Here is a 57,671-nt window from a genome sequence, read left to right on the forward strand (position 1 = left end):
TGTCGCCACCGGCTGGAAGCCGGTGCCGCCGGGCAGCGATCCGGAGTTTCGCTGGCCCTCGCATATGTATGAGCTGATCCTGGGCTTGAAGGACACGGTCCGTCCGCATGGCGCCCAGTTCGAGTATCGCTCGATCGAGACGGACGTGCTCGCCTTCATCATGGAGCGGGTGACGGGCAAGCGTCTGCCGCAGCTGGTTTCCGAAGAGCTCTGGCAAAAGCTCGGCGTCGATGAAAGCGCCTGCTTCACCGTCGACAGCGCCGGCTATGCCGTGGCTGATGGCGGCTTCAACGCCACGCTGCGCGACTATGGCCGCTTCGGCCAGATGATCCTCGACAATGGCGGCGGCATCGTTCCCGCCGACTGGATCGAGGCGACGCGTAACGGGAAGCATGGGGCGGACTTCGGCCCCAGCCTGCCTGAAGGCAGCTACCGCAACCAGTTCTGGATCGAGAATCCCAGCTCGCGCGCGTTGATGTGCCGGGGCGTATTCGGACAGATGATCCATATCGATTGGAACACGGGAATGGTCGTGGTGAAGCTTTCGACCTGGCCGGATTTCAGCAATCTCGCCTACGGCATGGCGACGCTGAAGGCGGTGCACGCCATCGCCGCCGCGCTCGCCTGAATCTCAAGACGAAAAGACCCTAAGGAAACGCCATGACCGGCAAGACCGCGTTCGAGACCCGCTACGGCTTTCGCCGCAACGAAGTGCTGCTCGCCAATTGGCGGGAAAACCCGTTCAACCGATGGTCGTTCCAGAACCTCGGCGAACTGGTGCCGACGGCGCGCGTGACGGCAATCCCGGGTGGGACCGAGTCCCCCATGCAAGACATGAGTGGCCTGATAGGCGAAAAGGTTTCGGTGGCCAGCGCGCCGGAGACAGTGGCCGAGTTCCTCGCGCGCTCCAGCACCGATGCGCTGACGGTGATGAAGGGCGGCAAGATCATTGGTGACTGGTTCGCGCCGCATATGGATTTCGGCGCCCGCCACATCATCTTTTCGATCAGCAAGTCGGTGACATCAATTATCGCCGGCATATTGGAAGGCGAGGGGGTGTTCGATCCGGAAGCGCCGGTAACGCAGTACATTCCCGAAGCCGCCGGCTCGGCCTATGGTGATGCCACCGCGCGGCATGTGCTCGACATGAGCGTCAGCCTCGATTTCGAGGAGGCCTATCTCGATCCGGAAAGCGCCTTTGCCCGCTACCGCCGCGCCACGCTGTGGAACCCGGGTGGTGGCACGGAAAGCCTGCGCGAATTCATCCTGAGCCTGCAGCGGCTTGCCGAGCCGCATGGTCAGACTTTCCGCTACCGTTCGCCCAATTCCGATCTGCTCGGCCTGCTGCTCGAGCGCGCGTCTGGGCAGCGCTTCACCGACCTGATGCGCGAGAGACTGTGGCTGCCGCTTGGCGCCGTCAGTGAAGCCTCGATCGGCGTCGACATGGAAGGCACGGCGCGCACCGCCGGCGGCATTTCGGTGACACCGCGCGACCTGGCGCGCATCGGCGAGATGATGCGGCAAGGTGGAACCGCCAATGGCCGCCGCATCGTGCCGGAAGCCTGGGTTCGTGACACGACCAGCACCGGCGGCAGTGTGGAAGCCTGGCAGCGCGGCGCGATGCTGCCACTGTTTCCCAAGGGCCGTTACCGCAACAAATGGTACCAGACCGGACACGAGAACGGCGCCTATTGCGGCATCGGCATCCACGGCCAGTGGCTTTATGTCGACCCGAAGATGGAAGTCGTCATATCCAAGATGTCTTCGCAGCCAGAGCCGGTGGATGACCCGCTGGATCTCGAGATTGTCGCTTTCTTCGAGACGCTGAGCCGGATGGTTTGATCCTCAGGGAGCCACCACTTTAGCGCTCGCTTTCCTGTGGACCCCTTCAGCCGTTGAAAACGCGGCGGTTGGCGGCGCTGTCATCAACGCCTATGGTCGCCGCTCTTTTCGATCAGAGTGGTTTGACGCAATTCCGGACGGAAAACCGTTTCACACTTTTCCTGGAATTGCTTGGAGCAGGAACGACATGGCATCCGACATCAAGCGCATCGCAGCGGTCATCGCGGCCGAGATCAAGGCACGGCCTGAACAGGCGGCCGCGGCGATCGAGCTGCTCGACGAAGGCGCGACGGTGCCGTTCGTGGCGCGTTACCGCAAGGAGGTGACCGGCGGGCTCGACGACACGCAACTGCGCGACCTTGCCGAGCGGCTGTCCTATCTGCGCGAACTCGACGCCCGCCGCGACACCATCCTGGGTTCGATCCGCGAACAGGGAAAGCTGACCGCCGAGCTCGAGGGCAAGATCGTCGCCGCCGCCACCAAGGCGGAGCTGGAAGACATCTACCTGCCCTACAAGCCCAAGCGCCGGACCAAGGCCGAGATCGCCAGGGAGCGCGGGTTGGGGCTGTTGGCGGAGGCCATTCTTGCCAACCGCTCGCTGGTGCCCGCTGAACTGGCTCTCGCCTATATCACCGAAGAGGTGGCCGATGCCAAGGCGGCGCTCGACAGCGCGCGCGACATCCTGTCGGAACAGTTCGCCGAGAATGCCGATCTGGTCGGCAAATTGCGCACCTACATGAAGGACCGCGCCTTCATGCGCGCCCGGGTGGTCGACGGCAAGCAGGAGGCCGGCGCGAAATTCTCCGACTATTTCGACCATGTCGAGCGCTGGGCCAATGTGCCGAGCCACCGTGCGCTGGCCATGTTGCGCGGCCGCAACGAGGAGGTCCTGTCGCTCGACATCGAGGTCGATGCCGACGACACGTCGCCGGTGAAGCCGGTCGAGCGGATGATTGCCAATACCTATGCCATTGGCGGCAGCCTGCCTGGCGATCGCTGGCTGATGGACGTCGCCGGCTGGACCTGGCGCATCAAACTGTCGCTGCACCTGACGCTCGACCTCATGCGCGACCTGCGTGAGCGCGCCGAGGAAGAGGCGATCCACGTCTTTGCCCGCAACCTCAAGGATTTGCTGCTTGCAGCACCCGCCGGCTCGCGGGCCACGATGGGGCTCGACCCCGGCATCCGCACCGGCGTCAAGGTGGCGGTGGTCGACGGCACCGGCAAGGTGCTGACGACGACGACCGTTTATCCGTTTCCCCCAAAGAACGATGTGCGCGGCACGCAGGCTGAGTTGGCGAAGCTCATCCGCCTGCACAAGGTCGAGTTGATCTCGATCGGCAACGGCACCGGCAGCCGCGAGACGGAGAAGCTGGTTGCCGACATGCTGTCCGACATGCCTTCCGATGGCGGGCCGAAGCCACTGAAGGTGATCGTCAGTGAAGCCGGCGCCTCGGTCTATTCGGCATCGGCGACGGCGGCGGCGGAATTCCCCGGCCTCGACGTGTCGCTGCGCGGCGCGGTGTCGATCGCGCGGCGGCTGCAGGATCCGCTCGCCGAACTGGTCAAGATCGAGCCGAAATCGATCGGCGTCGGCCAGTACCAGCACGATGTCGACCAGTACCGGCTCGGCCGCTCGCTGGAAGCGGTGGTCGAGGATGCGGTCAACGCGGTTGGCGTCGACCTCAACACCGCCTCGGCGCCGTTGCTGGCACGGGTTTCAGGCCTTGGCGCATCGCTGGCCGACGCCATTGTCGCGCATCGCGACGCGACCGGTCCCTTCGCCAGCCGCAAGGATTTGCTCAAGGTGCCGCGGCTTGGGCCGCGCGCGTTCGAACAATCCGCCGGCTTCCTGCGCATCGCCAATGGCAGCGAGCCGCTCGATGCCTCGTCGGTACATCCGGAAGCCTATGGCGTGGCCAAGAAGATCGTTGCCGCCTGCGGCCGCGATGTGCGCTCGCTGATGGGTGACAGCGCCGCGCTCAAAGCGCTCGACCCGCGTGTCTTCGTAGACGAACGCTTTGGGCTGCCGACGGTGCGCGACATTCTTGCCGAGTTGGAAAAGCCCGGCCGCGACCCGCGCCCCGGCTTCAAGACGGCGACCTTTGCCGACGGCGTTGACGACATCAACGATCTGAAACCCGGCATGCTGCTGGAAGGCACGGTCACCAATGTCGCCGCCTTCGGCGCTTTCGTCGATATCGGCGTGCACCAGGACGGGCTGGTGCATGTCTCGCAACTGGCCGACCGGTTCATCAAGGACGCGCATGAGGTGGTCAAAGCCGGCGATGTGGTCAAGGTGCGTGTCGTCGACGTCGACATCAAGCGCAAGCGCATCGCGCTTTCCATGCGCAAGGACGGCGGTGAGGGCGGCGCGTCCAAAGGCGGGCCGCGCGACAATGGTGGCGGCAGGCCGGCGCCACGTTCACCGGCGCCACAACGCCAGCCGGAGCGGCCGGCCCAGCAAGGCGCGTTCGGCGCGGCGCTGGCCGATGCACTGAAGCGGAAGTAGCTACCAGGCCAGAACAGCCGGCTCCTTCTCCACCTGGCCCAGCAGCCAGTCGCGAAAACTGGCGACCGGCGGGTGGCCGCGCTTGTCGTGCGGGACGACGAGATAATAGGCGCTGCGGCTTTGCATGGGCTGGCCGGGCGCCGGCACCAGCTGGCCGCGCTGCAATTCGCCGGCGATGAGGATGAGTGGCAACAGCGCCACGCCGAGCCCGGCCATGCAGGCCTGGGCGACGGTGCCGAACTGTTCGAACTGCATGCCCGGTCCGGTCGGCGCGCTCAGGCCCTGGTGCTCGAACCATTCGGTCCAGGCGCCCGGCCGCGTCGCCATATGCAGAAGCGGCAGGCGGCCAATATTGGCCGGCGTGGCGATGGCACGGCCGGCGAGGAATGCGGGTGACACCACCGGCGCCACCGTTTCGCGCACCAAGAGCGTGGAGTCCGCTTCCGGCCAGTCCGGCGGGCCGTAGTGGATCGCAGCATCCAGCCGCTCCCTGACAAAGTCGAAGCGGCCGACGCGGGTGACGAAGTTGATGGTGATGTCGGGGCTGTTCTCGACAAAATCGGGGATCATCGGCATCAGCCAACGCGTGCCGAAGGTCGGCAATATGGCCAGGTTCAGGATGCCACTATGCCGATTGCTCATCAATCCCAGGGCTGCATCGCGCAATTGGCCCAAGGCAGAGCGTACCGCCTCGGCGTAAATTTCGCCTGCTGTCGACAGCCGGACATTGCGACTATCACGTTCGAACAATCGTCGACCGAACTGATCTTCGAGCAGCCTGATCTGCCGGCTGACGGCGCCTTGAGTCAAATCCAGCTCCTGAGCGGCGGCGGTGAAACTGCCAAGACGGGCCACCGCCTCGAAGGCGGCGAGGGCGCTGATGTTGGGCAAAAGGCGGCGCTGGACACTCATGATCCATTCCTAACGCTCATTGATCTGTGAAGCAATTTCGTTTGATTTTTTAATGCCGCGGGCCGATAAGCCGGACTTCACCCGTTTCAAGGACCGAGAAGCCATGGCCGCCGACAAGAATGCATTCGTCTGGGAAGATCCGTTCCTGATCGAGGACCAGCTTTCGGAAGAGGAGCGCATGGTGCGTGACGGCGCGGCGGCCTTTGCCGCCGACAAGCTGGCGCCACGCATCGAGGACGCCTACCTCAACGAGACCTTCGACACGGCGATTTTTCGCGAGATGGGCGATGCCGGCTTGCTTGGCATCAATATCCCGGAAGAATTCGGCGGGCTTGGCGCCAACTATGTCACCTACGGGCTGGTGGCGCGGGAAGTCGAACGCGTCGACTCGGGCTATCGCTCGATGATGTCGGTGCAGTCGTCGCTGGTGATGTATCCAATCTACGCCTATGGCTCGGATGAACAGCGCAAGAAATATCTGCCCAAGCTCGCCAGCGGCGAATGGATCGGCTGCTTTGGCCTGACCGAGCCGGATGCCGGCTCCGACCCCGGCGGGATGAAGACGCGCGCCGAGAAGACCGCCAAGGGCTACAAACTTTCCGGCTCCAAGATGTGGATTTCCAACGCGCCGGTCGCCGACGTGTTCGTCGTCTGGGCGAAGCTGAAGGGCGAGAACGGTAAGGACGAGATCCGTGGCTTCGTGCTGGAAAAGGGCATGAAGGGGCTGTCGGCGCCGAAGATCGGCGGCAAGCTCAGCCTCCGCGCGTCGATCACCGGCGAAGTGGTGATGGAAGGCGTCGAGGTCGGCGAGGACGCGCTGCTGCCCAACGCCAAGGGCCTTGGCGGCCCGTTTGGCTGCCTTAACAGGGCCCGTTATGGCATTTCCTGGGGCTCGATGGGTGCGGCGGAAGATTGCTGGCATCGCGCCCGCCAGTATGGCCTCGACCGCAAGCAGTTCGGCAAGCCGCTGGCCGGCACGCAGCTTTACCAGAAGAAACTCGCCGACATGCAGACCGAGATCGCGCTGGCCTTGCAGGCTTCGCTGCGCGTCGGGCGCCTGCTCGATGAAGGCAAGATGGCGCCGGAAATGATCTCGATCGTCAAGCGCAACAATTGCGGCAAGGCGCTCGACATCGCCCGCCAGGCGCGCGACATGCATGGCGGCAACGGCATCCAGATCGGATACCACGTCATGCGCCACGCGCAGAACCTGGAAACCGTCAACACCTATGAGGGCACGCATGACGTGCACGCGCTGATCCTGGGAAGGGCGCAGACGGGCATTCAGGCGTTTTTCTAAAGCTGTGCCTCACCTGAATATCGGCACAGCTTGAGCCGGCAATGCCTGCTTAAATTAGGTGCACCGCAACATCTCTGCTTGGAGAATGGCCAGCAGATGTGTCAGGGTTCAGCGACTTCGTTTGAAACTCTGAACTCCGGGGCCCCATGGCAATTCTGGCAGCCGTCTACCACCTGACCCACTACAAATATGACCGGCCGGTGGTTCTCGGGCCCCAGATCATCAGGCTGCAGCCGGCACCGCATTCCCGCACCAAGGTGTTGAGCCATTCGCTCAAGGTCGAGCCGGCGAACCACTTCGTCAATTTGCAGCAGGACCCCTACGGTAATTTTCTCGCCCGTTTCGTCTTCCCGGAGCCGGTGACGGAACTGAAGATCGAGGTCGATCTCGTCGCCGACATGACGGTCTACAATCCGTTCGACTTCTTCGTCGAGCCGTCGGCCGAGGCGTTTCCGTTCGAGTATCCGGAAGAGATACGCGATGATCTCGCCATCTACCGGACACCGGAGCCGGCGGGACCGCTGCTCCAGGCCTTCCTCAGGACTGTCGACCGCAGCGCCACCAATACCGTCAATTTCCTCGTCGATCTCAATGCGAGGCTGCAGCGCGAGATCGCCTATATCGTGCGCATGGAGACCGGCGTGTTTTCGCCGGAGGAAACGCTGGCCGCCGGCAAGGGCTCGTGCCGCGATACGAGCTGGCTGCTGGTGCAGATCCTGCGCAATCTCGGCATCGCCGCGCGTTTTGTGTCCGGCTATCTGATCCAGCTCAAGCCCGACCTTGTCGCGCTCGACGGGCCGGCTGGGACATCAGTCGATTTCACCGATCTGCACGCCTGGTGCGAGGTCTATCTTCCCGGCGCCGGCTGGATCGGCTTCGACCCGACCTCCGGCCTGCTGACCGGCGAAAGCCACGTGCCGCTTGCCGCGACGCCGCATTTCCGCAACGCCGCGCCGATTTCCGGCATGGCGAGCTTTGCCAATGTGGAATTCGGCTTCGAGATGCGCGTCGACCGCATCGCCGAGCATCCGCGCATCACCAAGCCATTCTCAGATGAAAGCTGGCAGGCGCTCGATGCATTGGGCAACAAGGTCGATGCCGCGCTCACGGCCGGCGATGTGCGGCTGACGATGGGTGGTGAGCCGACCTTCGTGTCGATCGACGATTTCGAATCCGCCGAGTGGAACACCGCTGCCGTCGGACCGACCAAGCGCGAAAAGGCCGATGCACTGATCCGCAAGCTGCGCGAGCGCTTCGCGCCGGGCGGCTTTCTCCACTATGGCCAGGGCAAATGGTATCCGGGCGAGAGCCTGCCGCGCTGGACCTTCTCGCTCTACTGGCGGGCCGATGGCCAGCCGGTATGGAGCGACCCGTCGCTGATCGCGCGGGAAAAGAGCTCGGCTGATATCGGCCCGAAACAGGCCGAAAGCCTGCTCACCGCGATCGCCGGCGAGCTTGGCATCGAAAAGACCATGGTCAGCGAAGCCTATGAGGATCCGGCCGAATGGCTGCTCAAGGAAGGCAAGCTGCCGGAGAATGTCGACCCATCCAACTCCAAGCTGGAAGACCCGGAAGAACGCAGCCGCATGGCGAAAGTGTTCGAGCGCGGGCTGACCAAGCCGTCCGGCTATGTGCTGCCGGTGCAGCGCTGGAACAGCCAGGCGTCGGGACCGCGCTGGCGCTCGGAAAAATGGAAGACGCGGCGCGGCCGGTTGTTCCTGGTGCCAGGCGATTCACCGGTCGGCTACCGCTTGCCGCTCGGCACGCTGCCTTATGTGCCGCCGGCGCAGTTCCCCTACATCGTGCCGGTCGATCCATCGCTGCCGCGCGGGGCGCTGCCGGCACGTGAGGCCATCTTGCCCTCCGCCGCTCCAGCCGAACTCGAAGGCGCTGACGAGATGGCGCGCCGGCAACAGGCGGCTTCGTTTACGGCAGCAACCGGCCAGCAAGACCGTGTCGAACAGGAGATCACCGAGATCGGCGGCGCGGTGCGCACGGCGCTTTCGGTCGAGCCGCGCGACGGAAGGCTCTGCGTGTTCATGCCGCCGGTCGAGGCGCTTGAGGATTATCTCGAACTGGTCGCCGCCGCCGAGAACGCGGCCAAGGCGATCGGCCTTCCCGTGCATATCGAGGGCTATGGCCCGCCACATGATCCGCGCCTTAACGTCATCCGTGTCGCGCCCGATCCCGGTGTCATCGAGGTCAACATTCATCCGGCTTCCAACTGGCAGGATTGCGTGGCGACCACGACGGCGATCTATGAGGAAGCGCGGCAAACCCGGCTTGGCGCCGACAAGTTCATGATCGACGGCCGCCACACCGGCACTGGCGGCGGCAACCATGTCGTGGTCGGTGGCGCGACACCCAATGACAGCCCGTTCCTGCGCCGGCCTGATCTGCTGAAGAGCCTTGTGCTGCAATGGCAGCGGCGTCCCTCGCTGTCCTATCTGTTCTCCGGCCTGTTCATAGGTCCGACCAGCCAGGCGCCGCGCTTCGACGAGGCGCGTCACGATTCGCTCTACGAGCTCGAAATCGCGATGGCGCAGGTGCCGCATCCGGACCAGGGCGCGGCACCCCTGCCATGGCTGGTCGACCGGCTGTTCCGCAATCTGTTGACCGACGTCACCGGCAATACGCACCGCTCGGAAATCTGCATCGACAAGCTGTTCTCGCCTGACGGTCCGACCGGCCGGCTGGGCCTCGTCGAGTTTCGAGGGTTCGAGATGCCGCCCAATGCGCGCATGAGCCTGGCGCAGCAGCTTCTGGTCCGCGCCATTATCGCCCGTGCGTGGAAGAACCCGCTCGACGGCCGCTTCGTGCGGTGGGGCACCTCGTTGCATGATCGTTTCATGCTGCCGCACTATGTCTGGGCTGACTTCCTCGACGTGCTCGACGACCTCAAACTGAATGGCTTCGAATTCCGCCCAGAATGGTTCGACGCCCAGCTCGAATTCCGCTTTCCGTTCTGCGGCGAGGTCCAGCATGCCGGCATCAAGCTGGAATTGCGGCAGGCACTGGAGCCCTGGCATGTGATGGGCGAGCAAGGTGCGATCGGCGGCACCGTGCGCTTCGTCGATTCCTCGGTCGAACGGCTGCAGGTCAGGACAGAGGGATTAAACCCCGAACGTCACGCGATCGTCTGCAACGGCCGCATCGTGCCGATGAAGGTCACGGACAACCGAGAGGTTGCGGTGGCGGGCGTGCGCTTCAAGGCCTGGCAGCCGGCTTCGGGTCTGCATCCGGCGCTGCCGGTCAACACGCCGCTGGTGTTCGACATCTATGACCGCTGGTCGGGACGGGCGGTCGGCGGCTGCGTCTACCATGTCGCCCATCCCGGCGGCCGCAGTTATGACACCTTCCCGGTCAACGGCAACGAGGCGGAAGCGCGACGGCTCGCGCGCTTCGAGCCGCGCGGCCATACCCCGTCAAGCTATGTGCTGCGCGAAGAACAACCCACGGAAGATTTCCCGATGACCCTTGACCTTCGGCGTCCACCCAGACTGTGATCGAACATGGCAAAGGGGAATCACAAGAGGATACGCGGCAAGCCGCAGATCCACAGCCTGCTGGAGCACTACCAGCCGATCGACGGCGTCGTCGACGAGATGGTGGACGCCGCAGGCAATCCCCGTCCAGTCTGGAAGCATTTTATCGAGGCGCTCGACGAGTTGGGGGCTGAAAAGCTCGGCCAGCGCTTTGCCCGCGCCGACCAGTATCTGCGTGATGCCGGCGTCTACTACCGTGTCTATGACAAGGCCGGCGCCAATGAGCGCGAATGGCCACTGGCGCATGTGCCGCTGCTGATCGAAGACGCCGAATGGGCCGCGATCAGCGCCGGGCTCGTACAGCGGGCCGAGTTGTTCGAGGAAACCGTCGCCGACATCTATGGGCCTAACCGGCTGGTCGAGAAAGGCATCCTGCCGGCGGGGCTGATCGCCGCCAGTCCCGAGTATTTACGGCCTGTCGTGGGCACCATCCCGGCCAATGGCCATTTCCTGCATTTCTGCGCCTTCGAACTCGGCCGCGGGCCTGACGGCCAGTGGTGGGTGCTTGGCGACCGCACGCAGGCGCCATCGGGCGCCGGCTTTGCGCTGGAAAACCGCGTCGCCACCACCCGCGCGCTGTCCGACATCTATGGCGAGATGCATGTGCACCGGCTTGCCGGCTTCTTCCGCCGTTTTCGCGATGCGCTGATCGGCATGGCCACCGACGGCCGCGTCGCCATACTGACGCCGGGGCCGCTCAACGAGACCTACTACGAACACGCCTACATCGCCCGCTATCTCGGCATCATGCTGCTCGAAGGCGAGGATTTAACCGTTTCAGGCGGCAGGCTGATGGTGCGCACCGTCTCCGGCCTGATGCCGATCAGCGTTTTGTGGCGGCGGCTCGATGCCGCTTTCGCCGACCCGCTTGAACTGCGCTCGGATTCGCAGATCGGCACGCCGGGCCTGGTCGAGGCGATCCGCCAGGGTGCGGTCGCGACCGTCAATGCGCTGGGCTCGGGCCTGATGGAAACGCGGGCGCTGCTCGCCTTTCTGCCCAAAATCGTACGCGAATTGCGCGGCGAGGAGTTGCTGCTGCCAAGCGTCGCGACGTGGTGGTGCGGGCAGGAGGCCGAACGTGCCCACGTGCTTGCCAATATCGACCGCATGGTGATCGGGCCGGCGCTGTCGACGCGGCTTGCCTTCGAGGATGATGGCCAGACCACGCTCGGCTCGGCGTTGTCGGCCGGGGAGCGGGCCGAGCTGGTGGCGCGCATCGAACGCGACGGCGGCGCCTTTGTCGGCCAGGAAGCGGTGACGCTGTCGACGACGCCCGTCTTTGTCGGCGGCTGGCTGGAGCCGCGGCCGGCGAGCCTGCGCGTCTATCTGGCGCGAACCCCGGAGGGCTGGACGGTCATGCCGGGCGGGTTTGCCCGGGTTGGCCTGTCGCTCGACCCAACCGCGATCGCCATGCAGCGCGGCGGACAGGCGGCCGATGTCTGGGTGGTCAGCGACCGACCGGTGGAACGCGAAACGCTGCTGCCGCAAGAGGGCGACAGTTTCAGCCGTACCAGGCCAGGCAGCCTGCCCAGCCGCGCGGCGGAGAACCTGACCTGGCTTGGCCGCTATATCGAACGCTCGGAAGACACGGTGCGCATCCTGCGCGCCTATCATGTGCGGCTGGCCGAGACCTCCGACCCGGACATGCCGCTGCTGGCCGACATCAGGGACTATCTCGAACCGTTCGGCATCGACGTTGAGACGGCGATCCCGTCTGGACTGATCGGCACGTTGGACAGCGCGGTCTACAGTGCCGGGCAGATCCGCGACCGTTTCTCACCCGATGGCTGGCTGGCGCTCAAGGACCTGTCGAAGACCATCCATCAGTTCGCCACGACAGTGGCGCCCGGCGACGATGCGACACGGGCCATGACCGTGATCCTGCGCAAGCTCGCCGGGTTCTCCGGCCTGCTGCACGAGAACATGTACCGCTTCGCCGGCTGGCGGTTCCTCGAAATCGGCCGGCGGCTGGAGCGCGGCATCCAGATTGCCCGCACGCTGTCCCGGCTGACCCGCGCCAAGGCGCCGGACGGCGCCCTCGACATGATGCTGGAGATCGGCGACAGCGTGATGACCCATCGCCGGCAATATCCGGTGCAGGCTGGCCGGCGCACGGTGATCGATCTCCTGGCGCTCGACCCGCTGAACCCGCGCTCCATCCTGTTCCAACTCGAAAGGCTGAAGGCCGAGATCGGCCTTTTGCCATCGGTTGGCGGCGAGGGGCACATGTCGCCGGCGGCGAAGGAGATCCTGCAGCTCAACACAGCCATCGCCATCAAGGAGCCTTCGGACATGACGGCAAAGGCGCTGGACGATCTCGCGTATGAAATAGGCGGTCTCTACAACAGCCTCGCCAAGGCCTATTTCGGATAACATGCTCTACGACATCAGGCTTCACCTTCATTACGACTACGCTGCTGCCGCCGGTGGCGGCCGCCATCAGATACGCGTGCTGCCATCGACGATATCAGGGGTGCAGCGTGTTATCGCCGCCTCGCTCTCCTTTTTGCCTGCGCCCAATGAACGTTCTGATTTCTCTGACTTTTTCAGCAACAACGTCACCTCGATCGCCTTTCGCGACGCACATGATGCGCTCGACATAAGGATGAGCGCACGCATATCGGTGTCACGGCCCGAGCCGGGGCTCGACGTGTCGCCCGACATCGGCCGGCTCAGGCAGGAACTGGCTGCGACGCGGTCTTTGGGGCCGGCCTCGCCGCATCATTTTCTGGTCGCCAACGGTCATGTGAGCATCGATGCGGCGATCACCTCCTATGCGCGAGACAGCGTTGGCAACTCGGCTGTCGGCACGGCGATGAACCTGTGCAATCGCATCCATCGCGACTTCACCTATGACGGCGAGGCGACCACGGTGCGGACCCGGGCCAGCGACGCCTTCAAATTGAAGCGTGGTGTCTGCCAGGACTTTTCGCACATCATGATCGCCGGCCTGCGCGGTCTCGGCATTCCCGCCGGCTATGTCAGCGGCTTCCTGCGCACCATTCCACCGAAGGGCAAACCCCGGCTGGAGGGTGCCGATGCCATGCATGCCTGGGTCAAGGTATGGTGTGGGCGTGATGCCGGCTGGCAGGAGTTCGACCCGACCAACGGCATGCGGGCCAGCAACGACCACATCACCGTCGGCTATGGCCGAGACTATTCCGATGTCGCGCCGATCGTCGGCGTGCTGAAAACCACCGGCGGACAGGTCGGCGAGCAGGCTGTCGACGTCATTCCGGTCGCGCTCGAAAAGGCGTGAAAGCGGACGGGTCCGCACCAGGTGACCCTTGGGTACAATTCAGCACCAACAAAGGTGACTTCTCAAATGGTGAAGTGGCAGCTACCTTAGGTTGGTTTCGAGGCGACCAATAGTTGCAGTATTGATGCGCGCGGGCGCGGGGTTTGGTATTGAAAGCGGTCAGCGTCGTCATTCCTGCCCACAATGCGGCGAAGACCATCGCTTCGACGCTGGCGTCGCTCGCCAGCGAGGCCGGGGTTATCGGCGAGATACTTCTCGTCGATGATGCATCTTCAGACGGTACAGCTGCCGTGGCGATGCAGGCCGCTGCGAAATTGTCCCTGCCGCTGCGCGTGCTGCCGGCCAATTGTCGCGATGCTGGTGGCGCGCGCAACGTTGCACTGGCGCAGGTGCTGCATCCCTGGGTGTACCTGATCGATGCTGACGATTTGCATCTTGAGAACGGCTTGCGGGCGCTGCTCCAGCAGGCCGAACGCCGGCCAAAAGCCGACATGATCGTTGGCGCTTACCGGCGTCGGGTGAATGGCCAGGACCGGCAGATCAAGGTGCCGAACGGATATCAGACCGGCTGTCTGGCAAACGCCGCGGCCTATGTGAAAGGTGATATCAGGTCGGTCGCGGTGGGCAGTGTGCTTGCATCGCGGCACCTGATCGGCCAAACGCGGTTTCCTGTCGGGCTGGCCTATGATGAGGACACGTTGTTTTGGGCGCGGCTGATGAGCACGGCGTCGCTGGCAATGATCGAGCAGCCTGTGATGGTTTATGAGGTCTCGCCGATGCGCTCCGACGATCGTTTTACGATCAAGCCGGTGAAGCGCTTCTTGGATTGGCGCCGGGAGCTGCACACGCTCACCGATTGCAACATCCCTGTCTCGGCGCTGAAGACAAGGGAGGGGCTGGTCGCCCTCAAGATCGCCCGCGTCCACTATGCGCGTGGTGACCTGGCCACGGCCGCGCGTTTCCTGGCGGTGGCCGCGGCCGCGCCGAAGCGGCGGTCGGAGGCCTGGCGCTGCCTGCGCTACAGGCTCAAGCTCGCGGTGCGGCGCCGGCTGTCGGCTCCGCTTCAGATGCAAGGCGCCTTGTAGGACACCGGCGTCCTCGGCTGCCCACTCCATCTGAGGCGTCGGCTTTTCGAACGGTCTGTGGAACCAGCAATCGGCCAGCAGCTTATCTACGCGTATTTTTGCGTGGAGCTTACATGCTGCAGGGATCCGAAACGTCACGCGGCCGCTCGTCTGATCAAGATGTCGCCTCGAAGAGCGCGGCGCAGATTTCGGCCAGGGACGCCGCGCTGACCTATGTCAGCGATGCCGAGCCCGGCATACGCCGGCTGAAGGCAAGCAAGGGATTTTCCTACAGGAAACCGGACGGGCGACCGGTCTCGGGCGCCGTCAAGGCGCGTATCGACGCGATCGTCATTCCGCCGGCCTGGACGGACGTCTGGATCTCGCCCGACGCAGACGGGCATATCCAGGCGACCGGAAGGGATCAGCGCGGGCGCAAGCAGTATCGCTACCATCCGCAGTGGGCCGAACAACGCGACGGCGTCAAATATTCAAGCCTCGTCGCCTTCGCCGAAAACCTGGCCGAGCTGCGGCGTACGATCAACAGCGATCTGCGCCGTCACGGGCTGCCGTTTGAGCGGGTTGTCGCCGCGGTCGTCTGGCTGCTGGATAACACGATGATCCGCGTCGGCAATGCCGCCTATGCCCGCGACAACAAGAGTTTTGGACTGACGACGCTGCGCGACCGCCATGTCGACATCAAGGGATCGAGCCTGCGCTTTGCCTTCAAGGGCAAATCAGGCAAGGAATGGAGATTGAAGCTGGTCGATCGCCGCATCGCCGGCATCGTGCGGGGCGCGCAGGACCTGCCGGGCCAGAAACTGTTCCAGTATCTCGACGAGGACGGCAACAGACGGCCGGTCAGTTCCGACGACGTCAACCGTTACATCCGCGAGGCGGTTGGCGACAAGTTCAGTTCGAAGCATTTCCGCACCTGGGGCGGCACCATCCATGCCGCGTCGCTGTTTGCGCAGACGGAATTGCCCGAAAGCCAGGCGCAGCAAAAGCGGGTCATGAACAGCGTCATCGACAAGGTGGCCGAGCGGCTGGGCAACACGCGCGCTGTCTGCCGCAAATGCTATATTCATCCGCAGGTTTTCGAGGCCTGGTCGCAAGGCCGACTGCTCGACGAAATGGCAGAAGCCAACAAGCGCAAGCGGTCCATAGACGGCCTTGATGACGAGGAAGCGCTGGTGCTGAGATGGTTGAAGACGCACGAAAGGTGACTGGCGTCGATTGGCCGTCGCCATCTCAGATTTTTTTATCGACGTCGTGTCGGGATCGGTCCTAGTGTTTCGTCCTTTGATACAGAAAAGGACCTGACATGCTCTACGCCATCCTCTGCTATGCCTCCGAAGACGTCGTCAGCTCGTGGAGCAAGGCGCAGGACGACGAAGTCATGGCCAATCTCCTCAATGTCCAGGACAAGTACGCCAAGGCCGGTCGGCTTGGCCCCGTGGCGCGACTTTTGCCGACGACGGCGGCGACGACGCTTAGGAAGGTCAAGGGCGAATCGGTGGTCATCGATGGTCCGTTCGCCGAAACCAAGGAGCAGTTCCTCGGCTTCTACACGCTCGAATGTGCGGATCTCGACGAGGCCGTCGAATTCGCTCGTGAGCTTTCCGAGGTCAACCCGAGCGGCGGCTCCTATGAAATCCGGCCGGTCTCGATCTTCAATCCCACCAAGGTAGCGGTATGACCGAACTTGCCTGGATCAGCTCGGCGATCAGTGCTGCCCGTCCGCAGGCGATGGGTGCGCTGCTGCGCTATTTCCGCAATCTCGATACAGCGGAGGAAGCTTTCCAGGACGCGTGCCTGAGGGCGCTGAAGAACTGGCCGCAGAACGGGCCGCCGCGCGATCCGGCGGCCTGGCTGATCTTTGTCGGCCGCAACAGCGGCATCGACGCGGTGCGCAAGCGCGCCAAGCAGGCGCCGATGCCGGAAGAGGACCAGATTTCGGATCTGGAAGATGCCGAGAGCGACATCGCCGAACGGCTGGACGGCGCGCATTACCGCGACGATATCTTGCGGCTTTTGTTCATCTGCTGCCATCCCGATCTGCCGGCAACGCAGCAGATCGCTGTGGCGCTGCGCATCGTCTCGGGTCTCACCGTCAAGCAGATCGCGCGTGCCTTCCTGGTTGGCGAAAGCGCCATGGAACAGCGTATCACCCGCGCCAAGGCGCGCATCGCCGATGCCGGCGTGCCGTTCGAGACACCTGGCGCTGTCGAGCGGTCGGAGCGGCTCGCGGCGGTCGCGGCCATGGTCTACCTGATCTTCAACGAAGGTTATTCGACCAACAGCGGCGAGGCCCCGGCGCGCGCGCCGCTGTGCGAAGAGGCGATCCGGCTGGCACGCCTGCTGCTGCGGCTGTTCCAGACCGAACCGGAAATCATGGGGCTAACGGCGTTGCTGCTGCTTCAGCACGCGCGCGCCCCGGCGCGTTTCGACGAAGACGGCGAGATCGTGCTGCTCGAGGACCAGGACCGCGGCCTGTGGAGCCGCAAGATGATCGACGAGGGACTGGCACTGGTCGACAAGGCCTTGCGTCATCGCAAGCCCGGCCCCTATCAGGTGCAGGCGGCGATTGCCGCGCTGCATGCGCGGGCCGACAAGGCCGAGGATACCGACTGGGTGGAGATCGACCTGCTCTACCGCTTGCTCGAGCAGATGCAGCCCTCGCCGGTCATCACGCTCAACCGGGCGGTTGCGGTCTCCAAGGTGCGCGGACCGGCAGAGGCGCTCGCCATGATCGAGCCGTTGGAAGAAAGGCTTGCCGGCTATTTCCACTTCTTCGGCCTCAAGGGCGGGCTGCTGATGCAGCTCGACCGGGGCGAGGAGGCGCGTATCGCCTTCGACCGCGCCATCGCGCTGGCCAATACGGCGGCTGAGGCAGCTCATATCCGCATGCATATCGACCGGCTGATGAAGGACGGCGCCGTACGCGCGCCGGTGAAAAAGGCGAACTGAGCGTCTTCTGGCTCAATCGTGTAACTTGGCCTTGGACCATGCCGGGGTGGCGATTTTCCCTTGAAACGAGTAATGCCACGCCATGACTGCGCCTGAAGTGCCGTTCGGCACGCGGGAAGCATGGCGCCAGGCTTTGACCCGACGCCATATGATCGGATCTGAAAGGGACAAGAATGACCATATCGAAGGAAACGGCCGAGCTGCTGGCGAAACTGGGCGTGGCCAAGGACGCGCTTGTCGGTGGCGACCTCATCGTGCGCAGCCCGGTGACGGGAGAGCAGATCGCGGCGCTGAAGACAATCTCGCCGGCCGATGCGGCCAAGACCATCGATGCCGCCCACAAGGCGTTCCAGTCCTGGCGGATGGTGCCGGGTCCCCGGCGCGGCGAGCTGGTGCGGCTGCTCGGCGAGGAACTGCGCCTCCACAAGGCCGAGCTTGGCCGGCTGGTATCGATCGAGGTCGGCAAGATTCCGTCCGAGGGACTGGGCGAAGTGCAGGAAATGATCGACATCTGCGACTTTGCCGTCGGTCTCTCCCGGCAATTGTACGGCTTGACCATTGCCACCGAGCGTCCGGGCCATCGCATGATGGAGACCTGGCATCCGCTGGGCGTGGTCGGCGTCATTTCGGCCTTCAACTTCCCGGTCGCGGTGTGGTCGTGGAATGCGGCGCTGGCGCTGGTCTGCGGCGACGCCGTGGTGTGGAAGCCGTCGGAGAAGACGCCGCTGACAGCACTTGCCTGCGAGGCGATCTTCAAGCGCGCGGTCAAGCGCTTCGGCACAGACGCGCCGGCAGGCTTGGCGCCGGTGCTGATCGGCGACCGTGCCGTCGGCGAGATCCTGGTCGATCACCCGAAGGTGCCGCTGGTGTCGGCCACCGGCTCGACCCGCATGGGCCGGGATGTCGGCCCGCGCCTGGCCAAGCGCTTTGCCCGCGCAGTGCTGGAGCTCGGCGGCAACAATGCCGGCATCGTCTGCCCGACCGCCGATCTTGATATGGCTTTGCGCGCCATTGCCTTTGGAGCGATGGGCACGGCAGGCCAGCGCTGCACGACGCTGCGGCGCTTGTTCGTGCATGACAGCGTCTATGACGCCTTGGTTCCACGTCTCAAGAAGGCTTACGAAAGCGTCTCGGTCGGCAATCCGCTGGAGACTTCGTCGCTGGTCGGCCCGCTGATCGACAAGGCAGCCTATGACGCCATGCAGAAAGCGCTGAAGGAGGCGGGTTCGCATGGCGGCAAGGTGACCGGCGGCACGCGGGTCGAGAACGGCCATCCGGATGCCTATTACGTGCATCCCGCGCTGGTCGAAATGCCAAAGCAGGTCTCGCCGGTGACGGAAGAGACCTTCGCGCCGATTCTCTATGTGATGAAATATTCTGATTTCGACGCCGTGCTCGACGAGCACAATGCTGTCGGCGCCGGGCTTTCCTCGTCGATCTTCACCCGCGATCTGCAAGAATCCGAGCGGTTCCTCGGCGTTGATGGATCGGATTGCGGCATCGCCAATGTCAATATCGGCACGTCGGGAGCCGAGATCGGCGGTGCCTTCGGCGGCGAAAAGGAAACCGGCGGCGGCCGCGAAAGCGGCTCCGATGCGTGGAAGGCCTATATGCGCCGCGCCACCAACACGGTGAACTATTCCAAGGCGTTGCCGCTTGCCCAGGGCGTGTCGTTCGACATCGATTGAGAACGCCGGCCCCGCTTCTCGCTGGTGCGAGTGCTACCGGCTATCAGTCTATGTACATGACGGGCCACAGACGGCCGTGACGCTGGACAGCTTCTGACGCTTGTCCAGCGTCGGCTTTTCGTACCGTCTTTTCATGCTGGTCCTCTCCTTGTGCGGGGTCATTCCAGCGGCTGGCCCATAGGCAGTCGCCGGCGCTTCGACGATCAATTCACGCAGGTCGACGGCGTGCAGAACGCGGTGATGCTGGACAGTCTTTCGCGCTTGTCCAGGGTCGGCTTTTCGTAGCGTTTTTTCATCCAGGTTCCTCTCCAATCAAAACGCCGCGCATGGCGGCAATGGGAGTGCTAGCGGCCATCGCGGATTCGCGCATCCCCCGCATGGGAGATGCAGTACCGCTCAACGGCCTGCCGTCGAACCAAAGGCTTCAGTGAAGGCGGCATCGATGATGGCCAGTTTCACGGCCTGGGCGGTCATGTATTCCCCGTAGAAATCGCGTGACACCCACATCACCGAATTGCCTCGTTGGCCGAGCCAGCCGATGCTGCCGAGGTCTTCGGCATCGCGCAGCTTGCGCGCCAGATGGGTTCGAGACAGTTTGAGCCATTTGGCGAAATCACCGATCGACAGGATACCTGTCGGGATTCGCTCGAGGCCAGCATGATCCGGATCGACGCCCGCTATCAGCCAGTCCATGACGACGCCGCCATTGTTGAGCCAGGTGAACAGGGAAAACGTCTGCTTGGGCTCACGCACCGGATTGGACGAGAGCAAGCCATCGGCAATCCCCGGCTGCACCATGGCCAGCGCGTCCGGGCGTGCCAGGAACAGAGCGAGGCGGTTCGCACCGTCGAGACTGTCCAGCGTATGCAGATGCGCCATCAGCCAGCGGGTAACCGGCTCCAGCGAGACCCCAGACGGCTGCAGAGGGCGGATGCGGCCGTCCTGTGTCGCAGGCCCATATTCGATGAAACCGTAGTGCAGCATTTCCTTGATGAAGGCGTCGGCGGTGTTGCGGCTGGCCACATCATTCTGGCGTATGACGTCGATGAAACGTGCCGCCGTCAATTCCTTGCGATAGTCGTCGGGCTCGCGCCTGAAATACAAAGCGAGACCGATATGCGCCATCAGCCAGCGTTGCTGCGTGGCGAACACCGAGGAAAGCCGCGGGTTCGTCTCATAGGTCTGGTTCATCGCCTGCGCCTGGACGCGAACACAGCGATGCAGTGCCGGATGACCGGCAATTTCCTCCCACGTCAGCGCCATTCTCCCCCGCTGCGATAAGCCCCCTTGCCGCGAAGACGCGAGATCACATTTTCAGCCTTCCGCGCCTGTGTCCAGACGCTGGCTGCGAATAGTGGTTGAATGTGTACAGTCGGCGCAAATTACGAAAGCGGCGTTCCTCAGCCGCCGGCTGGCGAAGGCGGAAAACAGGCTTCGAAGGCGCTGTCGACGACGGTCAGCTTGGCGGCCTGGACGGTCATGTATTCCTCATAGAACCTGTGCGACACCCACATCACCGAATGGCCGCGCTGGCCAAGCCAGCCGATGCTGCCGAGTTCTTCGGCGGTGCGCAGTTTGCGGCCGAGGTGGGTCCGTGACAGCTTGAGCCATTTGGCGAAGTCGCCGATCGAAACCACGCTGGTCGGAATCCGCTCCAGGCCGGCATGGTCGGGATCGATGCCCGACATCAGCCAGTCCATGACGATGCCGCCATTGTTGAGCCAGATGAAAAGCGAAAAGGTCTGGTTGGGTTCGCGCACCGGCTTTGAGGCAAGCAAGCCGTCAGCCACCAGGGGCTGCAGCGTGGCCAGCATGTCGGGCCGGTCCAGGTATCTGGCCAGCCGGTCGCCGCCATCGATATGGTCGAGCGTGCGCAGATGGGCAACCACCCAGCCGGTGAATCTCTCAATGGTGGCCGCCGTTGGCTGCAGGGGATGCGTGCGACCATCGCCGCCCGCGACATACTCGGCGATGTTGTAGTGCAGCATCTCCTTGATGAAGGCATCCGCAGTGTTGCGGCTGGCGACCGCGTTCTTGTGCACGACCTCGATGAAACGCGATACGGTCAATTCCTTGCGGCGGTCGTTCGGGTCGCGCCTGAAGTGCATGGCAAGGCCGACGTGAGCCATCAGCCAGCGCTGCTGCGTGGCAAAAATGGAAGCCAGACGCGGGCTTTCCTCATAGATCCGGATCAACGCCAGCGACTGCTCCTGAACGAAGCGATGCAACGCCGGATGGCCGGCAATATCTTCCAAATTCAGCGCCATCCTCCTGCTCTTTCGAGTCAACTCCAACGTCGTGGTCTCGTTCCCATTTTTCAGCCTTCAACACCTGTGTCCAGAGGTACCAAATGCCGAGGACAGGACCGGTCAAAGTGCGACAGGTTGGCGGCGCAACTTGCTAACTGATTGCTATGGCTTGGAAAACCCCTCCCAATAATAGTCAGCCGAACCGCCGCCCGTTGAATTGACGTTCATAAGGGCCAGGCATAGTTTCCGCCTCATCCGACCGGCGGGGGCACGCCTTTCGGACAAGAGTGCAGACCCAACCGTGGTTTTGACGAGCGATGAGACATCGCGCGGCGGCGAAGCTTTGCCGTGTTCTACTTCGAAATGCGAGTGATTGAGTGAACTATCGAAAGAAGATCGCGATTGGCAAGAGTGCCGACGGTCCGCCTGTTTTCGGGGGGTCGTCAGCGCGTCGAACATGGCTGGCCTTGTTGGCTGCCTCGGCATACCTGTCGGTTCAGGCGAGTGCGTTCGCCCAGACCGCCAGCCAGATCACGCCGCCAAGCTTCCGGCCGCCGTCGCAAGCCAACACAGCAGGCGTCTCCATCCCCGAAGGTTCGGGCCTCGAGGCGCCGGCGGGCGCCGAAAAGCTCAAGGTCAAGCTCGGGGATGTCAGTGTCGAAGGTGGCCTGCCCGAGATGGCCGAGGCGACGCGCAAGATCGTCGCTGGCCTTGCCCATCGCACGGTTACGGCGGCGGAGATCTTTGCCGCCGCGCGAGCGCTGGAGACCGCATATGGCCGCGCCGGCTACGCGCTGGTTCGGGTCGTGCTGCCGGCGCAGAAGCTCAATGACGGTGCACGGCTCAGGCTCGTCGTCATCGATGGTTATCTGGAACGGATCGACACCAGCAACCTGCCCGAGCGCATACGCGGACGGGTCGAGGCAACGCTTTCGCCGCTTGTCGGGCAAAAAAGCATCAAGCTGTCGGCGATCGAGCGCAAACTGCTTTTGGCTGGCGACACACCAGGCGCCAGGCTGCGTTCGACCTTGCAGGCCGGGACGGTGAAGGGCGCCAGCGTGCTGGTCATCGACGGCAAGTATCGCCCGCTGGGCGGCCAGGTGACCGTGGACAACTCGCTGTCGCCGTCGCTGCAGCGCTGGTCGACAGGCGTCGGCGTCGACTTCAACTCACTGCTCGGCCTGGGCGAACTCATTTATGTGCGCGCTGGGGGCTATCCCAATGGTGGCGAAAATGGCGTTTTCACCGACGGTCCACGCAACCGCAACTATGCCGCCGGCATCGTCCTGCCGATCGGCTATGACGGGCTGACGCTCAATCTGGAGGCCACCCGCACGCGGGCCAACCCGACCGCAGAGCCCGGCACGCTCGGTTTTGGCAGTGAATTCGAGCGTTATTCGGCCAGGCTTCGCTATCCCTGGATCCGCAGCCGCGAACTGACCATCAGCAGCGAACTCTCTTTCGACGCGCAGAACGATTTTCTCAATGCGGTGACGCCAATCTCGCTGCCGATCGCCGAGGATCGGCTCAGGATCATCAGGTTCGGCACGGACGCCACCTGGTTCACGCCGCTCGGCGGGGTCTTCGCCGGCAATGTCGTGGCCTCGTTCGGCATTGACGGGCTCGGTGCGCGCTCCGCCGCCGACGCCACGCCGCTGCTGCCGCTGTCACGCCAGGGAGCGGACGCCGACTTCCAGAAGCTGGAGGTCCAGGCCAGTTACAGCCAGCCGCTGGCCACCCATCTCGGTCTCGATCTCTATGCCCGCGCACAGACCTCGTTCGGCAAGCCGCTGCTGCAGTCGGAGCAGATCGGCCTGGTCGGCGCCAACGGCCTGTCGAGCTTCGACGCTGGCGCGCTACAAGGTGATTCCGGCTATGTGGTGCGCGGCGAGGTGTCCTCGCCTTGGTACGTGCCGTTCGCGGGCGGCATCGTTTCGCTGTCGCCCTATGTGTTCGGTGCCGTCGGCCAGGTCCATCTCGAAATGCCGACCGCGCTCGAGACGGCCGACATCGTCGGAGCATCATACGGGCTTGGCCTGAAAGTCGGCACCGCCCTTGCGGGTGACGCAACCAATGCCAGCCTGACGCTGGAATGGGGCCGCCAGCATCGCGACGATCATGTCCCGATCAGCGACCGCTTTTCGCTGTCCGGCGCCATCCAGTTCTAGGTGTGAGCATGCAACGCCAGCCTCTCTCACCGCGCAATCTCAACCGCACCAGTGCACCGCTGATGGCGCTGCTGCTGGCGTCGACGGCGCTTGTCGGCTTCACATCGGCGCGGGCGCAGGAACTGCCGACCGGCGGCAGTGTCGCGTCCGGCGGCGTCACCATCTCCAATCCGTCGTCTTCGCAACTGAGCATCAAGCAGTCGACCAGTTCGGCCATCGTCAACTGGCAGGGTTTTTCGATCGGCGCGGGTGGGACCGTCAACATCGACCAGCCGACATCGACCTCGACCATGCTCAACCGTGTCACCGGCGGCACCAGCTCGACCATCGCTGGGCAGCTCAACGCCAACGGTCAGGTCTTTCTCGTCAATCCCAACGGCATCGCCATCTCCAAGACCGGCAAGGTCAGCGCCGCCGGCTTTGTCGGCTCCACGCTCGGCATCAGCGATGAGGATTTCAAGGCCGGCAAGCTGTCTTTCGAAGGCAAGGGCGCTTCTGCTGCTGTCTCCAACCGGGGCGCGATCAGCATCGGCCGTGGCGGTTATGCCGCGCTGATCGGCGGCAGCGTCGACAATGCCGGTTCGATCAGTGTGCCGCTCGGCAAGGTCGGGCTGGGCTCGGGCGAGAAGGCAACGCTCGATCTCTCCGGCGACGGCTTTCTCCAGGTCTCCGTACCGACCAAGGCTGATGGCAGCAGCGCGCTGGTCAGCAATTCCGGTTTGATCAGCGCCGATGGCGGGACTGTCGAACTCAAGGCGGCAGCGGTCCGCAATGCGGCGCGCCAGGCGGTCAACATGTCTGGTGTCATCGAGGCCCGCACGGTGTCGGGTCAATCGGGCGCCATCGTGCTTGGTGGTGATCAGGGATCCGTCGAGATTACAGGCACGCTCGACGCCTCAGCGAAGAGTGTCGGCAAGGGCGGCAAGATCACGGTCACCGGCCGCAAGCTGAAGCTCAAGGCCGCCAAGGTCGATGCCTCCGGCAAGGACGGCGGCGGCACGATCAAGATCGGCGGCGACTATCAGGGCTCCGGCACGCTGCAGCACGCCGACACCACCGAGATCGACGCGGCGACGACAATCAAGGCCGATGCGACAGGTAACGGCAATGGTGGCACCGTCATTGTCTGGTCCGATGCGGTAACGGGTTTCGAGGGCATGATCTCGGCGCGCGGCGGCGAGCAGGGTGGCAATGGCGGGTCCACCGAAGTGTCGAGCCATGGCGTCCTCGATTTCGACGGCAATGTCGATCTGAGCGCCCGGTTCGGCGATACGGGGTACCTGCTGCTCGACCCCTACAATCTGACGATCCAGACAAACAGCGGCTCGCCTGCCGCGTCCGGATCGGGAGGGACCTACACCGCCAGCGGCAACAACTCGATCCTTCGCGTTTCAACACTACAGAGCGCGCTCGCCAACGCCAATGTCACGGTCACGACCGGCACTGCGGGCAGCCAGACCGGCGACATCACCGTTGCCAATGCCGTGACATGGTCGAGCGGCAATTCGCTGACGCTCAGCGCCAATCGCAACATCGCCGTCAATGCGAGCCTGACGTCCTCTGGCGGCGGTGCCATCAACCTGCGTGCCGACAGTTCCGGCACCGGGACGGGAACGGTGAGCTTCGCCAGCAGCGCCATCAAGGCAAGCACGTCAGGCGTGGTCTCGATCTATTACAACCCGACGGTCAATCCGGCCGGCAGCGTGGCCAACGCGACGAGCTACACCAATCCGATCGAGAATTATTCCGGCAACATCGCCGGCGGGGGCACGCTCAACGCGGCGATGCTGGTCAACACGCTCAACGATCTGCGCAACATCAAGAACAACAGCGGCGCCAATTTCGCGCTCGGACGCAGCATCGATGCGACCGGGGCGGTCTTCACCTCGGCTGTCGTCGATACGCTGAATGGTACTTTCGACGGTCTCGGCAACACCATCTCCAACCTGGCCATAACGTCGCCCGACAGTAACGTCGGCCTGTTCGGCGACATCGCCGGCAGCGCCATTGTGCGTAATCTCAAATTGACGAATGTCGCGATCTTGGGAACGAGCGGCTCAGCCAACAGCGCTACCATCGGCGGTCTCGCCGGAAGCAATGAGGGAACGGTCAGTGCCGTTACCGTCTCGGGCAGCGTGAGGACGGTCGCGGACTATTATCGCTCCGTCGGTGGCCTCATTGGCTTCAGCAGCGGCACGATCAGCGGCGCGATCTCGACGGCCGCCGTGCAGGCCGGGTATACCGACAATACCGGGGGTCTTGTCGGCGCTCTTTTCGCCGGCAGCATCGCCGGTTCTTCGGCCAGCGGCTCGGTATCCATAGGCGGGCAGAGCAGCGGCGGCGGCCTCGTCGGCGAAGCCACCTTTGGCGCCTCGATCACCGGGTCCTTCGCCACGGGAACCGTAACGGCGGGGAATGCGTCAAAGGCAGGGGGCCTGGCCGGTAATCTCGATAGCGCCTCGATCGCCACATCCTATTCCTCAAGTACCGTGTACGGTGACGGCTCCACCCAGGCTGGCGGCCTCGTCGGCTCCACGAGAGGCACGGCCAGCATCGGCACCTCCTATGCGACGGGCGCGGTCAACGCCAGTCAGGGCTATATCGGCGGGCTCGTCGGTGCTTCCCTGGACGCGACGACCACGGTCACCAATTCCTACGCCACCGGTACGCTGACTGGCGCGACGCCTGGCGGGATCGTCGGCTACAACTCAGGCAGCATTGCCTCCTCTTATTTCGACCTCGACACCACGGGCGCCACAGCCGCCGCCGGCTGGGGCCCCAACACGGCCACCGGCGGAACGGGGCTGCACACCAGCGACTTCCTCAAGGCGTCGAGCTTCACCGGCTGGACCTTCGGCACCACGGGTGGCGGCGCTGGCTGGGTGATCGTCGACGCCGACTCGACGCTCAACAATGCCGGGGGTGCCGCCGGCGGCACCCGGCCGATGCTGCTGTCGGAGTACTCGACCACCATCACCAATGCGCATCAGTTGCAGTTGATGGCGCTCAACCTCAACGGCAAATACACGCTCGGCAACAACATCGACGCCAGCACGACGGCAGGCGGCCAGGGCGTGTGGGGCGCGTCCGGTTTCGTGCCGATCGGCAGCGCGCTGGATGCCGGCACTGGTTTCCCGGCCAATTCCAACCTGCCGTTCGGCACGACCAATGAGCATGCCTTCACCGGCACGTTCGATGGCAAGGGCCTTACCATCTCCAACCTGTTCATCAACCGGCCGACGACCGACTATGTCGGCCTGTTCGGCTATGCCAACGCCGCAACGCTCCAGAACGTCACGCTGACCGGCGGCTCGATCACCGGGCGTGACCATGTCGGCGCGCTTCTCGGCGGCAATCATGGCTATGCTAGCGATGGCAGCACGTACTATCCGTTCTATCTCATGAACGTTTCCGCTTCGGCGGCAGTGAGCGGGCGCGACTATGTCGGCGGTCTCGCCGGCTCGATCGAAGCCGGCTACATCAACGATGTCTCGGCAAGCGGCGCTGTCAGTGGCCGTGACTATGTCGGCGGGCTCGCCGGCTATAACAATTCCAGCAGCGGCTGGGTGGAAGCCGTCAGCACCAATGTTGCCGCTTCTGCGACAGGGGCGGTCAGCGGCCGCAATAATGTCGGCGGCCTGTTCGGCTATGTCCTGGCCGGCTTCTACAACACCTCCTATGCGACCGGGACTGTCACGGCGACCGGCGACAATGTCGGCGGCCTGTTCGGGCAGGCCTCCGGCCAGGTTGGCAGCGGTCCGAGCGACACCGTCTATGCAACCGGTGCCGTCACCGGACGCAACAATGTCGGCGGGCTGATCGGCCTCTCCATCTTCAGCGCTACGCAAGCCTATGCAACCGGGGCGGTGACCGGAGTCACCGCGGTCGGCGGCCTGGTCGGCAACAATGATTCCGGCGGTTATATCGATACCTCATTCGCCAACGGTGTGGTGCGCGGCGTTGACCAGGTCGGTGGCCTTGTCGGGCGCAATCTCAGCATCGTCGGTGCGATCGCCGGCACGACCGGTACCTACGCGACCGGCGCCGTCTACGGCACCAGCAATGTCGGCGGCCTTGTCGGGCTCAACGGCTCGGTTTTTTCCGGCGGCGTTTCCCTTTTTGGCCGCGTCCAAAGCTCCTATGCAATCGGCTTCGTCAGCGGCACGACCAATGTCGGCGGGCTTGTCGGCAACAACATGGCCGACACATCGGGCAACAACAAGCCGGCGACGGTCAAGACGTCTTACTGGGACACAGATACGGCCGGCGGCGGCCTCCCAGGCATCGGTGCCGGCGTTACCACGGGCACGAGCGCCAGCGCCACAGGCAAGACCACCGCGCAGTTGATGGCAGCGCTGCAGACCGGCTTCTCGTCCTCGACCTGGGGTCTCGTCGCCAACACCAGCCTGCCTTATTTCAAATGGCTCTATCCGACCGCACCGCAAGTCGTAACCGGGACTGCCTATAGCGATCGCGGCACGACCCCGCTTGCCGGTGTTGCCACGAACATCCTGGTCAATGGCACGATGACGCCTGCCTCGGCGGTTGGCTCGACCGGCGCCAATGGCTATTATTATTTCCTGCTGCCGAACGGCACGATCGCCGCAGGCGGCAGCCAGCTTCTGGTGAGCTCGAGCGGGCCATCGGCAGGCGCTACTTTCCAGCAGAACGCCACCGGTTCGCTGAGCGGGCTGTCGATCTATGGCGGCTATCTCAAGCAACAGGGCGCGGCGTCCACACTGTCCGCCCTCAACGCGGCGCGCGCCACGGCGCTCGGCAGCAACGCAGCGGCGCTCAGCCTGCTCGGCGGGCTGTCGAATGTGGAGATCGATCCGGCCTCGGCCTTCACGACAGACCAGGCCATGAATGTGCCTGGCACGCTGGTGATTTCCTCGACGGGCGCGGTGAGCCAGACAGCGAGCATCAGCGCCAACAGCCTTCTCCTGCTCGGCGGCGGCGGCAGCTACACGCTTGCCAATTCCGGCAATGCCATCGGCACGCTAGCCGCCTCGACCGGAACGGTCAGCGTCACCTACAACGGCGACCTGACGATCGGAGCTGTCGCCGGCATCTACGGCGTGACGGCGAGCGGCGCGGTCACGGTCAAGACTCCTGGCAAACTGACGATCGCATCGGCCGCCAAGGTCACCGCCGGCAGCAACGCCAATGTCGTGCTCTCGGCCGGCAGCGCCTTCGTTAACAATCGCGGCAGCGACGCGGTCTCGGTTTCGGGAACCGGCCGCTGGCTGATCTATTCGGCAAACCCGGGTGCCGACACGTTCGGCGGCCTCGACAGCGCCAACACCGCGATCTGGAATACGGCTGCCGGCGGCGCGGTACCTGCGACGGGCAATCGCTATGTCTTCGCCTACCAGCCGACGTTGACCTTCACGTCTACCAATGCGTCGATGGTCTATGGTGACTCCATCCCGACGCTGACCTATTCGGTGTCGGGCTATCAGGCTGGGGTGGCCAACGCCTATCTCGGCGACAGCGCCACCACCGCCTTCACCGGCGCGCCGACGCTCTCAACCCCCGCCACACTTGCCACCCAGCCACTCGGAGCCGGCAGCTACACAATCACCATCGACGCCGGCAACGTCGGTGGACTGAACGGCTACGCGGTTGCCTTCAACAGCGCCGGCCTGATTTCCGTTGCCAAGCGGATGGTCACCGTCTCGGCGAATTCCGGCCAGGGCAAGACCTATGGCGATGCCGATCCATCGTCCTATGGCTACACCTACTCCGATCTCGGCAGCGGCACGGCTCTGGTCGGCTCGCTCGACCGCGACGCCGGCCAGGACGTCGGCACATACGCGATCAATCAGGGTTCGCTGACCAACGCCGCCAATGCGAATTACGACATCAGCTTCGTCAGCAACGATTTCACCATCGCCAAGCGGGCTATCACGGTCACTGCGACCGCCGGCCAGGGCAAGACCTACGGCAATGCCGATCCGTCATCATACGGCTACACCTATTCGGATCTTGGCACGGGCGCGGCCCTGGTTGGCTCCCTCGACCGCGCTTCGGGCGAGGATGTCGGCAGCTACGCTATCGGCCAGGGTTCGCTCACCAACGCAAGCAATTCGAACTACGATATCAGCTTCGTCAGCAATGATTTCAGCATTGGCAAGCGGGCTGTCACGGTCACTGCCACCGCTGGCCAGGGGAAGACCTACGGCAATGCCGATCCGTCATCCTACGGTTACACCTACTCGGATCTCGGCACGGGTGCGGCACTTGTCGGCTCACTCGACCGCGACGCGGGCGAGGATGTTGGTACCTATGCGATCGGTCAGGGCTCGCTGAGCAACGCCAACAATGCGAACTACGACATCACCTATGTCGGTTCGAATTTCAGCATCGGCAAGCGGGCAATCACCGTCACGGCCGATACCGGCCAGGGCAAGACCTACGGCAATGCCAATCCGTCGTCCTATGGCTACGCCCACTCCGACCTGGGCACTGGCGTTGCGCTGGTTGGCGCGCTCGACCGTGACGCGGGCGAGGATGTTGGCACCTATGCGATCGGGCAAGGCACACTGACCGACGCCAACAACTCCAACTATGACATCAGCTATACCGGCGCCGATTTCAGCATCGGCAAGCGGTCCGTCACCGTCACGGCGACTGCCGGCCAGGGCAAGGCCTATGGCGATAGCGCCCCGGCATCCTACAGCTATACCTACTCCGATCTCGGCAGTGGCGCGGCGCTGGTTGGCGCGCTCGACCGCGACGTTGGCGAGGATGTCGGCACTTATGCGATCGGCCAAGGCACACTGACCGACGCCGCCAATTCGAACTACGACATCACTTATGTCGGCGGCAGCTTCAGCATCGGCAAGCGGGCGGTCACGGTCACAGCGACAGCCGGCCTGGGCAAGACCTACGGCAATGCCGATCCGTCATCGTACGATTATACCTATTCGGACCTTGGCACTGGTGTGGCGCTGGTCGGTGCGCTCGACCGCGCTTCGGGCGAGGATGTCGGCAGCTATGCCATCGGGCAGGGCACGCTCACCAATGGCGCCAACTCGAACTACGACATCAGCTTCGTCAGCAACGATTTCAGCGTCGGCAAGCGGGCTATCACGGTCACTGCGACCGCTGGCCAAGGGAAGACCTACGGCAATGCCGATCCGTCATCCTACCTCTATAGCTATTCGGACCTTGGCACGGGTGTCGCGCTGGTTGGCTCTCTCGATCGCACTTCGGGCGAGAATGTCGGCAGCTATGCCATCGGGCAGGGCACGCTCACCAATGGCGCCAACTCGAACTACGACATTAGCTTCGTCAGCAACGATTTCAGCATCGGCAAGCGGGCAGTGACGGTGACGGCGGCTGCCGGGCAGGGCAAGATTTATGGCGATGCCGATCCATCGTCCTATGGCTACAGCTATTCCGATCTCGGCAATGGTACGGCTTTGGTTGGTGCGCTCGACCGCGTCTCCGGCGAGAATGTCGGCAATTATGCGATCGGACGCGGCACGCTCACCGATGCCGCCAATTCGAACTACGACATCACCTATGTCGATGCCGGCTTCAGCATCGGCAAGCGGTCGGTGACGGTGACGGCCGATGCTGGCCAGGGCAAGACCTATGGCGATATCGATCCGTCCTCGTACAGCTATACGTTCACCAGCCTCGGCACCGGCGTGGCGCTGGTTGGCGCTCTCGACCGCGCTGCCGGAGAGACGGTCGGCGACTATGCGATCGGCCAGGGCAGTATCACCAACGAGGCCAATTCAAACTACGACATCAGCTATGCCGGAGCCCACTTCAGCATCGCCAAGCGATCGGTGACAGTCACGGCGAATGCCGGCCAGGGCAAGGTCTACGGCGACGCCGATCCGTCGTCCTATGGCTACAGCTATTCCTATCTTGGCAATGGCGTCGCACTGGTCGGCGCGCTGGACAGGGCCGCTGGCGAGAACGCCGGCAGTTACGCAATCGGCCAGGGCACGCTGACCAACACGGCAAACGCGAACTACGACATCACCTATGTCAGTTCGGATTTCACCATCGGCAAGCGCCCCATCACGGTCGTGGCGGATGCGCAAAGCCGGCCGCAAGGCACGCCCAATCCTGCGTTCACCTACACGATCGGCGGACTGGGACTGGTCGGAAGCGATACGCTAACCGGCGCGCTCTCGACCGACGCTACGCCTGCCAGCATCCCGGGCATCTACGCGATCGAACAGGGAAGCCTCACTGCTTCGGCCAATTATGAGCTGACCTATATCGGCGCCGATCTCGTTGTCTCGGCTCCCAATACGGTGCCAGCATCGGACGCCGCCAGCACCGTCGCCCACAATACCCATGCCCATGGCGCCGGCGCGCCGGCTCCCGTCTTCTTCACCGGCCAGCAGGCGGATGGCGATACTGAAGCGCTGGTCGAGGATCCGCGGCTTGGTGGCTTCGCCTTCTGCCAGGGTATCGCGCAGACCGCCTCCGTGTGCACCGTCGCATCGGTCCAATAGCTGGGGAGGGGACAGCATGCACTACCGGCCCTTCTCCCCACTGCATCTCAACCGCACCAGTGCACCGCTGATGGCGCTGCTGCTGGCGTCGACGGCGCTTGTCGGCTTCACATCGGCGCGGGCGCAGGAACTGCCGACCGGCGGCAGTGTCGCGTCCGGCGGCGTCACCATCTCCAATCCGTCGTCTTCGCAACTGAGCATCAAGCAGTCGACCAACTCGGCCATCGTCAACTGGCAGAGTTTTTCGATCGGTGCCGGCGCCACCGTCACCATCGACCAGCCGACATCGACCTCGACGATGCTTAACCGTGTCACCGGCGGCACCAGCTCGACCATCGCCGGGCAGCTCAACGCCAACGGCCAGGTCTTTCTCATCAATCCCAACGGCATTGCCATCTCCAAGACCGGCAAGGTCAGTGCCGCCGGCTTTGTCGGCTCCACGCTCGGCATCAGCGACGAGGATTTCAAGGCCGGCAAGCTGTCTTTCGAAGGCAAGGGCGCTTCTGCTGCTGTCTCCAACCAGGGCGCGATCAGCATCGGTCGCGGCGGCTATGCCGCGCTGATCGGCGGCAGTGTCGACAATGCGGGATCGATCAGCGTGCCGCTCGGCAAGGTCGGGCTGGGCTCGGGCGAGAAGGCAACACTCGATCTCTCCGGCGACGGCTTTCTGCAGGTTTCCGTGCCGACCAAGGCCGACGGCAGCAGCGCGCTGGTCAGCAATTCCGGTTTGATCAGCGCCGATGGCGGCACGGTCGAGCTCAAGGCGGCAGCGGTCCGGAATGCGGCGCGCCAGGCGGTCAATATGTCCGGCGTCATCGAGGCGCGCACGGTGTCCGGCAAGTCCGGCGCCATTGTGCTGGGCGGCGATGAAGGGTCTGTCGAAGTCTCCGGCAAGCTCGACGCTTCGGCCAAGGCGGGCGGCAAGGGTGGCAAGATCGCGGTCACCGGCCGCAAGCTGAAACTCAAGCATGCCGTCGTCGATGCCTCCGGCAAGGATGGCGGCGGCACGGTCAAGATCGGCGGCGACAAGCAGGGTTCCGGCAGCCTGCAACGCGCGGCAACGACCGAGATCGATGCGGCAACCACGATCAACGCCGATGCGACCGGCACCGGCGATGGCGGCACGGTCATTGTCTGGTCCGACGAGAAGACGAATTTCGCCGGCAAGATCTCGGCTCGCGGTGGCGAGCGCGGCGGCAATGGCGGCTTCACCGAAGTGTCGGGCAAGCAACGCCTCGATTACACAGGTGAGGTCGACCTGCGCGCCCGCTTCGGCGACACTGGCGACCTGTTGCTTGATCCCTACAACGTCACCATCTCGAATGGTGCCGATACCGGCGGTTTCACTGCCAACTCCAACGACAGCGTCATCAACGTCACCACGCTGCAGAACCAGCTGGCGATGGCCAATGTCACCATTTCGACGGGCAGCGGCGGCTCGCAGGCCGGCGATATCACCATCGCGGCGCCGATCAGCTGGAGCGCCAACACGCTGACGCTCAACGCCTATCACTCGATCGTCTTCAATGCGAACGCCACGATCGGCGGTGTCGGCGGCATTTCATTGGTCACCAACAATGGCGGCAGCGGCGGCACAATCTCCTATGCGCTCGGTGCGAAGATGACTTTCACGGGCACGCAAGGGGCGCAGGCGCTGTCGATCAACGGGCAGAGCTATGCACTGATCTACGACGTCAACCAGTTGCAAGCGATCAACAGCGGGCTGAACGGGCGCTACGCACTCGCCAACGACATCGAAGCCAGTTCCACCTATTCGTGGAACAATTTGCTGGGGTTCACGGCGCTCGGCACCGACGGCAACACCAACATCCAGAATGGCGGCAACGGCTTCAACGGCACGTTCGACGGGCTCGGCCACATCATCAACCAGATCTGGGTCCGACAGATCCCGGCGAATTATGTCGGCCTGTTCGGCTATGTCGGCGGGGCCGGCGTGGTGCGCAATGTCGGGCTCGTCGACAGCTACACCAGCGGCTCCTACGAAACGGGTGCGATCGCTGGTTGGAACAACGGCACGATCTCCGGCGTCTGGGCCAGCGGCTATCTCCAAGGCGTCAGCAGTTCGGGCGGCCTGGTCGGCCGAAATGACGGTACCGTCACGCGATCATTCTCTACCGTGGCTGTCGATAGCAACAACGCAAACAATGTCGGCGGTATCGTCGGCTACAATGGCCCCGGCGGCATTGTCAGCCAAGTCTATGCCTTGGGAAGCGTGCTCGGCGGTCAATATGTAGGCGGCCTGGTCGGATTCAACAGCGGCGCCGTCAGCGACGGCTATTCCACCGGCGCAGTCAACGGGACGACCGGCTCTACCTCCATCGGAGGCAGCGTCGGCTTCTCGTACGGGACGGTCACGAATGTCTATTTCGACACCACGACGTCCGGAACGACCACGGGCGTATCCGGTAATGGCACCGCGGGCGTCACCAGCACGGGTCTCACCACAGTGCAACTGCAAGGCGGTTACGCCGCTAGCCTGAGCGCGGCCTTCGGTGGCGGCACCGGAGGCCTTTATCCCTATCTGAAGAGCTTTTATCCGAACGGGGTCCAGGCGATTTCCGGCATTGCCTACAAGGACAGCGGCGTCACCCCGCTCTCTTCCGGCACGAAGCAACCCTATTATGTGAAGAATCCCGGCTTCGTCACCGGCGTCTCGAACGGTGTCGACATCGGCACCGTCACCACTGGCGTCAATGGCTATTACTATATCGCCGTGCCGACCGGCTGGATCAACGACAGCGTGCTGGCCTACACCGTGCGCGATGCGGATCCGGCCAATAGCTCGGGCGCGCAAAACGGCGTGACGTTCCGGACAGGCCTGTCGGGCGGAAATGTCTCCAACCTGAACGTCTACGGCAATTGGCGTCTCGATGAAGCGGACAGCTCGATCACGTCCCTTTCGACGCTGCAAGACGCGGCTTCCGCGACGGTCGGCTCGACCTATGTCGGCAGCCTCTCCTTCGCCAACTGGCAGATCGAGACGGCGGCGACCACCTTCGCGATCGACCAGGCGGTGTCGATCGGCGCCGGCACGCTGGCGCTGTCGTCGAACGGCACAGTCACGCAGATCAACGGGTTGGTGGCTGCATCGCTCGTTCTCGGCGGCACCGGCAGTTTCGCCCTGGGCAATGGCGGCAATCAGATCGGCACGGTGGCCGCCAATGCAGGGTCGGTCAGCCTGTACGACCAGGGCGGCCTTGTCGTCGGCACTGTCGCCAGCGCGCGCGGCGTGACCACCGCGGGCGCCACCACGACAGGCCAGGTCAAGCTTCAGACAACGAGCACTCTGACGATCGCCGCCGGCGCCACGGTCAGCGGCACCGATCCGGTGCTGTCGGCAATGGGCAGCTTCGTCAACAGCCGCGGCAGCGACGCCGTCACCGCGACCAGTGGCCGCTGGCTGGTCTATGCGGCGAACCCGACCGGCAACACATTCGGCAATCTCAACAGCGGCAACACGGCGGTGTGGAATACGGCGGCGGGCGCAACGGTGAGCGCGAGCGGTAACCGCTATGTCTTCGCTTATCAGCCGACGCTGACCTTCACTTCGACCAACACCACCAAGACCTATGGCGACGCCGCGGTGCCGGCGCTCGCCTACACGGTGTCGGGCTATCAGACAGGTGTCGCCAATGCCTATCTCGGCGACAGTGCCGCCAACACATTCACCGGCGCCCCATCGCTGTCGTCCGCCACGCTGCCCGCCGACGAGCAGGTCGGTGGCGGGCCTTATGCGATCACCATCGCCTCCGGCAGCCTCATCGGGCTCAACGGCTATGGTTTCGCCTTCAGCAGTACGGGTGTGCTCAGCGTCGCCAAACGGGCGATCACTGTCACGGCCGATCCCGACCAGCACAAAACCTACGGCGATGGTGATCCGGCTTCCTACACCTACACGGTTTCGGATCTTGGCAATGGCATCGCTCTCGTGGGCTCGCTCGACCGTGCCGTCGGCGAGAATGCCGGCAGCTATTCGATCGGCCAGGGCACGCTGACCAACGCCAGCAACACGAACTACGACATCACCTATGTCGGCGCCAATTTCACCATCGACAAGCGTGCGGTGACGGTGACGGCGGATCTCGGCCAAGGCAAGACCTATGGCGATGCCGACCCGGCGAGCTACACCTACACGGTCTCCAACCTCGGCAGCGGCGTGGCTTTGACCGGCAGCCTGGATCGCGTCGCAGGCGAGGATGCCGGCACCTATGCCATCGGCCAGGGCAGCCTCGACGTGTCGAACGCGAATTACGACATCAGCTATGTCGGTTCGAACTTCACCATAGCCAAGCGTGCGATCACGGTGACGGCCAATACAGGCCAAGGCAAGACCTACGGCAACGCCGATCCAGCGTCTTACGGCTATACCGTTTCCAGCCTCGGCAATGGCGAAGCCCTTGTCGGCGATCTCGATCGCGCGACTGGCGAGGATGTTGGAAATTACACGATCGGCCGGGGCAGCCTCACCGACGTGGCCAACGCAAATTACCGCATCACCTATGTCGGCGCCGATTTCAGCATCGGCAAGCGAGCCGTCACGGTCACCGCGACGGCCGGTCAGGGCAAGACCTACGGCAATGCCGATCCGTCATCCCTGGACTACAGCTACACCGATCTCGGCGGTGGCGCGGCGTTGGTCGGCAGTCTCGACCGCGCAGTGGGCGAGGACGCCGGCGCCTATGCGATTGGCCGGGGCACGCTCACGGATGCGGCCAACTCCAACTATGCCATCACCTATGTCGGTTCGAACTTTACCATCGGCCAGCGCGCGGTCACCGTTACGGCCAATCCAGGTCAGAACAAGACCTATGGCGACGCCGACCCGGCGCTTGGCTACACGGTCTCCGACCTTGGCAGCGGCGCGGCACTGGTCGGTGCCCTCGATCGGGCAGCCGGCGAAAATGTCGGGACTTATGCCATCGGCCAGGGCTCGCTGACCAACGCTGGCAACGCGAATTACGACATCACCTTCGTCGGCTCCAGCTTCAGCATTGGCAAGCGCGCGGTGACGGTCACGGCCAATTCGGGCCAGGGCAAGACCTACGGCAACGCCGATCCGACGCTTGGCTATACGGTTTCAAGCCTTGGCAACGGCGCGGCGCTTGTCGGCGCTCTCGACCGGGTTGACGGTGAGGGTGTCGGCACCTATGCGATCGGGCAGGGCACGCTGACCAACAGCGCCAACGCGAATTACGACATCAGCTATGTCGGCGCGGAATTCAGCATCGGCAAGCGGTCGGTCACGGTCACCGCCAATGCTGGCCAGGGCAAGACCTATGGCGATGCCGATCCTGCCTCCTACGGCTATTCGGTTTCCGATCTCGGCGGTGGCGTCGCGCTGGTCGGCGCTCTCGATCGGGCGGCTGGCGAGGATGCCGGTACCTACGCAATCGGTCAGGGCACGCTCACCAACAGCGCCAACGCGAACTACAATATTAGCTATGTCGGCGCCGATTTTATCATCGGCAAACGCGCCATCACGGTCACCGCCAATGCGGGCCAGGGCAAGACGTATGGTGACAGCGATCCGCTGTCTTATGGCTATACCGTCTCTGATCTCGGCAGTGGCGTTGGCCTTGTGGGCGCCCTCGACCGCATGGCTGGCGAGGACGCCGGGACATATGCCATTGGCCAAGGCAGCCTCGACGTCTCCAACGCGAACTACGACATCACCTATCTCGGCGCCAACTTCACCATCGGCAAGCGCGCCATCACGGTTACGGCCGATGCGGATCAGGGCAAGACCTATGGCGACAATGACCCATCCTCCTATGGCTACACCGTCTCCGATCTCGGCCATGGTGCAGCGCTGGTTGGCACGCTCGACCGCGCAAGCGGGGAGAATGTCGGCACCTATGCGATCGGCCGAGGTACGCTGTCCGACGCCGCCAATGGCAACTACGACATCAGCTATGTCGCCGCTAATTTCAGCATCGGCAAACGGTCGGTGACGGTCACCGCCAATGCGGGCCAGGGCAAGATCTACGGTAATGCCGATCCGTCCTCCTATGCCTACACCAACACCGATCTCGGCAATGGCGCAGCCCTTGTCGGCGCGCTCGACCGGGTGGCGGGCGAGAATGCCGGCAGCTACGCGATCGGCCAGGGCACACTCTCCGGCAGCGCCAATTCAAACTACGACATCGGCTTCGTCGGGTCGGATTTCAGCATCGGCAAGCGCGCCATTACGGTCGTGGCCGATGCGCAAAGCCGGCCGCAAGGAAGCGCCAATCCACCGCTCACCTACACGGTCGGCGGCCTGGGACTGGCCGGCAGCGACACGCCCAGCGGCGCACTTTCGACCGATGCGACCACCGCAAGCGCGCCTGGCAGCTATGCCATCGAGCAGGGCAGTCTTGCCGTTTCGGCGAACTACGATCTGACCTATGTCGGCGCGAACCTCGTGGTGCAGCCAGGCAGCGTGGTGCCATCGGCCGACACGGCCAGCGTCGTTGCCTACAGCGCGGCCGGCCACGGTGGCGGCCAGCCGGTTCCCGTGTTCTTCACTGGGCAACCCGCCGGTGGTGACGCCCAGGCGCTGATCGAGGATCCGCGCCTCGACGGTCCGGCGTTCTGCCAGGATATGGCGCAGACCGCGGCGGTTTGCGTTGCATCCATCCAATAGGGAGCGACTTGCCGGTCAATGCCCCGGCGCGTCGTTCCTTTTCTGTCATCGCTCGAGAGGCACCGGCTGTGGGGGGGCGCCGGTCGTCGCGGCCGAACCGCGGCGGCTTTTGGAGGCCCATTGCGAGAGACGGTCGAGGTAAAGGTAGACCACCGGGGTGGTGAACAGGGTCAGCGCCTGGCTGACGGCCAGACCGCCAAACATGGCCGCGCCAAGCGGTTGCCGCAATTCCGATCCCGTTCCGTGACCGAGCATCAGGGGAACGGCACCGAGCATGGTTGCCATCGTCGTCATCATGATCGGTCGAAAGCGGATCAGGGCTGCCCTGCGGATGGCGTCCTCGCTCGACAGGCCATCGCGGCGTTCGCCCTCGATGGCGAAGTCGACCATCATGATACCGTTCTTCTTGACGATGCCGATCAACAGAATGACGGCGATCAAGGCGATCAGGCTGAAATCATAGCCCAGGGGCATCAGGGTCGCGACAGCACCAATGCCGGCCGATGGCAAAGTGGACAGGATGGTCAGCGGGTGGATGTAGCTTTCATAGAGAATGCCCAGGATCAGATACACCGCCACCAAAGCACCCAACAGCAAGAGCGGAATGGAGGCGAGCGACTGCTGGAAAGCCTGCGCGGTGCCTTCGAAACTGGTGTTGATCGTCGGCGGCAGGTGCATGTCCTGCAAGGCCTGCGTGACCGTATTCGTGGCATCGCCGATCGAGGTGCCCGCTGCCAGGTTGAAACTGAGCGTGACGGACGGAAACTGACTTTCATGGCTGATCTGCAACGGCTGGACCGGCACGGTGGTCCAGTGGGCGAGGACCGAGAGCGGGACATCGGCGCCGCTTGCCGATTTCACATAAAGCTTGTCCAGCGTGTTGATGTCGCCCTGCAGTGACGGCAGGACCTCCATGATCACGTCGTAGCTTGCAAGCTGGGTGAAATACTGGGCGATCTGGCGCTGGCCGAAGGCATCGTCGAGCGTGCTGTCGATCACGCTTGGCTGGATGCCGTAGCGCTCTGCCTGGGCGCGATCGATGGTCAGCGTCAGCGTGGTGCCATTCGTCTGCTGGTCCGACGCAACGTCTGAAAGGCCAGGCAAGGTCTTGAGCCTGGCGAGCACTTTTGGTGACCACCTGTTCAGCGCGTCGATGTCGGGGCTGGTCAGGCTCATCTGATACTGGGTGCGTGAGGCACGGCCGCCGACGCGCACGTCCTGCGCTGCCTGGAGGAACAAATGCGCGCCCTCGACCTTGGCCAATTTGGGCTGGAGACGGCGGATGATCTCGTCGGCTGTCGCCTGCCGCTGATCGCGTGGTTTCAGCGTGATGAAGACACGCCCGCTGTTCAAGGGGTTGCCGACGCCACCAACGGCCATGGCCACGCTGGCGACGTCGGGATCCGCCTGCACGACCGCGCCGAGCGCACGCTGGCGTTCGAGCATCTTGGCAAACGAGATATCTTGCGACGCTTCCGACTGGCCGGTGATCAGGCCTGTATCCTGCTGCGGAAAGAAGCCTTTCGGGATCCAGACAAAGAGAAAGACGGACAGCGCAACCGATGCGATGAAGATACACAAGGTGACGAACCGGAAATGCAGGGCGACATCAAGCGCCCATTCGTATGCTTTCGCCAGCCCGTCGAAACCGCGTTCGCTCCAATTGTACAGCCTGCCGTGCTTGGCGGCGTGCTCGCTGCGCAGGAAGCGCGATGCCAGCATCGGGATCAATGTCAGCGAGACGACGGCCGAAACGACGATCGTCATGGCAAGCGTCAGCGAGAATTCGCGAAACAGCCGGCCGATGATACCGCTCATCAAAAGCAGCGGCAGCAGGACCGCGATCAGCGACAGGCTGATCGACAGGATGGTGAAGCCGATTTCTCCGGCGCCTGTCATCGCCGCGTCGAAGGCGGTCATTCCATCCTCGATGTGCCGCTGGATGTTTTCGAGGACGACGATCGCGTCGTCGACGACGAAACCGACGGCGATGGTCAGGGCCATCAGCGAGAGGTTGTCGAGGGTGAAGCCGGCGATCCACATCATCGCGCAGGCCCCGAACAAAGCGAGCGGCACCGTGAGGCTTGGAATTGCCGTCGCCCTGACATTGCGCAGGAACACGAAGATAACGGCGATGACGAGCACGATGGTGATCAGGAGCGTGTTGCGGACGTCGCTCACGGCGGCGCGAATGGTCTGCGTCCGGTCGCTCAGGACGCCGATCTTGATGCCGGGCGACATGGTGGCCGTGAGGCGCGGCAGCTCGGCATTGATGCGGTCGACCGTTTCGATGACGTTGGCGCCGGGCTGCTTGAAAATGATGAGGAAGATGCCGCGCTTGCCATTTGCCCAGGCGGCCTGCTTGCTGTCCTGTGCGGCGCTGACGGCATTGCCGATGTCCCTGAGATAGAGCGGCGATCCGTTCTGATAGCTGACGATGACGTCATTCCACTTCGTCACCTGGATGAGCTGGTCGTTGGTGTAGATGGTGTAGCTGTGCGTCGCGCCGTCGATGCTGCCGGTGGGGCTGTTGACGGTGACGCCGTTCAACTGGCTGCGGACGTCCTCCAGCGTCAGTCCCTTGGACACCAGCTTGGCCGGATCCAGCTGCACCCGGATGGCTGGTTTCTGCTGGCCGCCATAGAGCACTTGGGCGACACCCGGCAATTGACTGAGCTGCTGCCCGAGCTTGGTTTCCACCTCATCGTCGACGGCCGTCAGCGGCATAGTATCCGACGTTGCCGACAAAAGCAGGATGGGCGAATCCGCCGGGTTGACCTTGCGATAGGTCGGTGGGGTCGGCAGGCTTGTCGGCAGCTGGCCGGCGGCGGAATTGATCGCGGCCTGCACGTCATTGGCTGCGCCGTCGATATTGCGATTGAGGTCGAACTGGAGCGTGATCTGCGAAGAGCCGAGCGAATTCAACGACGTCATCTCCGAAATGCCCGAGATCTGCGCAAAGGCGCTCTCAAGCGGCTGGGCGACGGATGACGCCATTGTGGTGGGGCTCGCTCCGGGAAACTGCACGGACACCTGAATGGTGGGGAAATCCACCTGCGGCAGGGGCGCCACCGGCAACAGCGGATAGGCCGCGATGCCGATCAGAAGGATCGCGACCATCAGCAGCGATGTCGCCACCGGATGCCTGATAAAGGGAGAGGATAGACCGCCGTCAGCCGCCATGGGATCTGCTCACTTCTGTGCTTGAACGGCTTGCGCTGGGTTGGCGGACGTGGACGAGGTCTGTGCGGTGTCGATGCCGGCCGGCGGCGGCACTTGTTGAGGCGTGCCCTGATTGATGGTCGCGTCCAGCAGGACGCCGGGCTGGACACCATAGGCGCCGTCGGTCACGGTCTTGTCGCCGGGCTTGATGCCATCACTCACCACGGTCTGGCCGTTGCCGGTCTGCGCCACCTTGATCGGCCGCATCTGTGCCTTGTCATCGTCGCCTGAAACATAGGCAAACAGTCCGTCAGGGCCGTGCTGCACGGCATCCTCGGATATCAGCGTCACGTCCTTTAGCGTGTTGAGCAGCAATCTGACGGTGACCGACTGGCCCGGCCAAAGCGCGTTGTCTTCGTTGGCGAATGTCGCCTTGAGGCTGATCGTGCCGGTCGCCGCGTCGACCTGATTGTTGGTGTAGGAAAGCGTGCCCTTGGACAGGATCGTGTGTCCGTCTTCCGCCATGGCCAGCACAGGTGCCTGACCAGCATCGAGCGCCTTGCCGATGGCTGGAATTTGATCCTGCGCGACCGGAAAGACGACGCTGATCGGCTGCACCTGGTCGATGCTGACAATGCCCCCGGCATCGGCCGGCTGAACCAGATTGCCCTCGTCGACGAGCCGGAAGCCAGCCCTGCCGGTGACTGGCGAAACGATGCGGCAATAGGCGAGGTTGACCTGCGCGGCCTGGACCGCGGCCTGGTCGGCCTGCACCGTACCCTGGTCCTGGCCAACGAGAGCGGCCTGATCGTCCTGCGTCTGTTGGGCGAGCGCCTTCTGCTTGACCAGAACCGCGTCGCGCTCGAGATCAAGCTGCGCTCCCTTCAGTGCGGCCTGATCACGCGCCAACTGCCCGCTCGCCTGGGCGAGCGCGGCTTCATAGGTGCGCGGATCGATCTGGGCGAGCAGGTCGCCCTTGTTGACCATGTGTCCCTGGGTGAAGCCGATCTTGATGAGCTGGCCGGTAACCTGGGCCCGCACGGTGACGGTGTTGAGCGCCTGCACGGTTCCGAGCCCGTCAAGATAGAGGGGGAATTCCCCTTGCCTGGCCGTTGTCAGAGTGACGGGGACACCCTTGGCCTGGACCGGTGGTTTTGCCGCGGCGGCCTGGCTGGAGCCTTGGAGTTCGTTCAGCATCGGTGCCAGATGGCTTCGTTCGATCCACAGGCCGCCGGCAAGCGCCACGATCAACAGGCCGGCTACCGCGCGCCTCGTGCTCTTCGACGTCGGTGAGGGCGGAGCATCGGACATGGCAGATTTCCTGAATCGACGGTGGGATCGGACGTTGTGCTGAAGACCAGATCGCCCCAAATCGACGAATGTTCGACCGTTGTTGCATTGCACAATACTTTGATCGCACAGTGATCAAGGGTTGCCGCCGCAATCCGGGAGCCGTTGTCATAGGGTCACGTGAGGATTGACCGCATTCCTGTCCGCTGGCAGGACTGCCGAGAGCAGCTGCGTGGCGAGCACCACGAGGCCGGTATCGAAAAGCCGGCGCCCCTGAAATTCACCGGAGGCGCCGTGCCATCATTGTCGGCCTCTATCAGCCGTTCGGGTAATAGCCGCCATCGCTGCCGTCGCCGATATAGGTGCCGCCGCCGGAATCGGTTTGCAGTTGCTGATCCAGATTCTCGATCTGGCCAAGCATGCCTTGGTAGTCGCCGCTCGCCGCCGAGCGATGGATGATGTCGGCCTGCATCATCAGATCGTGCTCCTGCTCAGGGGTGATCGCCTTTGCATCCATGGCCTCGACAATCCCCTGCTTCAAGCCTTGCAGCTGATCCAGGACCGCCCTGGACTCGGCCGACATCCCGCCCGGTTCGACCCTGTGGCGGTGCACTGCGTAAGCACTCGACAACGGTACCGCCGCCAGGAGCGATGCGATTGCTATGATCTTCGGTGTGAAACTGCGCATGGTTGCGCCTCCCTTCAACGGGAAAAGCGGTAAGGCTATCGCTTTCCGATCGCGGGCCAATCTGCTTCCGTCGCGTCGCGATGATCCTCTCATCGCCGGCGGTTCGTGGCCCGCACAATCCATATAGGAGCGTTCCGATCCGTTAGACGGCAAGGAACGCAAAGTTGACAGGTCGTGATCGACTGAGAGAGCCGGCACGCTGTGCCTTCCTCATTCTCCTGGCTGCACACCTGGCTGCCAGGGATATCGGGTCCGCGAACGCAACTGCCGGCCCCAGCGACCGAGGCGGTCGACATAGATGTAGATCACCGGCGTCGTGTAGAGGGTCAGGATCTGGCTCAGGATCAGGCCACCGACGATGGCGATGCCGAGCGGCTGGCGCAGTTCGGCGCCTTCGCCAAGGCCGATCGCCAACGGCACGGCGCCGAACAGTGCTGCCATGGTCGTCATCATGATCGGGCGGAAGCGCAGCAGGCACGCCTGGTAGATGGCTTCATGCGCCGGCTTGCCTTCGTTGCGTTCCGCGGCGAGCGCGAAGTCGATCATCATGATGGCATTCTTCTTGACGATGCCGATCAGGAGGATGATGCCGATCAGCGCCATGATCGAGAACTCGATGTTGAACAGGGTCAGCGCCAGCAAGGCGCCGACGCCGGCCGAGGGCAAGGTCGAGAGAATGGTCAGCGGGTGCGCGTAGCTTTCGTAGAGAATGCCGAGCACGACATAGACGGCGATCAGCGCGGCAAGGATCAGCAGCGGCTGATCGGACAGCGAGTCCTGGAAGACGCGCGCCGTGCCCTGGAAACTGCCATGGATGGTAGCCGGCATGCCGATGCGGTCGGCGGCCGCGTTGATGGCCGCGACGCCGTCGCTGAGGGCTACGCCCGGCGCCAGGTTGAACGACAGGGTGGTGGCGACGAACAGGCCCTGGTGGTTGACCGAAAGCGGCGTGCTGCCGGGGCCGTAATGCGCGACGGCCGACAGCGGCACCATCGTCTCTTGTCCGGTGCTGACCGCCGAACCGGTCGAAGCCGCCGTCCTGCCGGTGCTGGTGATGGAATTGTTGGCCTGGTTGCGCGCGGCGTCGGCGGCGACCGACTGAGCCGAGGTGGACTGGCCTGATACAGCGAATGTACCGGCGACCGCATTGCTCGCCTGCGAACCATGCACCGAGCCGCCCGATGTGCTGACATAGACCTTGTTCAGCGCATCCGGGTTCTGCCAGTACTGCGGCGCCACCTCCATGATGACATGATACTGGTTGCGCTGGACATAGATGGTGGACACCTGGCGCTGTCCGAAGGCATCGTAGAGCGTGTTGTCGATCTGGCTGGCAGTTATGCCGAGGCGCGTTGCCGTATCGCGGTCGATGGTGACGTCCGCTTCCAGGCCCTTGTTCTGCTGGTCTGAGTTAACGTCGGTGAGCCTGGGTTCCGTCTGCAGAGCGGCGGCGAGCTTTGGCGCCCATTCCGCCAACTCGTCGAAACTGTCCCCTTGCAAGGTGTACTGGTACTGCGCGTTCGACTGCCGCCCGCCGACGCGGATATCCTGCACAGCCTGCAGGAAGAGCGTGGCGCCCGGCACCACTGCCAGTTCGGGCCGCAGCCTGGCGATGACCTGGTCGGCGGAGATCTTGCGCTCGGCCAACGGCTTCAGCGACACGAACATGAAGCCGGAATTGGTCTGGCCGCCGCCGGTGAAGCCGACCGCGGTGTCGACGGCCGGATCCTTGCTGACGATGCCGGCGAACTGGCTGAGCTTCTGCGACATCGATTGGAAGGAGGTCGCCTGGTCGGCCTGGATCGAGCCGGTCAGCCGTCCGGTATCCTGCTGCGGGAAGAAGCCTTTTGGGATGGTGACATAGAGGTAGCCATTGAGGCAGAGCGTGGCCGCCAGCACCGCCATGACCAGCAGCGGATTGTCGAGTGCCCAGGACAGCGACCGGCGATAGAAGCCCAGCATGCCCTCGAAGATACGCTCGCTGAAGCGGTAGAGCCGGCCGTGTTCACGTTCCCGCTCGGGCCGCAGCAGGATCGAGCACATCATCGGCGTGGTGGTCAGCGATATTGCGAGCGAGACAAGGATCGCCGCCGAGAGCGTTATGGCGAATTCGCGAAACAGCCGGCCGACAATGCCGCCCATCAGCAGGATCGGAATGAAGACGGCGATCAGCGACAGGCTCATCGACAGCACGGTGAAGCCGACTTCCTGGGAGCCCTTGATCGCCGCCTCCATGCGGCCCATGCCGGAAGCGGTGTGGCGAGAGATGTTTTCCAGCACGACGATGGCGTCGTCGACGACGAAGCCGGTGGCCACCGTCATCGCCATCAGCGACAGATTGTCGATGCTGAAGCCCATCAGATACATTGCGCCCAGCGTGCCGATCAGGGAGACCGGCACCGCCACGATCGGCACCAGCGCCGAGCGCACGTCGCGCAGGAAGGCGAAGACGACAAGGATCACCAGGCCGATGGCGATCATCAGGGTCTGCGCGACCTCGCTCAGCGAGGCGCGGATGGTGGTTGAGCGATCGACGGCAAGCGACAGGTCGATGGCCGGCGAGATCGAGGCGCGCAGCGTCGGCAGCAGCGCCTTCACCCGGTCCACCGTCGCGATGATGTTGGCGTTGGGCGAGCGGTTGAGGATGATGAGCACGCCCGGCTTGCCGTTGGCCAGACCGGCATTGCGGATGTTCTCGACGGAATCGTTGACCTGGCCGACATCGGAAAGCCTGACCGGCGCGCCGTTGCGGTAGGCAACGATCAGCGAGCGGTAGGCCTCCGCCTGGTTGGCCTGGTCGTTGGCGTAGATCTGATAACGCTGCTCGCCGACATCGATGGCGCCCTTGGGGCTATGGGCGTTGGCCGAGGCAAGGGCCGCGCGCACATCCTCCAGGCCGATGCCGTAATCATAGAGCACCTGCGGGTTGAGCTCGACGCGCACCGCCGGCAGCGAGCTGCCGCCGACCAATACCTCGCCGATGCCGTCGACCTGCGAGAGTTTCTGCGCCAGAACGGTGCTGGCGGCATCGAAGAGCTGACCCTTGGACAAAGTGTCCGACGTCATCGACAGGATGAGGATCGGGGCGTCGGCGGGATTGACCTTGCGATAGGTCGGATTGGAGCGCAGGCTGGACGGCAGGTCGGCGCGGGCGGCGTTGATCGCCGCCTGGACGTCGCGCGCGGCGCCGTCAATGTCGCGGTCAAGCCCGAACTGCAAGGTGATGCGGGCGCTGCCGACGCTGCTCGACGAGGTCATTTCGTTGACGTCGGCAATTTCGCCGAGATGCCGCTCGAGCGGGCTGGCGACGGTGTTGGCAACCACCTGGGGGCTAGCACCCGGCAGCGAGGCAGACACGGAGATGACGGGGTAGTCGACGGCGGGCAGCGGTGCCACCGGCAATTGCGGAAACGCCACCAGCCCGGCCGCCAGCAGGCCGAAGGTCAGCAGCGTCGTCGCCACCGGCCGCCGGATGAAGGGAACCGACAGGTTCATGGCCTGGCGTCCGCGCCATGTCCGCGAGGAAGATTGGGGCGGTCGGGAAGATCGGGGGTACGTGGCAGGTTGGGCTCGATGCCTCGCAAGCGGGCGGCAAGGCGGTCGAACCAGAGATAGATGACCGGCGTGGTGAATAGTGTCAGCAACTGGCTGAGCAGCAAGCCGCCGACAATGGAGACGCCCAAGGGATGGCGCAGTTCCGAGCCGACGCCGGTGCCCAGCGTCAGCGGCAAGGCACCCAGCATCGCCGCCAGTGTCGTCATCAGGATCGGGCGGAAGCGCAGCAGGCAGGCCTGGTAGATGGCCTCGCGCGGTGTCTTGCCTTCATGGCGCTGCGCGTCGAGCGCGAAGTCGATCATCATGATGGCGTTCTTCTTGACCACGCCGATCAACAGGATGATGCCGATGATCGAGATGATGGTCAGGTCCTGGCCGGCGATCATCAGCGCCAGCAGCGCGCCGATGCCAGCCGAAGGCAGCGTCGACAGGATGGTGATCGGGTGGATGAAGCTCTCATAGAGCACGCCGAGCACGATGTAGACCGTCACCACCGCCGCCAGGATCAGGAACAGCGTGTTGTCGAGCGAAGCCTGGAAGGCGCGCGCCGCACCCTGGAAGCTGGTGATGATGCTGAGCGGCATGCCGATGTCAGCCTGCGCGTGGTCGATCGCGGTGACCGCTTCGCCGAGCGACGCGCCGGGCGCCAGGTTGAACGAGACGGTGGTGGCCGGGAATTGACCCATATGGGTGATCTGCAGCGGTGTGGTGGCGATATGGGTGGTGGCCACCACCGACAGCGGCACCGGCGCGCCGCCCGTCGACGACGGCAGATAGACGGAGGAGAGCGCCTTGAGCGAATCCTGCTCGGACGGGGCGGCCTCGAGAATGACGCGGTACTGGCTTGATGTGGTGTAGATGGTCGAGACCATGCGCTGGCCGAAAGCATCGTAGAGCGCGTTGTCGACGGTCGCCGGTGTGATGCCGAAGCGGGCGGCCTGGTCGCGGTCGATGTCGACGAAGACGGCAAGGCCGCTGTTCGACAGGTCGCTGGCGACATCGGCGAGCTGCGGCAGCGTGTTCAACTTTGCGAGCAGCTTCGGCGTCCATTCTCCCAGTTCGTCGGCATTGGCGTCCTGGAGCACGAATTGATACTGGGTGCGGCTGACCTGGCCGTCGATGGTCAAGTCCTGAATCGGCTGCAGGTAGAGCGTGACGCCCGCTACCGAAGCGGCTTCCTGTTTCAGCCGCGCGATGACCTGCGTGATATCGGCGGTGCGCTGTTCATGCGCCTTGAGGTTGATCAGGATGCGGCCGACATTCATCGTGGTGTTGGTGCCGTCGACGCCGATGAAGGACGACAGGCTGTCGACATCGGGATCCCTGAGGATGATGGCGGCCAACTGCTGCTGGCGGTCGGCCATGGCGGCATAGGAGATCGACTGCGGCGCCTCTGATATGGCCTGGATGACGCCGGTGTCCTGCACCGGGAAGAACCCCTTGGGGATGACCACGTAGAGCGCCGCCGTCAGCACCAGCGTCGCCGCCGCGACTACGAGCATCAGCGTCTGCCGGTCGAGCACCCAGGTCAGCGCCCGGCCGTAACCCCGGATCACCCAGTCGAAGAAGTCGCGGCTGGCGCGCTGCAAGGCGTTCTCGCGCACCGCCGCCATCGGTTTGAGCAGCTTGGCGCAGGCCATCGGCACCAGCGTCAGCGACACCACGGCCGAAATCAGGATGGTGGTGGCCAGCGTGATGGAGAATTCCCGGAACAAGCGGCCGACGACATCGCCCATGAACAAAAGCGGGATCAGCACCGCGATCAGCGACACGGTCAGCGAGATGATGGTGAAGCCGATCTGCTGCGACCCTTTCAGCGCCGCTTCAAGCGGTGTCGCGCCTTCCTCGACATAGCGCGCGACGTTCTCGATGACGACGATGGCGTCATCGACGACGAAGCCGGTGGCGATGGTCAGCGCCATCAGCGACAGATTGTCGAGGCTGAAGCCGAACAGATACATGACGCCAAGCGTGCCGACCAGCGACAGGGGAACCGAGAGGCTCGGGATCAGCGTGGCGCGCGCGCTGCGCAGGAAGACGAAGATGACCAGCACGACCAGGATGATCGACAGCGTCAGCTCATATTCGACGTCGCGCACCGAAGCGCGGATGGTCGTGGTGCGGTCGGTCAGCACCTTGACGTCGACGGCGTTCGGCAGCGAGGCCTGGAGCTGCGGCAGCAGCGCCTTTATGCGGTCGACCACGTCGATCACGTTGGCGCCGGGCTGACGCTGGATGTTGAGGATGATCGCCGGCGTGCTGTTCATCCAGGCCGCCAGCCGGTTGTTCTCGGTGGCGTCGATCACGTCGGCCACATCGCTCAGCCGCACCGGCGCGCCATCCTTATAGGCGACGATCAGCGAACGGTACTCGTCGGCGCTCTTCAACTGGTCGTTGGCGTTGATGGTGTAGGCGCGCGACGGTCCGTCGAAATTGCCCTTTGGCGTGTTGACGTTGGCGCTGCCCAAGGTGGTGCGCAGATCATCGAGGTTGAGACCGTAGGCGGCGAGCTTGCGCGGGTCGGCCTGGACGCGCACCGCGGGGCGCTGGCCACCGCTGAGGCTGACCAGGCCGACGCCCGGCAGCTGCGATATCTTCTGCGCCAGCCTGGTGTCGGCAAGCTGCTGCACGTCGCGCAGCGGCATCGTCGCCGAGGTCAGGCCGAGCGTCAGCACCGGCGCGTCGGCCGGGTTGACCTTGGCGTAGATCGGCGGCGCCGGCAGGTCGGCCGGCAGCAGATTGCCGGCTGCGTTGATGGCGGCCTGCACCTCCTGTTCGGCGACATCAAGCGAGATCGCCAAGCTGAACTGCAGCGTGATGACCGAGGACCCGGCCGAACTCACAGAGTTCATCTGGTTGAGGTTGGCGATCTGGCCGAGCTGGACCTCCAAGGGCGCTGTGACCGAGGACGTCATGACGTCCGGGCTGGCGCCGGGATAGAAGGTCTGCACCTGGATGGTGGGATAGTCGACCTCAGGCAGGGCCGAGACGGGCAGATAGCGGTAGGCCAGCAGGCCAGACAGCATGATGGCGACCATGAACAGCGATGTCGCCACCGGCCGCAGGATGAAGGCTCGCGACGGGCTCATTGCTGCTGCCCGGACTCCGCTTGACCCGAATTTGGCTGCCCCGAGTCCGGCTGTCCCGAGTCCGAATGTCGATGCTTGTGGCCCTTGCCCTTGTGTCTGCCTGAGCTGTCCGGATTTGGCGCATCCGCTGCTGGCTGGTCGGGTGGGGATTGAGCGCCAGGTTGGGCTTGAGCTGGCGGGGTTGTCGCTGCCGCTGCGGGTGTTGATGGCTGAGAGGGTGCCTGTGGCGAGGACTGCGCCGGGCTCGGCGCCTGGCCGTCCTGCTGAAGGTTGATATGGGCGCCGTCGCGCAGTTTGTCGGCGCCGTCGACGACGACACGGTCGCCGGGGTTCAGGCCGGCGAGGATCTCGACACGCTCGCCATTGGTGACGCCCAGCGTGATCTTGCGCACGGAAACGGTGCTGTCTGGGTTGACCAGGTAGACGAAGGTGCCGGGCAGGCCGCGCTGGATCGCGGCGATCGGGACGATCGCCACGTCCTTGTGCTCGTCGACCAGCAGCGCGACGTTGACGAACTGGTTGGGGTAGAGGACGCGTGTGTCATTGGCGAAGCTGGCGCGTAGTTTGATCGTGCCGGTGCTCGGGTCGATCTGACTGTCGAAGGTCTCGAGCTGGCCGTCGGCAAGCTTCTTGACGCCGGCGCGGTCGAAGGCAGAGGTGGGCAGCGTGGCGCCCTGCTGCATGCGTTGCGCGATGGCCGGCAATTCGTCCTCGGGCACGGTGAACAGCACACTGATCGGCTGCACCTGGGTAATGATGACGATGCCATTGGCGTCGCCCGGCGTCACATAATTGCCCTCGTCGACCTGACGCAGGCCGGCGCGTCCGTCGACCGGCGCCAGGATGCGGCAATAGTCGAGATTGAGAGTGGCGGTCTGTATCATCGCCTGGTCGACCTGAACGGAGCCCTGGTCCTGCGCGACAAGGGCGACCTGCGCGTCGAGGGTCTGCGGCGTTGCCGCCCCCTGGGCGACCAGCTTCTGGTCGCGGACGAGGTCGAGCCCGGCATCCTTGAGCATGGCCTGGTCACGCACCAGCTGACCCTGGGCCTGGGCGAGCGCCGCCTGGAACGGGCGGGGATCGATCTCAGCCAGCAGGTCGCCCTTCTTTACGTCCTGGCCTTCCTTGAAATTCACCTGGATGAGCGGGCCGGTGACCTGCGACTTGACGGTGACGGTGGAGAGCGACGTGACCGTGCCGAGAGCGTTGAGGGTGACGTCTATCGTGCCCTTTTCGATGGCGGCGGCACCGATCGTCGTCGGCTGCCCGCCGCGCCTGCCGCCGGGCTGTCTGGCCTCGACATGCGGACGCTGATAGAGATAGGCGCCGGTCGCGGCGACAACGGCAATGAAGATCAGCCACGGGATCCAGCCACGCGAACGGCGTGGCGTGACGGTCGTCTGCAGGGGCATTTCCAGTTGCTGGTCCATGGCGGCATCTTTCACCCCCCAGCGCAACCAATATGACCGAACCCTGACGAAGTCGAATTAACAGTTGGACAGGTTTGGCGCGGCCCTGCGGACCGGTAATCCAAAGTCTTTAGCCACAAATACGCTAAGCGCCGCCGAGCCCAACAGGCGGCCTCGACGGCTGCACGCCTCGCACACCACCGACTTCGAATGGCAGAACGAAACCGGCCCGCTTCGCGGGCCGGTCGCCATGGATGTAAACCAGATCAGGTTCAGCCGCAGACGCGAACGTCTTCGACCACCTTGTGATGATGGCGCCAATGCACGACTGTCTCCATATGGCAGCGGTGATGGCGATGGTGGCGGCGATACTCGCCATCGTTGTTGTTATCATATTGCACGTTCTGGTCGTCGCCATACTGTTCGTCGTTGTTATGCCGGTGATGGCGGCGAACGACGATCTGGCCGTTATCGTCCGGTGAATACTGGTTGCCGTCGGATTGAATAATCACGCTTGCGGCTTGCGTCGGCGCAATGACTGCGGCTGTGGCGGCCAATGCCACCATGGAAGCCAAGAATAACTTCTTCATGTTTCGTCCTCCTGCGGTTCAATGCGTATCAACTCGCAGACAGAATTAGCGTTCCAAAATGAATCCCGAGTTTTTCAAGGCCATGCACGACAGACCGGGCCTATAGACGAACGAAGGCCGTCAGCGGCAGATGGTCGGAGGCAACGCGCGAGAGCGGCGTATCATGCGCTTCCACCGCCGCGATCATTCCGTGCCGATTGGTCATGATCCGGTCGAGCGCCAGCAGCGGCAGGTTCGAGGGGAAGGTGGGGACCGCCGGCGGCTGCGGCCCGAACGTCGCGTGCAGCGTGTTGAGCGCGGAGCGGTTGCCGAGCCGCCATTCGTTGAGGTCGCCAAGCAGCAGCGTCGGCTTTTCATCGGCGCTGCTCATGATGTCGAGCACGACACGGGCCTGCTGGGAGCGCGAGTGGCGCAGCAGGCCGAGATGGGCGGCGATGATGCGCAATGTCCGGTTTCCGTCGAGGTCGATCTCGGCCACCACCGCGCCGCGCGGTTCCAGGCCCGGAAGCCTGATCTGATGCACGTCACGCACGACGCCCTTCTTGAACAGCAGGACATTGCCGTGCCAGCCATGGCCCTTGCCGGTGGCTGAAATCGGCACCGGCACCAGGCCGGTTTCCCGTTCGAGGCGCGGCAGATCGAGAAGCCCGTCGCGGTCGCCGAAACGGTTGTCCGCCTCCTGCAGGGCGATGACGTCGGGGTCGATTTCGCGGATGACGCGGCTGGTCCGCTCCGGGTCGAACTTGCGATCGACGCCGATGCATTTGTGGACGTTGTAGGAAGCGACCAGCGTGCCGGTGGTGGCGGTCGCCTTGTGCGCGTCGGCGTTTGCCTTCTGCATCCGCCTGTCGCGAATGGACAAAAGCATGCTTGCCGAGAGGCTGCGTCCGTTCATCCGCACCGTGTGCCTGCCATGCCTGCTCTCACTATGCACCTCAAATAGAGTCTTTGCGCCTATGTTCCATGACCTGCATCAAACTATCCGGCAAATACGTCTCTTTGTTAAAGGTTAAAGATAGGGCGATCCCAGCCAAAGCACCCGGTCGAACAGCCTGACAAGGAAGGGCCGGGCGCGCAGGGTTTCGAGTGTCACCGGTATGGCTGAGGTCATAGCCGATCCGATCCGCGCCTCGATCTCTTTGGCAAAGCCGGCGTCGAGGACCTCCAGGTCGATCTCGAAATTCAGCCGCAGCGAGCGGGCATCAAGATTGGACGAACCGACATAGGCCCACACGCCGTCGATCGACAGCAGTTTCGAATGATCGAACGGCCCCTCGGCGCGCCAGACGCGGCAATAGTGCTTCAGCACCTGATCGAATTGCGCCGTCATCGCCCGGTCGACAAGGAAAAGGTTGTTCACCGCTGGCACGACGATGTCGATCTCGACACCGCGGCGTGCAGCGGTGATCAGCGCGCTGATCAGCTCCCGGTCCGGCAGGAAATAGGGCGACATCAGGCGGATCGATTTGCGGGCGACGGAGAAGGCGCCGATCAGCAGCTTGTGGTTGGTCTCGTTGCTGGCATCGGGACCGGACGCAACAGCCCGCACCAGCATCGGCACGCCGGGCGAGGGCGACAAAGGTGCGATGCGCCAGGCATCGCCCTTCAGCGCCTCCTTGGTGGCGAAGCGCCAGTCTTCCGCGGCGATCGAGAACAGGTCGGCGACAACCGGCCCGGTCACCTTGAAATGCGTGTCCCTGGCGCTGTTCGAGCCGGCGAACTCGGCGGAAAAGCCCTTGCGGATGTTCATGCCGCCGGTGAAGGCGACGGCGCCGTCGACCACCACGATCTTCCGGTGCGTCCTCAGATTGGCATAGGGCAGGCGCAGGCCCATGACGATGTTGCCGTTGAAGACATCGGCGGGAATGTTGGCGCGGCGCAGATGCCCCAGAATGCTGGGGACGGAATAGCGGGCGCCGACGGCATCGATCAGAACGCGGACGGTGACGCCGCGCTGGACAGCGCCGGCCAGCGCTTCGACGAAAAGCAGGCCGACGGCGTCATTGTCGAAAATATAGGTCTCGAGCAGGACGCTGCGCTCGGCGCCATCGATCGCCGCGCACATGGCGGCATAGGCCTCGTCGCCGGTCTCCAGCACATCAATGGCATTGCCCGGATTGAGCGTGCGCCGAGCCACCCTGTCGCCCAGTGTCCGCAGACCGGTGAACCGCTGGCCGTAGCGCTCGACAATCAAGGCTTCCTCGGCGGCGATGTCGCGCTCGTGCTTGGCCGACACCGCATCGCCGGCAAGCGGGCGCTGTGCGGTGATGGTGGCACGGCGGATGCGGTTGATGCCGGCAACGGCGTAAATCAGCACGCCAAGGATCGGCGACAGCAGCATGATGCCGACCCAGCCGGTGGCCGCGCGGACATCCTCCTTGGTCATGACGGCATGGGCAATACCAATGGTCGCCATCACCACCGAGATGATCGCCAGGATATGGGGCCAGTGAGTCGCAATAGTTTCGAACATTGCCGGGACTATCCAGCGAGCGACTGCGGAAGGCAATGCAGCCGCGTCTTCGGCGGACGGCGGTCAGCGCTTGGGCTGAAGGTCCCTATTCCAGGCAGGCTGAAATTTCTCTGCGATCCCACCTGGAAAGCCAACATGACCCGAGGGAAAGCATAGAGCCGGCGTGGTCCGGCATCGTCCTGTGCTGCCTTCGTGGTCCAACGCTTCCTGTACTTTGGTACCACATATACTGTATATCAGAGGGAACGAAAATGGCGATATAACACTTTGATCAGGGGTGGGGGAGGCGCCGAATGATGGGATTCAACTTCGAGGGACCTCCAGGGGGCGACGGCGACATATCGGCCGAATGCCAGCGCCAGTTGCTGCCTCTCGTCCGTGAAACCGTCCAGGCGGCGGTCGCGTCCGGCTGGAACCAGGACGATGTTCTCCTGGCTTTTGTGGAACTCACCTGGGATCTGTACGAAAAACGTCGCGGCGATTTGTAACCGCACGTCCCGCCCCGCGTCATTGCTGTCGCCGACCTCGGTGGCAAACCAGGCTGTCGGCCTGCGAAGGCCGCACCAAGCCCCTATGGTGGTGTACTAGAAACAGTGGAGAACGTGGAGCCGGTCATGCCAGGAATCGACGAAAACTCTCGCATGGCGAGACTGGCGGTGGGCTGAAACAGAATGCTCACTGACTTCCTCGATAGGTCATTTTTTCTGTCTTTTCCCGAATAAAGATTTTTCTTTGCGCGGGGGAGTTCTTCCCTAGCCGAGTTGTGTGCGTTACCCTCTCTTAGGGGTCGGGCAAAGGGGGATTCGAGCGGCAGCAAGACGGCCGAGGCGATGCAATGAAAAATGCGGACGAGGCTCGGGAGAGCGGCGTTTCCCGAGGCGTCGATCGGACAGCCCGATATGTACTGGACATCATTCCAGAAAGTGCAGGTCCCAGACGCGCCACGGCGCGCGGCAGCATCATCCATTCCATCCGCAGTCCCGGGTCGCAGAAATTCCTGGCCAAGGAACATTCGGCGGGAATTGTGCTGAGACCGGGACGCAAATTCAGGGCCTCGCTCGGCAGCGACAGGATCACCGAATACGATGCGCCGGTCGGATGCCTCATCATCAATCCCGCAGGCGTCGACAGCACCTTCGCCTGGTCCGAGACGAGGGAAAACGCCGTCGTCTCCATATCGCCGGAAGCGCTATCGGAACTGGCGGCTCATGAGTCCGATATCGTCAACACAGAGTTCGAGCCGCCTGCGTTCGGCACGGTCGACCTGAGGGCCCTCAACATAGCCCAGATGATCACCGCCGAGCTGACCGGGACGCTGCCTCCAAACGAGCTTTATCTGGATTCGCTGCTGACGGTGTTCGGCGTGCATCTGCTGCGCACCTACACGAGCCGCAGCAGGCAGGCCGTGTTGCCCAAAGGCGGGCTCTCCGCCGTTGGCGCTCGGCGCGTGCGCGAATATCTCGACGAGAACTTCGTGCGAAAAGTCATGGTCGCTGAACTGGCTTCCGTCGCGGGGGTTTCCCCCAATCATTTCATCGCAAGGTTCGCCAGGACGTTCGGGATGCCGCCGCATCGCTATCTGATCAATCTGCGCCTTGACTTGGCGGAAAAGCTGCTCGTCGACGGCGAACTCGCAATTGCCGAAGTCGCCTACCTCGCCGGGTTTTCGGATCAGAGCCATCTGGCCGCGACCATAAAGAAGTACAGAGGACGGACGCCGACCTTCTATGCTCCAGTCAAGACCTGAAAGTGCTGATATGGCAAAGTGGCCACACTCGTCGACCGGATATCAAAAGACCGGAATTTCCTACAAAGGTTCCGGAGTTTTGCAAAATACGTCGCTTGCGGCTGTGCCCATCTTCGGCGTGAGTCATCATCAGGTGCGCTTTGGTGCTTCAGCATTTGAAAGCGGGGATCGTCCACGGACATGCAGTGCGCGGAAATCAATAGCTTTGCTTCAAGGGCCGAAGCGGCGATGCGACAACCGACGCTGAACGTGAAAGGCGGGCTTTCCGCCCGCAGCGCCCACAAAGTGCAGGACTTCCTCGAAGAGAACTTCACGCGCAAGCTGGCGCTTGCCGAGATGGCTGCGGTTTGCGCGCTTTCGCCCTATCACTTCGTGCGGGCCTTCTCCCGGACGTTCGGGGTGCCGCCGCATCAATATGTCCTCGATCTGCGGCTGGACTTCGCCGAGAGACTGCTTGCTGAAAGCCGCATGACGATCGCGGATATCGCCAATCTGGCCGGGTTTTCAAGCCAGAGCCATTTTACCACTGTTATGAAGAAATACCGGCAGGTGACGCCTTTACAGGCGCGGGTGGGCAAGCTTAACTTGAAGATTAGATGAAGCGGCGCTTGCCGCATTGTTTGATTACTTGGTCTTAAAGCGACGGCTAAGGTAACGAGCCGTTAACCTCCGTCGAGTTGCTCCGTTCTTTTCTCGCGACACAGCAATTTCCTGAAATACTGCAGGCAAGAATCGTGTCTTCCTGCTGTGGATCGGAATTGTCAGACATTTCGTGCCGGCCAGCGGAGAGGGAACCATGACCGACAATCGCAATTCGAGTGGCTCGTTTGTTCGGCGTCGCGCGGCGCATTTCGCCGGGCAGTGGATCGCGGGGGCCGATCATGGCTCTCGCTCGATGCGCCGTCGCCTGATGGCGATCCTGCGCATGGCGCATCGGGTGCTCGGCATGCGCCGCAAGGGATCTGGGCTCGGCATGCTCGGCATCGGCAGGGTTCTGGCAGCGGCGCTTGGTACGATCGCACTCGGAGGC

The 57,671-nt window shown here is 63.7% G+C and carries 31 protein-coding genes (2 of these 31 running past the window's edge); 19 read left to right on the plus strand and 12 right to left on the minus strand.

The features are described from left to right. From EB235_RS11875 to EB235_RS11885, 3 genes are all read left to right on the plus strand, one after another. A protein-coding gene (locus EB235_RS11875) for a serine hydrolase domain-containing protein (RefSeq protein WP_027030791.1) crosses the window boundary here: on the plus strand, positions 1-628 show its 3' portion. 569 nt of this gene lie to the left of the window's left edge; only the last 628 of its 1,197 coding nucleotides appear in the window; the start codon falls outside the window, past its left edge; it ends in the stop codon at positions 626-628. 32 nt (positions 629-660) lie between these two features. Then, positions 661-1,842, plus strand: coding sequence for a serine hydrolase domain-containing protein (locus EB235_RS11880; protein ID WP_027030790.1), 1,182 nt, complete (start codon positions 661-663; stop codon positions 1,840-1,842). Positions 1,843-2,029: 187 nt separating this feature from the next. Then, positions 2,030-4,354, plus strand: a complete 2,325-nt coding sequence (locus EB235_RS11885) for a Tex family protein (protein ID WP_027030789.1) — start codon at positions 2,030-2,032, stop codon at positions 4,352-4,354. Here the strand turns inward: EB235_RS11885 and EB235_RS11890 are convergent, their stop codons facing one another. Further along, positions 4,355-5,266 (minus strand): LysR family transcriptional regulator, encoded by a 912-nt coding sequence (locus EB235_RS11890; RefSeq protein WP_027030788.1) that lies wholly within the window; start codon positions 5,264-5,266, stop codon positions 4,355-4,357. It lies immediately after the preceding gene. 103 nt (positions 5,267-5,369) lie between these two features. Here EB235_RS11890 and EB235_RS11895 point away from each other — a divergent pair, with 103 nt between their 5' ends. The 9 genes from EB235_RS11895 to amaB all read left to right on the plus strand — a co-directional run bounded on the left by EB235_RS11895 (position 5,370) and on the right by amaB (position 19,092). Next, a complete protein-coding gene (locus tag EB235_RS11895) occupies positions 5,370-6,566 on the plus strand; it encodes an acyl-CoA dehydrogenase (RefSeq protein ID WP_027030787.1) in 1,197 nt (398 codons plus the stop codon). Positions 6,567-6,712: 146 nt separating this feature from the next. Continuing rightward, complete coding sequence (locus tag EB235_RS11900; RefSeq protein ID WP_027030786.1) at positions 6,713-10,072, plus strand: DUF2126 domain-containing protein; 3,360 nt, start codon at positions 6,713-6,715, stop codon at positions 10,070-10,072. Between the two features lie 6 nt (positions 10,073-10,078). Continuing rightward, a complete protein-coding gene (locus tag EB235_RS11905) occupies positions 10,079-12,484 on the plus strand; it encodes a circularly permuted type 2 ATP-grasp protein (protein WP_027030785.1) in 2,406 nt (801 codons plus the stop codon). Position 12,485: 1 nt separating this feature from the next. Further along, entirely contained in the window at positions 12,486-13,370 is an 885-nt protein-coding gene (locus EB235_RS11910) for a transglutaminase family protein (RefSeq protein ID WP_027030784.1), read from the plus strand. Between the two features lie 149 nt (positions 13,371-13,519). Further along, a complete protein-coding gene (locus tag EB235_RS11915) occupies positions 13,520-14,455 on the plus strand; it encodes a glycosyltransferase family 2 protein (protein ID WP_027030783.1) in 936 nt (311 codons plus the stop codon). A 113-nt stretch (positions 14,456-14,568) separates the two neighbouring features. After that, the gene (locus tag EB235_RS11920) at positions 14,569-15,660 is read left to right on the plus strand and encodes a DNA topoisomerase IB (RefSeq protein WP_027030782.1); all 1,092 of its coding nucleotides are present in this window, start codon (positions 14,569-14,571) and stop codon (positions 15,658-15,660) included. A 98-nt stretch (positions 15,661-15,758) separates the two neighbouring features. Then, entirely contained in the window at positions 15,759-16,133 is a 375-nt protein-coding gene (locus EB235_RS11925) for a YciI family protein (protein ID WP_027030781.1), read from the plus strand. Next, entirely contained in the window at positions 16,130-17,404 is a 1,275-nt protein-coding gene (locus EB235_RS11930; protein ID WP_027030780.1) for an RNA polymerase sigma factor, read from the plus strand. The genes EB235_RS11925 and EB235_RS11930 overlap by 4 nt, the downstream gene beginning before the upstream one ends. Before the next feature lie 173 nt (positions 17,405-17,577). After that, entirely contained in the window at positions 17,578-19,092 is a 1,515-nt protein-coding gene (gene amaB, locus EB235_RS11935; protein ID WP_027030779.1) for an L-piperidine-6-carboxylate dehydrogenase, read from the plus strand. A gap of 396 nt (positions 19,093-19,488) precedes the next feature. Here the strand turns inward: amaB and EB235_RS11940 are convergent, their stop codons facing one another. Both EB235_RS11940 and EB235_RS11945 read right to left on the minus strand, forming a co-directional pair. Next, positions 19,489-20,355 (minus strand): hypothetical protein, encoded by an 867-nt coding sequence (locus EB235_RS11940; protein ID WP_032925535.1) that lies wholly within the window; start codon positions 20,353-20,355, stop codon positions 19,489-19,491. Between the two features lie 137 nt (positions 20,356-20,492). Then, positions 20,493-21,359 carry a hypothetical protein gene (locus EB235_RS11945; protein ID WP_032925534.1) on the minus strand — a complete coding sequence of 289 codons (867 nt, stop codon included), beginning with the start codon at positions 21,357-21,359 and terminating at the stop codon, positions 20,493-20,495. A gap of 452 nt (positions 21,360-21,811) precedes the next feature. On the opposite strand from EB235_RS11945, the gene EB235_RS11950 reads away from it, so the two are divergent. From EB235_RS11950 to EB235_RS11960, 3 genes are read left to right on the plus strand one after another with little or no spacing between them, the layout of a single operon-like run. Further along, complete coding sequence (locus EB235_RS11950; RefSeq protein ID WP_245268819.1) at positions 21,812-23,509, plus strand: ShlB/FhaC/HecB family hemolysin secretion/activation protein; 1,698 nt, start codon at positions 21,812-21,814, stop codon at positions 23,507-23,509. Between the two features lie 8 nt (positions 23,510-23,517). After that, positions 23,518-31,992: an MBG domain-containing protein gene (locus EB235_RS11955; RefSeq protein WP_027030776.1), complete on the plus strand. Its 8,475-nt coding sequence runs from the start codon at positions 23,518-23,520 to the stop codon at positions 31,990-31,992. A gap of 16 nt (positions 31,993-32,008) precedes the next feature. After that, positions 32,009-38,638, plus strand: coding sequence for an MBG domain-containing protein (locus tag EB235_RS11960; protein ID WP_027030775.1), 6,630 nt, complete (start codon positions 32,009-32,011; stop codon positions 38,636-38,638). A 45-nt stretch (positions 38,639-38,683) separates the two neighbouring features. On the opposite strand, the gene EB235_RS11965 is transcribed toward EB235_RS11960, so the two are convergent. From EB235_RS11965 to EB235_RS12005, 9 genes are all read right to left on the minus strand, one after another. Continuing rightward, the gene (locus tag EB235_RS11965) at positions 38,684-41,821 is read right to left on the minus strand and encodes an efflux RND transporter permease subunit (protein WP_027030774.1); all 3,138 of its coding nucleotides are present in this window, start codon (positions 41,819-41,821) and stop codon (positions 38,684-38,686) included. Between the two features lie 9 nt (positions 41,822-41,830). Further along, positions 41,831-43,111, minus strand: coding sequence for an efflux RND transporter periplasmic adaptor subunit (locus tag EB235_RS11970; protein ID WP_051429666.1), 1,281 nt, complete (start codon positions 43,109-43,111; stop codon positions 41,831-41,833). A gap of 295 nt (positions 43,112-43,406) precedes the next feature. Beyond that, positions 43,407-43,778: a hypothetical protein gene (locus EB235_RS11975; protein ID WP_027030773.1), complete on the minus strand. Its 372-nt coding sequence runs from the start codon at positions 43,776-43,778 to the stop codon at positions 43,407-43,409. Positions 43,779-43,988: 210 nt separating this feature from the next. Next, positions 43,989-47,273 (minus strand): efflux RND transporter permease subunit, encoded by a 3,285-nt coding sequence (locus EB235_RS11980; RefSeq protein WP_027030772.1) that lies wholly within the window; start codon positions 47,271-47,273, stop codon positions 43,989-43,991. After that, the gene (locus EB235_RS11985) at positions 47,270-50,422 is read right to left on the minus strand and encodes an MdtB/MuxB family multidrug efflux RND transporter permease subunit (RefSeq protein ID WP_027030771.1); all 3,153 of its coding nucleotides are present in this window, start codon (positions 50,420-50,422) and stop codon (positions 47,270-47,272) included. Before EB235_RS11985 ends, EB235_RS11980 begins: the two co-directional genes overlap by 4 nt. Next, positions 50,419-51,852 (minus strand): MdtA/MuxA family multidrug efflux RND transporter periplasmic adaptor subunit, encoded by a 1,434-nt coding sequence (locus EB235_RS11990; RefSeq protein ID WP_027030770.1) that lies wholly within the window; start codon positions 51,850-51,852, stop codon positions 50,419-50,421. The genes EB235_RS11985 and EB235_RS11990 overlap by 4 nt, the downstream gene beginning before the upstream one ends. A gap of 251 nt (positions 51,853-52,103) precedes the next feature. Then, positions 52,104-52,421 carry a hypothetical protein gene (locus EB235_RS11995; protein ID WP_027030769.1) on the minus strand — a complete coding sequence of 106 codons (318 nt, stop codon included), beginning with the start codon at positions 52,419-52,421 and terminating at the stop codon, positions 52,104-52,106. A gap of 100 nt (positions 52,422-52,521) precedes the next feature. Next, the gene (locus tag EB235_RS12000; protein ID WP_032926455.1) at positions 52,522-53,262 is read right to left on the minus strand and encodes an endonuclease/exonuclease/phosphatase family protein; all 741 of its coding nucleotides are present in this window, start codon (positions 53,260-53,262) and stop codon (positions 52,522-52,524) included. A gap of 168 nt (positions 53,263-53,430) precedes the next feature. Beyond that, on the minus strand, positions 53,431-54,894 hold the full coding sequence (locus EB235_RS12005) for a phospholipase D-like domain-containing protein (RefSeq protein WP_027030767.1): 1,464 nt from the start codon (positions 54,892-54,894) through the stop codon (positions 53,431-53,433). 293 nt (positions 54,895-55,187) lie between these two features. Between EB235_RS12005 and EB235_RS12010 the strand changes: the two genes are divergently transcribed. The 4 genes from EB235_RS12010 to EB235_RS12025 all read left to right on the plus strand — a co-directional run. After that, a complete protein-coding gene (locus EB235_RS12010) occupies positions 55,188-55,382 on the plus strand; it encodes a hypothetical protein (protein ID WP_027030766.1) in 195 nt (64 codons plus the stop codon). Between the two features lie 347 nt (positions 55,383-55,729). Further along, entirely contained in the window at positions 55,730-56,641 is a 912-nt protein-coding gene (locus tag EB235_RS12015; protein ID WP_027030765.1) for a helix-turn-helix transcriptional regulator, read from the plus strand. A 180-nt stretch (positions 56,642-56,821) separates the two neighbouring features. Continuing rightward, positions 56,822-57,241 carry an AraC family transcriptional regulator gene (locus tag EB235_RS12020; protein WP_027030764.1) on the plus strand — a complete coding sequence of 140 codons (420 nt, stop codon included), beginning with the start codon at positions 56,822-56,824 and terminating at the stop codon, positions 57,239-57,241. A gap of 196 nt (positions 57,242-57,437) precedes the next feature. Then, a protein-coding gene (locus EB235_RS12025) for a beta strand repeat-containing protein (RefSeq protein WP_027030763.1) crosses the window boundary here: on the plus strand, positions 57,438-57,671 show its beginning. 5,004 nt of this gene lie beyond the right edge of the window; 234 of the gene's 5,238 nt are visible here — the first part of the coding sequence; it begins with the start codon at positions 57,438-57,440; its stop codon lies beyond the right edge, outside the window.

The organism is Mesorhizobium loti R88b (assembly GCF_013170845.1).
Lineage (GTDB): Bacteria > Pseudomonadota > Alphaproteobacteria > Rhizobiales > Rhizobiaceae > Mesorhizobium > Mesorhizobium loti_B.

What these genes read in the sequence shown, in the direction of transcription:
- EB235_RS11880 (WP_027030790.1), top strand. Translation starts at nt 661, where the DNA reads ATGACCGGCAAGACCGCGTTCGAGACCCGCTACGGCTTTCGCCGCAAC.
- EB235_RS11885 (WP_027030789.1), top strand. Translation starts at nt 2,030, where the DNA reads ATGGCATCCGACATCAAGCGCATCGCAGCGGTCATCGCGGCCGAGATC.
- EB235_RS11890 (WP_027030788.1), bottom strand. Translation starts at nt 5,266, where the DNA reads ATGAGTGTCCAGCGCCGCCTTTTGCCCAACATCAGCGCCCTCGCCGCC.
- EB235_RS11895 (WP_027030787.1), top strand. Translation starts at nt 5,370, where the DNA reads ATGGCCGCCGACAAGAATGCATTCGTCTGGGAAGATCCGTTCCTGATC.
- EB235_RS11900 (WP_027030786.1), top strand. Translation starts at nt 6,713, where the DNA reads ATGGCAATTCTGGCAGCCGTCTACCACCTGACCCACTACAAATATGAC.
- EB235_RS11905 (WP_027030785.1), top strand. Translation starts at nt 10,079, where the DNA reads ATGGCAAAGGGGAATCACAAGAGGATACGCGGCAAGCCGCAGATCCAC.
- EB235_RS11910 (WP_027030784.1), top strand. Translation starts at nt 12,486, where the DNA reads ATGCTCTACGACATCAGGCTTCACCTTCATTACGACTACGCTGCTGCC.
- EB235_RS11920 (WP_027030782.1), top strand. Translation starts at nt 14,569, where the DNA reads ATGCTGCAGGGATCCGAAACGTCACGCGGCCGCTCGTCTGATCAAGAT.
- EB235_RS11925 (WP_027030781.1), top strand. Translation starts at nt 15,759, where the DNA reads ATGCTCTACGCCATCCTCTGCTATGCCTCCGAAGACGTCGTCAGCTCG.
- EB235_RS11930 (WP_027030780.1), top strand. Translation starts at nt 16,130, where the DNA reads ATGACCGAACTTGCCTGGATCAGCTCGGCGATCAGTGCTGCCCGTCCG.
- amaB (WP_027030779.1), top strand. Translation starts at nt 17,578, where the DNA reads ATGACCATATCGAAGGAAACGGCCGAGCTGCTGGCGAAACTGGGCGTG.
- EB235_RS11940 (WP_032925535.1), bottom strand. Translation starts at nt 20,355, where the DNA reads ATGGCGCTGACGTGGGAGGAAATTGCCGGTCATCCGGCACTGCATCGC.
- EB235_RS11945 (WP_032925534.1), bottom strand. Translation starts at nt 21,359, where the DNA reads ATGGCGCTGAATTTGGAAGATATTGCCGGCCATCCGGCGTTGCATCGC.
- EB235_RS11955 (WP_027030776.1), top strand. Translation starts at nt 23,518, where the DNA reads ATGCAACGCCAGCCTCTCTCACCGCGCAATCTCAACCGCACCAGTGCA.
- EB235_RS11960 (WP_027030775.1), top strand. Translation starts at nt 32,009, where the DNA reads ATGCACTACCGGCCCTTCTCCCCACTGCATCTCAACCGCACCAGTGCA.
- EB235_RS11965 (WP_027030774.1), bottom strand. Translation starts at nt 41,821, where the DNA reads ATGGCGGCTGACGGCGGTCTATCCTCTCCCTTTATCAGGCATCCGGTG.
- EB235_RS11970 (WP_051429666.1), bottom strand. Translation starts at nt 43,111, where the DNA reads ATGTCCGATGCTCCGCCCTCACCGACGTCGAAGAGCACGAGGCGCGCG.
- EB235_RS11975 (WP_027030773.1), bottom strand. Translation starts at nt 43,778, where the DNA reads ATGCGCAGTTTCACACCGAAGATCATAGCAATCGCATCGCTCCTGGCG.
- EB235_RS11980 (WP_027030772.1), bottom strand. Translation starts at nt 47,273, where the DNA reads ATGAACCTGTCGGTTCCCTTCATCCGGCGGCCGGTGGCGACGACGCTG.
- EB235_RS11985 (WP_027030771.1), bottom strand. Translation starts at nt 50,422, where the DNA reads ATGAGCCCGTCGCGAGCCTTCATCCTGCGGCCGGTGGCGACATCGCTG.
- EB235_RS11990 (WP_027030770.1), bottom strand. Translation starts at nt 51,852, where the DNA reads ATGGACCAGCAACTGGAAATGCCCCTGCAGACGACCGTCACGCCACGC.
- EB235_RS11995 (WP_027030769.1), bottom strand. Translation starts at nt 52,421, where the DNA reads ATGAAGAAGTTATTCTTGGCTTCCATGGTGGCATTGGCCGCCACAGCC.
- EB235_RS12000 (WP_032926455.1), bottom strand. Translation starts at nt 53,262, where the DNA reads ATGCAGAAGGCAAACGCCGACGCGCACAAGGCGACCGCCACCACCGGC.
- EB235_RS12005 (WP_027030767.1), bottom strand. Translation starts at nt 54,894, where the DNA reads ATGTTCGAAACTATTGCGACTCACTGGCCCCATATCCTGGCGATCATC.
- EB235_RS12010 (WP_027030766.1), top strand. Translation starts at nt 55,188, where the DNA reads ATGATGGGATTCAACTTCGAGGGACCTCCAGGGGGCGACGGCGACATA.
- EB235_RS12015 (WP_027030765.1), top strand. Translation starts at nt 55,730, where the DNA reads ATGAAAAATGCGGACGAGGCTCGGGAGAGCGGCGTTTCCCGAGGCGTC.
- EB235_RS12020 (WP_027030764.1), top strand. Translation starts at nt 56,822, where the DNA reads ATGCAGTGCGCGGAAATCAATAGCTTTGCTTCAAGGGCCGAAGCGGCG.